At 46.6% G+C, this 41,718-nt stretch carries 35 protein-coding genes; 19 read left to right on the forward strand and 16 right to left on the reverse strand.

Annotated features, from left to right (window positions below; translation table 11 throughout):
* Positions 1-45 precede the first annotated feature (45 nt).
* Together K5Q99_RS12900 and K5Q99_RS12905 are read left to right on the forward strand one after the other, a co-directional pair.
* A complete protein-coding gene (locus K5Q99_RS12900; protein ID WP_220777096.1) occupies positions 46-324 on the forward strand; it encodes a hypothetical protein in 279 nt (92 codons plus the stop codon).
* 324 nt (positions 325-648) lie between these two features.
* Positions 649-1,848, forward strand: coding sequence for a class I SAM-dependent methyltransferase (locus K5Q99_RS12905; protein ID WP_220591255.1), 1,200 nt, complete (start codon positions 649-651; stop codon positions 1,846-1,848).
* Between the two features lie 25 nt (positions 1,849-1,873).
* Here the strand turns inward: K5Q99_RS12905 and K5Q99_RS12910 are convergent, their stop codons facing one another.
* From K5Q99_RS12910 to K5Q99_RS12925, 4 genes are all read right to left on the reverse strand, one after another.
* Positions 1,874-2,320 (reverse strand): NUDIX hydrolase, encoded by a 447-nt coding sequence (locus K5Q99_RS12910; RefSeq protein ID WP_220777097.1) that lies wholly within the window; start codon positions 2,318-2,320, stop codon positions 1,874-1,876.
* A 51-nt stretch (positions 2,321-2,371) separates the two neighbouring features.
* Positions 2,372-3,250 (reverse strand): KPN_02809 family neutral zinc metallopeptidase, encoded by an 879-nt coding sequence (gene ypfJ / locus K5Q99_RS12915; protein WP_220777098.1) that lies wholly within the window; start codon positions 3,248-3,250, stop codon positions 2,372-2,374.
* Between the two features lie 141 nt (positions 3,251-3,391).
* Positions 3,392-3,817, reverse strand: a complete 426-nt coding sequence (locus K5Q99_RS12920) for a hypothetical protein (protein WP_106648287.1) — start codon at positions 3,815-3,817, stop codon at positions 3,392-3,394.
* 20 nt (positions 3,818-3,837) lie between these two features.
* Positions 3,838-4,065: a hypothetical protein gene (locus K5Q99_RS12925; protein WP_106648288.1), complete on the reverse strand. Its 228-nt coding sequence runs from the start codon at positions 4,063-4,065 to the stop codon at positions 3,838-3,840.
* Positions 4,066-4,282: 217 nt separating this feature from the next.
* Between K5Q99_RS12925 and K5Q99_RS12930 the strand changes: the two genes are divergently transcribed.
* From K5Q99_RS12930 to K5Q99_RS12945, 5 genes are all read left to right on the forward strand, one after another.
* Positions 4,283-5,791 carry a helicase HerA-like domain-containing protein gene (locus K5Q99_RS12930; RefSeq protein ID WP_220777099.1) on the forward strand — a complete coding sequence of 503 codons (1,509 nt, stop codon included), beginning with the start codon at positions 4,283-4,285 and terminating at the stop codon, positions 5,789-5,791.
* Between the two features lie 327 nt (positions 5,792-6,118).
* Complete coding sequence (locus K5Q99_RS22735; protein WP_006079924.1) at positions 6,119-6,241, forward strand: hypothetical protein; 123 nt, start codon at positions 6,119-6,121, stop codon at positions 6,239-6,241.
* A gap of 281 nt (positions 6,242-6,522) precedes the next feature.
* Positions 6,523-7,479: a TAXI family TRAP transporter solute-binding subunit gene (locus K5Q99_RS12935; RefSeq protein WP_006079923.1), complete on the forward strand. Its 957-nt coding sequence runs from the start codon at positions 6,523-6,525 to the stop codon at positions 7,477-7,479.
* A gap of 203 nt (positions 7,480-7,682) precedes the next feature.
* Positions 7,683-9,716, forward strand: a complete 2,034-nt coding sequence (locus tag K5Q99_RS12940; protein WP_220777100.1) for a TRAP transporter permease — start codon at positions 7,683-7,685, stop codon at positions 9,714-9,716.
* Between the two features lie 42 nt (positions 9,717-9,758).
* Positions 9,759-10,163 (forward strand): DUF1850 domain-containing protein, encoded by a 405-nt coding sequence (locus K5Q99_RS12945; RefSeq protein WP_220777101.1) that lies wholly within the window; start codon positions 9,759-9,761, stop codon positions 10,161-10,163.
* 92 nt (positions 10,164-10,255) lie between these two features.
* On the opposite strand, the gene K5Q99_RS12950 is transcribed toward K5Q99_RS12945, so the two are convergent.
* Positions 10,256-10,975, reverse strand: coding sequence for a FadR/GntR family transcriptional regulator (locus K5Q99_RS12950; protein WP_220777102.1), 720 nt, complete (start codon positions 10,973-10,975; stop codon positions 10,256-10,258).
* A gap of 277 nt (positions 10,976-11,252) precedes the next feature.
* On the opposite strand from K5Q99_RS12950, the gene K5Q99_RS12955 reads away from it, so the two are divergent.
* The 4 genes from K5Q99_RS12955 to K5Q99_RS12970 all read left to right on the forward strand — a co-directional run bounded on the left by K5Q99_RS12955 (position 11,253) and on the right by K5Q99_RS12970 (position 16,888).
* Positions 11,253-12,491, forward strand: a complete 1,239-nt coding sequence (locus K5Q99_RS12955) for an OprD family outer membrane porin (protein WP_220777103.1) — start codon at positions 11,253-11,255, stop codon at positions 12,489-12,491.
* A gap of 142 nt (positions 12,492-12,633) precedes the next feature.
* Positions 12,634-14,370 carry a tannase/feruloyl esterase family alpha/beta hydrolase gene (locus K5Q99_RS12960; RefSeq protein WP_220777104.1) on the forward strand — a complete coding sequence of 579 codons (1,737 nt, stop codon included), beginning with the start codon at positions 12,634-12,636 and terminating at the stop codon, positions 14,368-14,370.
* A gap of 436 nt (positions 14,371-14,806) precedes the next feature.
* Positions 14,807-16,474, forward strand: coding sequence for an FAD-dependent oxidoreductase (locus K5Q99_RS12965; RefSeq protein WP_220777105.1), 1,668 nt, complete (start codon positions 14,807-14,809; stop codon positions 16,472-16,474).
* Between the two features lie 69 nt (positions 16,475-16,543).
* Positions 16,544-16,888: a cytochrome c3 family protein gene (locus K5Q99_RS12970; protein WP_220777106.1), complete on the forward strand. Its 345-nt coding sequence runs from the start codon at positions 16,544-16,546 to the stop codon at positions 16,886-16,888.
* A gap of 88 nt (positions 16,889-16,976) precedes the next feature.
* Here K5Q99_RS12970 and K5Q99_RS12975 read toward each other — a convergent pair whose 3' ends face one another.
* Both K5Q99_RS12975 and K5Q99_RS12980 read right to left on the reverse strand, forming a co-directional pair.
* Positions 16,977-17,954, reverse strand: coding sequence for a sensor domain-containing diguanylate cyclase (locus tag K5Q99_RS12975; RefSeq protein WP_220777107.1), 978 nt, complete (start codon positions 17,952-17,954; stop codon positions 16,977-16,979).
* Between the two features lie 19 nt (positions 17,955-17,973).
* Positions 17,974-18,309, reverse strand: a complete 336-nt coding sequence (locus tag K5Q99_RS12980) for an FKBP-type peptidyl-prolyl cis-trans isomerase (protein WP_011845636.1) — start codon at positions 18,307-18,309, stop codon at positions 17,974-17,976.
* A gap of 231 nt (positions 18,310-18,540) precedes the next feature.
* Here K5Q99_RS12980 and trxC point away from each other — a divergent pair, with 231 nt between their 5' ends.
* The gene (gene trxC, locus K5Q99_RS12985; RefSeq protein WP_220777108.1) at positions 18,541-18,963 is read left to right on the forward strand and encodes a thioredoxin TrxC; all 423 of its coding nucleotides are present in this window, start codon (positions 18,541-18,543) and stop codon (positions 18,961-18,963) included.
* A gap of 80 nt (positions 18,964-19,043) precedes the next feature.
* Here the strand turns inward: trxC and K5Q99_RS12990 are convergent, their stop codons facing one another.
* Positions 19,044-20,444: a DASS family sodium-coupled anion symporter gene (locus K5Q99_RS12990; protein WP_220777109.1), complete on the reverse strand. Its 1,401-nt coding sequence runs from the start codon at positions 20,442-20,444 to the stop codon at positions 19,044-19,046.
* 928 nt (positions 20,445-21,372) lie between these two features.
* Between K5Q99_RS12990 and K5Q99_RS12995 the strand changes: the two genes are divergently transcribed.
* Positions 21,373-22,536 carry an MFS transporter gene (locus tag K5Q99_RS12995; protein WP_220777118.1) on the forward strand — a complete coding sequence of 388 codons (1,164 nt, stop codon included), beginning with the start codon at positions 21,373-21,375 and terminating at the stop codon, positions 22,534-22,536.
* 72 nt (positions 22,537-22,608) lie between these two features.
* Here the strand turns inward: K5Q99_RS12995 and K5Q99_RS13000 are convergent, their stop codons facing one another.
* The 3 genes from K5Q99_RS13000 to K5Q99_RS13010 are packed head-to-tail and all read right to left on the reverse strand — an operon-like array spanning position 22,609 to position 24,782.
* Positions 22,609-24,228 carry a PepSY-associated TM helix domain-containing protein gene (locus tag K5Q99_RS13000; protein ID WP_220777110.1) on the reverse strand — a complete coding sequence of 540 codons (1,620 nt, stop codon included), beginning with the start codon at positions 24,226-24,228 and terminating at the stop codon, positions 22,609-22,611.
* Positions 24,229-24,233: 5 nt separating this feature from the next.
* A complete protein-coding gene (locus K5Q99_RS13005; protein WP_220777111.1) occupies positions 24,234-24,524 on the reverse strand; it encodes a hypothetical protein in 291 nt (96 codons plus the stop codon).
* A gap of 3 nt (positions 24,525-24,527) precedes the next feature.
* Positions 24,528-24,782 carry a hypothetical protein gene (locus K5Q99_RS13010; protein ID WP_106648299.1) on the reverse strand — a complete coding sequence of 85 codons (255 nt, stop codon included), beginning with the start codon at positions 24,780-24,782 and terminating at the stop codon, positions 24,528-24,530.
* 322 nt (positions 24,783-25,104) lie between these two features.
* Here K5Q99_RS13010 and K5Q99_RS13015 point away from each other — a divergent pair, with 322 nt between their 5' ends.
* On the forward strand, positions 25,105-25,992 hold the full coding sequence (locus tag K5Q99_RS13015; RefSeq protein WP_063884205.1) for a prohibitin family protein: 888 nt from the start codon (positions 25,105-25,107) through the stop codon (positions 25,990-25,992).
* A 115-nt stretch (positions 25,993-26,107) separates the two neighbouring features.
* On the opposite strand, the gene K5Q99_RS13020 is transcribed toward K5Q99_RS13015, so the two are convergent.
* Both K5Q99_RS13020 and zntR read right to left on the reverse strand, forming a co-directional pair.
* Positions 26,108-27,610, reverse strand: a complete 1,503-nt coding sequence (locus K5Q99_RS13020) for an SO_0444 family Cu/Zn efflux transporter (protein WP_220777112.1) — start codon at positions 27,608-27,610, stop codon at positions 26,108-26,110.
* Positions 27,611-27,612: 2 nt separating this feature from the next.
* Positions 27,613-28,143: a Zn(2+)-responsive transcriptional regulator gene (gene zntR, locus K5Q99_RS13025; RefSeq protein ID WP_106648301.1), complete on the reverse strand. Its 531-nt coding sequence runs from the start codon at positions 28,141-28,143 to the stop codon at positions 27,613-27,615.
* 352 nt (positions 28,144-28,495) lie between these two features.
* On the opposite strand from zntR, the gene purH reads away from it, so the two are divergent.
* From purH to K5Q99_RS13045, 4 genes are all read left to right on the forward strand, one after another.
* Positions 28,496-30,094: a bifunctional phosphoribosylaminoimidazolecarboxamide formyltransferase/IMP cyclohydrolase gene (gene purH, locus K5Q99_RS13030; RefSeq protein WP_220777113.1), complete on the forward strand. Its 1,599-nt coding sequence runs from the start codon at positions 28,496-28,498 to the stop codon at positions 30,092-30,094.
* 130 nt (positions 30,095-30,224) lie between these two features.
* Positions 30,225-31,523 (forward strand): phosphoribosylamine--glycine ligase, encoded by a 1,299-nt coding sequence (gene purD, locus K5Q99_RS13035; protein ID WP_220777114.1) that lies wholly within the window; start codon positions 30,225-30,227, stop codon positions 31,521-31,523.
* 176 nt (positions 31,524-31,699) lie between these two features.
* Entirely contained in the window at positions 31,700-34,930 is a 3,231-nt protein-coding gene (locus K5Q99_RS13040) for an ImpA family metalloprotease (RefSeq protein ID WP_220777115.1), read from the forward strand.
* 171 nt (positions 34,931-35,101) lie between these two features.
* On the forward strand, positions 35,102-35,329 hold the full coding sequence (locus tag K5Q99_RS13045; RefSeq protein WP_012090366.1) for a hypothetical protein: 228 nt from the start codon (positions 35,102-35,104) through the stop codon (positions 35,327-35,329).
* A gap of 18 nt (positions 35,330-35,347) precedes the next feature.
* Here the strand turns inward: K5Q99_RS13045 and K5Q99_RS13050 are convergent, their stop codons facing one another.
* From K5Q99_RS13050 to hemE, 3 genes are all read right to left on the reverse strand, one after another.
* Positions 35,348-36,151, reverse strand: a complete 804-nt coding sequence (locus tag K5Q99_RS13050; RefSeq protein WP_220591272.1) for an SDR family oxidoreductase — start codon at positions 36,149-36,151, stop codon at positions 35,348-35,350.
* 75 nt (positions 36,152-36,226) lie between these two features.
* Entirely contained in the window at positions 36,227-38,806 is a 2,580-nt protein-coding gene (locus K5Q99_RS13055; protein WP_220777116.1) for a putative bifunctional diguanylate cyclase/phosphodiesterase, read from the reverse strand.
* 416 nt (positions 38,807-39,222) lie between these two features.
* The gene (gene hemE, locus K5Q99_RS13060; RefSeq protein ID WP_063884476.1) at positions 39,223-40,287 is read right to left on the reverse strand and encodes a uroporphyrinogen decarboxylase; all 1,065 of its coding nucleotides are present in this window, start codon (positions 40,285-40,287) and stop codon (positions 39,223-39,225) included.
* 457 nt (positions 40,288-40,744) lie between these two features.
* Here hemE and rsd point away from each other — a divergent pair, with 457 nt between their 5' ends.
* Positions 40,745-41,224, forward strand: a complete 480-nt coding sequence (gene rsd, locus K5Q99_RS13065) for a sigma D regulator (protein WP_220777117.1) — start codon at positions 40,745-40,747, stop codon at positions 41,222-41,224.
* The last annotated feature ends 494 nt before the right edge of the window (positions 41,225-41,718 follow it).

Genomic DNA, 41,718 nt, shown 5'->3' on the forward strand with positions numbered 1-41,718 from the left:
CCCAGCGTGCATCGGTTAGCATAAGTCTTGGCATGGCTTGAGGTTATGGTTACTTTTGGCGAAGCAAATTATAACGTCTTGCCATGCTGTCTAAAAATCACTCTCGAAAGATCAACAGACCCTAGTAATACTCAAATCAATACCAATTTTTCAGTAACAACCGCAGGTACAGCAACCTTTAGTTACAGCAACACCCAAACTATGACCATTAGTCCTTTGCTCGGCAAATCCTGTCAAGGGAATCAAAGGGCATTAGTCAGCATCACTGACACCGCCAATAACCTCTCCCTTTGGCAAGTAGAGCTAACACCAACTCAACCTTAACGAAATAGATCTTCCACTTTGTCGGACTGTGTAAGTGCAAGCAGTCCGACGCTTTTTTTTAGCTTTATCTCACCTGTTGTTTAATCGCTTACTCTCGCAAAAACGGGCAATCGCGATACGGGAGCGCCTTGGTTCACTATCCAAAGCGCCTTTATCCTTTACGGCTTAGTATTTAGCTTGAAGATGTGGGGGCAATAACATAGCCAGACATGGGCAATGCTTTAGACCCAAACCCTCCTTCTCGATGAGAATAACTTTAGGTAGCGGCGGATCGCGGTTAGAATACTCACCCTGTTTTTCTTGGTTACTTTTTCGGAAACAATAATGTCCCATTCAGCGCTTAATTCTTTTGATGATTTTTACCAGCTTTTGGCTGACAGCTTGGCGAAGAATAGTCTGATCAAACTATTGTTGAGTAAGTACCGAGGGGCAGATAAAAGCCTGCAGCGCATTACGATTCGGCCGATTAGTTTGCAAAATGAGCCTATGCTGTCGTTTGTGTATCAACACCAGACAAATCACATCACTAAAAACCTGAGTTATGACGAAGGCTTAGCCAGCATAAAACTGTTACTCGGTAGCGATTTTAAGAGCGCCCACTTAGCTACGGCAGAGGCAGAAGTTCAGCTTGAGATCAGCAAAAAAGGCAAAGTCCAAATCAGCACACATAACGTTAAACAAACCGTCGCGGCGCCATTAGAACATGACCGTGAGAAAAAACGTTTTGTGGATATCGAACGGCCTTTCCTGACCAAGCTAGGAGTGACGGACAGCCAACATAATCTTATCCCTGCGATGTCGCGTAAATGGAAACAAATCAATAAATTTATTGAGGTTTTTAGCCAAGCACTCGAAGCCTCACCCCACAAGAATGATCAACCGATCAATGTGGTCGATTTTGGTTCAGGTAAAGGTTATCTCACCTTTGCAATCCATGATTACCTGCGCCACAGCCTTCACAACGATGCGCAGGTGACTGGGGTGGAATTACGCCAAGCCTTGGCCGATTTATGTAATGAAACGGCGGCAACGCTGGACCATCAAGGATTGTCGTTTGTCTGCGGCGATGTGAGAACCCATGCGCCTAAACAAACCGATGTGATGATTGCGCTGCACGCCTGCGATATCGCCACTGACTATGCAATTCATTATGGTATTCGCGCCAATGCCGACATCATCATGTGCTCGCCTTGCTGCCATAAACAAATTCGCCCGCAGATGCACAGCCCAGAGTTGTTCAAACCTATGCTGCAATATGGGGTGCACATGGGCCAACAGGCTGAAATGGTAACGGATTCATTACGTGCGCTATTTTTGGAAGCCAATGGTTATGCGACTAAGGTGTTTGAATTTATCAGCCTAGAACATACCAATAAGAATAAGATGATTTTGGCCGTTAAAAAGCCACAACAGAATCAGAAAGACAGCGCCGCAATCCTCGCGCAAATAGCTGACATTAAAGCCTATTACGGGATCAAGGAACACTGCTTAGAAACCTTACTCGCGCAAACCCAAGCCGATTAACGGCCGGCGGTTTACTGGCAAAGCATTAAAACTTTGCGCTCATCACAACTCCGTTGAAATTGAGGCAATCTTTAATTCTTTGCTGCTGCACCGCGCTGAGGGTGTCGATATCGTGGAAGGCAAACTCTGAGTGTTCGTGGCTTAAGTGGATCGGCAATGGCTCACCTTCTGCCCCATTTTTTGCCACCTCAGGCCTATCAGGCAATAGCAGTTCACAACGAAAGATAAAGGCTTGGGATTGATAGGCGCTGTGATAATACACGCCGCTCAAATAGTTAACCCGCACACTTAAGCCTAATTCCTCTTGGCATTCGCGCACCAAGGCCTCGTGAATCGTTTCACCAGGCTCGAGTGCGCCGCCGGGCAAGCCCCAAGCAAAATTACCGTAATTGGCCTTAAGCAATAGCACTTGCCCCTGCGCATTAGTGATAACCGCGTGGCTGCTCAATCTAAAGGTATCGTTAAAAGCCACTCAATTATCCTTGCACTTATATTCGGTACGTATTTGAGATATCAAATAAAATCACTTTGTAGCAAAGGTATTACAACTGGCGAGATTACCCGAATCAAACCCTGTCTTAAACCATTTCACCCGCTGCGCCGAACTGCCATGGGTAAAAGCATCGGGCTGTACGGCGCGACCCGCCATCTTTTGCAGACGATCGTCACCCACTGCACTGGCGGCGGCAATGCCTTCCGCTAAATCGCCTGCTTCAAGTAAGTTAAGTTGTTGATTAACATAATGCCCCCAAATACCCGCGTAACAATCCGCCTGTAATTCGAGTGCAACACTCAATTGATTCGCCTGCACTTTACTGCCAGATTGCTGGGCTTGGCGCACCTTAGCGCTAGTGCCCAGTAGATTTTGCACATGGTGGCCTACTTCGTGGGCAATCACATAGGCAAAGGCAAAATCGCCGGGCGCGCCTAAGGTTTTAAGCTCATCGAGAAAGCTAAGATCGATATATACCTTGCTATCGGCGGGGCAATAGAAAGGCCCAGACTGCGCCTGTCCCATACCGCAGCCAGTGGAGGTCATATTGCGATAAAGCACTAACTTAGGCTCTCGATATTGCCCCTTGAGCAACTGGCCCCAAACGGTTTCTGTGGTACCTAAAATGGCCGCCACAAACTGGACATTTTCATCCTGTACCGCTGTTGTTACGCTAGATTGGGATTGGCTAAGATTAGCTTGAGTGCTGGGGCCGAGTGACAGACCACCGGTAAAGTACTGAAAAGCAATATAAATGCTGCCGATGAGCAACACCACGCGGCCAAGTTTAGTTCTCAGTAAAAAGGGCAAGAACCTGAGTAACAAGGCACTCGGCACACCCGCCGATGCCATTTGCTGGCCGCGCCTATCTTCGATATTGGAGCTTCTGTCAGTGTCACGCCAGCGCATCGCATTCCTTCACTCAGTAGTTAAAACTCTCGTTAAACCGTTCGTTACATCGCTATTTGAGCCGCTTAGATGCACAGCTCTATTTCGTATTTGCACTCTAGCGCCTAGTGATTAAGAGTCTAGAGATTAAGAGTCTAGTGGTTATTTCACTTGAGTATCGCTTGTGGGCGCGTCTTTCAGTGAGCGTAAAAACAATCCTAAACCACCAAAGGCCAAAACGAGGATCACGATCAGTTCAAAGGCCGACATGGATTTAAAGTGGAATTGAATCGAGCTGATAACCCCCACAATCAAGGCCGTTAGCGAACCTAAACTCAGCAGCCAAGCTAACTTACTCTTAGCGTCAAAAAACACCATCACAATGCCGATAATAAACGGTAGCATCACCATGCCTGTGGTGATCGACATGCCTTGCCCAAAGGCGTTAACTCGATATAAGCCATAGCCGAGCCCAAAACTAGAGCTCACTTGTATTGCATTGAACAATAAATAGAATCCGCCACACATCATGGCAAGACCCATAAAAAATTGTCCCATCCCGCCCTGTGTTCCGCCCGCACCTTTCATAGATATCCTTTCTAAATTAACTATTTTTGAGTGGCTTGCTCTATGGCCGTTTTCAGCCGTTGTTTTTCTTCCGCTGCTTTTGCCTTTTGGTACTCGTCGAGATTTCTATCCGCCTCGGAAACGCAGCGCTGTTTATCTAGCATGGGCTCATAGGGATCGACATCGGTTCTGGCAGAACATGCTAATTCGGCACAGCCAGACATCAACAGTGAAGATAATAAGGCTAACATAATCAATAATATTTTCATCTTTAAAGCGCTCTAATTAGTACAACAATAATGACACGTTTAATCACAATGACATTAACAAGCTTGCTCTTTGCTGTATAACACTAACATTGACAGAAATAATACCAAGGCCAACACTCAATGGTGAATTTTCATACTCTTAAACGACGCGCTACAGCGACTTAAATATGGAGCTGCAATCCATTTACAGGCGCTAAAGTTAATATAAGGAATGCCCTTGAATACTCTATTGATTGGGAAAGGTGATCAACAGGTTCACTTAAATCTTAAGTATGCTAATCGTCATGGATTAATTGCCGGCGCCACAGGGACAGGCAAAACCGTGTCGCTGATGAGCCTAGCCGAAGGTTTTTCGCGCCAAGGCGTGCCGGTTTTCATCACTGATGTTAAAGGTGATATCTCAGGCCTAGCGATGGCGGGCACACCAAGTGAAGAGCTATTACAAAGGGCGGCGCAAATTGGTATTGAGGATTATCACAACGAAGCCAACCCTGCGGTGTTATGGGATTTAGCGGGCATTCAAGGCCATCCACTGCGTACCACCATCAGCGAAATGGGCCCAACCTTACTCAGTCGAATTTTAGAATTAAATGACACCCAAAGTGGCATCTTAGACATAGTGTTTCAACTAGCAGACGACCAAGGGTTATTACTGCTCGACTTAGATGATCTGCGGGCCATGCTGGCTTTAGTTGCTGAGGAGCGCAAAGAAGTCTCGGCCAAATACGGTTTGATCAGCGCCCAATCCCTCGCAGCGATTCAGCGAGCTGTGCTAGGACTAGAGCGCGATGGCGGCAAAGACTTTTTTGGCGAACCCGCGTTGCAGCTTGACGATCTTATGCGCACCAATTTACAGGGGCGCGGCATCATCAATTTGTTAGCGGCGAATAAGCTGATTTTAACGCCACGTTTATATTCAAGTTTTTTACTCTGGCTACTGTCAGAATTATTTGAGAATTTGCCCGAAGTCGGCGATCCCGAAAAACCTAAACTCGTGTTCTTTATCGATGAAGCACATTTACTCTTTGAAGGTTGTCCACCGAGTTTATTAAAACGCGTCGAACAGATCATGCGCCTTATTCGCTCAAAAGGCGTAGGCGTTTATTTTTGCTCGCAATTTCCTGATGATGTGCCGAGTGAAATTCTCGGACAATTGGGTAATCGCATTCAACATGCCCTGCGAGCTTACACGCCAAGGGATCAAAAGGCGGTCAAAACCGCCGCCGAAACCTTTGTGCCTAACCCCAAACTGGTTGTCAGTGAGGTTATTTCCCAGCTCGGCGTAGGCGAGGCTTTAGTGTCTATGCTGGCCGACAAGGGCGTGCCGACTATGGTCGAGCGCGCACTCATCGCACCGCCGCGTTGCCGCATGGGACCCGCCACGAATGAGGAGTTACAACAAGTCCGTGCCCAAAGCCCGATTGGTGGTAAATACGATCATGCCATCAACCGTGAATCGGCCTACGAACGCCTTAACCAAAGACGTAGTGGCGCTGCCACCAGCAACCCCACATCCACAGCAAGTGATGCAGCAAATGATGGCCAAACGGGTCAAAAAGCCGAAGAACAAGGTTGGTTCAGTGAACTTATTTTTGGTAATAAACGCCGCCAAGGTTTAGCTGAGACCTTGTCCAAGCAAGCGGCACGCACTGTCGGCAGCCAATTAGGCAAACAAATTTTGCGCGGCATATTAGGCGGGATGTTAGGTAAATCGAGCCGACGCTAGGCAATCCATAATTAGATCACATATTCGAAAGCTGTGTGATAGATCGCATATTTTTTATACAGGTTAACGCTAGCATTAGCGTTAATTATTCTAAGTGATCGATGGATCATGGTACGGAATTCGGTGATAAGATTATTTTGCTGTAATCGCTCATTGAGGCAAATCAATTCACAGATAATTATCAATGATTTTAAATATTTGTAATTTTAAAATGTTGTAATTCGAGATAAAAATTTCGCTTCAATCAGGACATCATGGAACAGGTTCAATTAAGTACGGCTTGCATGATTAGCCTGATGAATAACCAAAGAGTACATGGAGTTTTATATGAGTAAAGAGCAAAAAAACCGTAAAGAATCGAAGAAACAACCGCTGTTGTCTGCTAAAGAAAAGAAAGCAGCAAAACACGCGAAAAATGCCACTAAAGGTTTCTTAGATAACACTAAATAGTGTCTTGTTATTCAAAGGTTCATCCTCAAATAACACAAATAGGGTTAACTCAGGTTAGCCCTTTTTATTGTCAGTTTTTCCTTAAACCGACCTCGTTAAGCCCCACGATAGCGCCGCCGCAAAACCGCCTCAAATCTTCGTTTTATGATGCAAAAGTAGCAGCTATCGACTATAGCCTAATTGACCTTTTTCAGGTTTTATGTAGTTATATTAGGCTAACTCAAGCATATCCAGCTCAAAAGACCCTACATAACAATATAAAAAAATAAGGATATTTCATCATGAAAATCAAAAAACGTTTTGTTGCCGTCGGCGCTGCAGTAACATTAACTCTCAGCGCTGCCGCGATGGCTGCAGCTCCCGCTTTTATCAATATTCTCACTGGCGGTACCAGTGGCGTGTATTACCCTATTGGTGTAGCCCTATCGCAACTCTATGGCACTGGAATCGAAGGTTCTAAAACCTCAGTTCAAGCGACGAAAGCCTCGGTAGAAAACCTCAATCTACTGCAAGCGGGTCGTGGCGAATTAGCGCTCGCGCTAGGTGACTCAGTCGCAGCCGCTTACCAAGGTGATATTGATGCGGGCTTTAAAACGCCACTGGATAAAATCCGTGTGCTCGCCTCTGCTTACCCTAACTACATTCAAATAGTTGCCAATAAAGAGTCTGGCATTAAAACCTTGGCCGATTTAAAAGGGAAACGTATCTCTGTCGGCGCACCTAAATCGGGTACCGAACTCAATGCCAGATCAATTTTTAAGGCGGCCGGTTTAAGCTACGAAGACATGGGTAAGGTCGAATTTTTACCTTATGCAGAATCCGTTGAACTCATCAAAAATCGTCAGTTAGACGCGACCTTGCAATCTTCTGGTCTCGGTATGGCAGCCATCCGCGACTTAGCCGCGACTATGGCGATCAACTTTGTTGAAATTCCAGAGGATGTGATCGCTAAGATTAACAACCCTGCCTATCAACACGGCGTGATCCCAGCATCGACCTATGAAGGCCAAACCACTGATGTTTCAACCGTTGCCATTCAAAACCTGCTAGTGACGCAAAGCGGCGTGTCGGACGATTTAGCCTATCAAATGACTAAGATCATGTTCGAGCACTTAGACCGTCTCGGTAACGCGCACTCAGCCGCTAAATCTATTAGCTTAGAGAAAGCGACGAAAAATCTGCCGATACCGCTTCACCCAGGTGCAGAACGTTATTACAAAGAAGTAGGCGCACTCTAAGTTTTGGTGATATCTGTGCACCCTATTCCAAACTAAGCGATCGAGATGCCGTTGAATAACGGCATCTTTTTATATCCAAACAGCCTCAAACGGTAGAATTCAATCATTGATGCGCCTTGAATTGAAGCGGATCTGAAACTCGTATATTGGGGTAGCTTGGGTATATATATCGCCCTCTGTAGTCTAATGCTGTGAGGCATAATATGAGTGATCCCCAACAAGGTCTCAGCGCTAATACTGGCGATTGGCCCAAGGCGCTGTTCTATACCGCCTTAATTTTTTCTATTTTTCAAATCATCACTGCCGCTTTTCATCCCGTGTCGACGCAAGTACTGCGTGCAACCCATATTGGCTTTTTGCTGCTCGTGGTGTTTTTGAGTTATCCCGCCAGAGGTAAATCACAACCTTGGCAACCGCTCGCTTGGCTACTCGGTTTAGCAGGCATGGCAACGGCGGCTTATCAGTGGTATTTCGAAGCCGACTTAATTCAACGTTCTGGCGAGCTGACCGATGCGGACATGGTGATAGGTATCACTTTGATCGTATTGGTATTTGAAGCGGCGCGCCGAGTCATGGGCTGGGCACTACCGATTATCTGTGGCATTTTTTTGGCCTATGGCTTATTGGGTCAATACCTACCCGGCGATTTGATGCACCGCGGCTATGGCTTCGATCAAATTATCAACCAATTAGCCTTCGGCACCGAAGGCTTGTACGGCACACCAACCTATGTGTCGGCGACGTATATTTTCCTGTTTATTCTTTTCGGTTCCTTTCTAGAACAAGCCGGGATGATCCGTTTATTTACCGACTTTGCCATGGGATTATTCGGCCACAAGCTCGGCGGCCCTGCTAAAGTCGCTGTAGTATCATCGGCGCTGATGGGAACGATTACGGGATCAGGGGTGGCGAACGTCGTCACCACAGGGCAATTTACCATTCCATTGATGAAGCGATTTGGCTATCGCTCTGCCTTCGCCGGTGGCGTAGAAGCGACCTCAAGTATGGGCAGTCAGATCATGCCACCGATCATGGGCGCCGTGGCCTTTATCATGGCCGAAACCATTAACGTGCCCTTTATCGAGATAGCTAAAGCGGCATTGATCCCCGCACTACTTTATTTTTGCTCAGTATTTTGGATGGTGCACTTAGAGGCCAAACGCGCCAATCTTTGTGGCCTGCCAAAAGATCAATGTCCCGATCCTTGGGCGGCGATTAAAGAACGCTGGTATCTCCTTATCCCCTTGTTTATTTTGGTCTACTTGCTGTTTTCGGGCAGAACGCCGCTGTTCTCTGGCATGGTAGGGTTAGCCCTCACCTCGATAGTGATCTTAGGCTCGGCCATCGTCCTGCGGTTGTCATCAATGGCGATGCGGATTGCCTTTTGGATTGCCCTTGGGGTGTTATGCGCGGGCTTCTTCCAACTCGGGATTGGAGTCGTGTTTGGGGTTATCGCCCTGCTAGTCGCCATTTGTTGGTTTATTAAGGGCGGCAAAGAGACCCTCACAATTTGCTTACACGCACTGGTTGAAGGCGCGCGTCATGCTGTGCCTGTGGGGATTGCCTGCGCCTTAGTGGGCGTGATTATCGGCATAGTGTCACTCACAGGGATTGCCTCAACCTTCGCAAGCTACATTCTCGCCGTTGGCCAAGATAACCTGTTCTTGTCACTCGTGTTGACTATGATCACTTGCCTAGTGCTCGGTATGGGGATCCCGACGATTCCTAACTACATTATTACCAGCTCAATAGCCGCGCCCGCATTGCTTGACTTAGGCGTGCCCTTGATTGTGTCGCACATGTTTGTGTTCTATTTCGGCATCATGGCCGATCTCACGCCGCCCGTTGCCTTGGCCTGCTTTGCCGCAGCCCCGATTGCGAAGGAATCTGGGCTTAAGATCAGTCTGTGGGCGATTCGGATCGCCATAGCTGGCTTTGTCATCCCCTTTATGGCGGTTTACGATCCAGCCTTGATGCTCCAAGGTGACAGCTTATTAGCGACGGGCTTTGTGGTGCTGAAGGCAACGGTCGGTATTGGTATTTGGGGCGTGATCTTTACCGGATATCTATTACAAAAACTCTACTGGTGGGAACGCGTTATCGGCTTCCTCGCGGGGGCAAGTTTGATCCTTGCGACGCCATTGAGTGATGAAATCGGCTTTGGACTCGCGCTGTTGTTTATCGTGCAGCACAGTTGGCGCGCGCGCAAACTCAAACATCTAGCAGAGCAAGGATAACCCCTTGAGATTGTCACTCGTTGATAAGTCTAAGGTAAAGCTATGCTAGGCCTATGTTTAGGCCTAGCAGGTACTCTGTGGGCGCACGTGCCCACAGACCACTTCACCTTGGCATGGAACCACAGCATAGAGAAAATCCGCTGGGAGGAGGACTATAACATTACGCCACAAGGCTTAGTGTTAACCGAGGCGAGAGTGGAAGGCACGGGCGCGGGCATGGACATCCCAGACGATGCCTATCTTAAAAATGGCAGTTGGCATTATCGGCCCAAGCTCCCAATTCTGCCTAAATTACGTTTAGGCCGAACACCTGAAGCGGGAGATTTTGATATTTGTTTTGCGCAACATTCTGGCGAGGTTCAATGCCAAAGGATGAGCCATTGGATTGGCGCGCCGAACAAACAAGATGCGGCGGTTGAGCTTTGGAGTTGTGACTCCCCACCTTAGAAATTGCGATAAAAAAATACCCGTCAATTTAGACGGGTATTTTATAGTTTACGTTCTTACTTAAAGAGGTGAATAGGCTTGCAAGCACTCACTTAAGCGTGTTTAAGCATATACTTACGCTCAATTTCAGCTAGGCGTAGATTAAAATCTTGCAGATGTGCCAACATTTCTGCTTCAGCTTTCGTCTCATCTTTTGCGATAACCGCTTCGACAATGACATCGTGCAAGCCTAAAGGGTGAATTTCATCGGTCGGTGGCTGGAACTTAGTCGTTTGATTGCTCAATAAAACCAATAAGGATTTTACGATCGCTTCTAAAAAACGATTACCCGACATTTCAGCCAATAGATAATGTACCTGAGATCGTAAAATGACAGTATCCGGATATTCAGAGGTATCATTTTCATGGCTATTGGCCTCTTGTAGAGCCTTAGCTAGCGCCGGAGTGCAATTTTTAGCAGCCATTCTTGCTACTTGTGGCTCAATCAACATTCGAGCCTCACACAACTCTGGGAGCGAAAGCTTACCCATCATAAATAAATCATGGCAGGCATCACTTAAACGTTCAAAGGTCAAATGCTTAACAAATGCACCACCCGTCGCCCCTTGACGAATTTCAACTAACCCACCCGCTTCGAGACTCTTAATCGCCTCTCGAACCACAGTACGACTAACTTGAAATAGCTCGATTAATTCACGCTCGGAGGGCAACTTATCACCCGCCTTATAGTCGCCTCCTAAAATAGCATTTTTCAATTGCTGGCCAACTTCACTCGAAGCTTTTATCTGCTTAATAGGCTTGAAGATATGCAATTTATAATCTCGGATAGACTCAGTGGCGCCATTCTACCATAACACTCAGATAATTCGGCAAAAGTACTCCCGCATTTCCTACATTAGTGATTAAAAAATCTTCATCTTTGTTGATCAATGTAACATCTGTACGAATTTCGTAACTCGTTTCTCATATTCACTCTTACTCCGTTGCGAGCAAAGGTTATACATCATACATTTCACCTAAGAAGGTTAGCGATAACCTTTTAACTCGCTCGGACCATTCCGATCGGGACAAACAAAAATAAGGAAGATGATGATGAAAAAATCTTATTTGTCTTTGCTCGTGTTATCTGTGCTAGCAATTCCAGCCATTGCCGATACCAGCATTAATCAAATGTTTAGCCAAGGCACTCTAAAAGGTGAATTACGTTTATTCGATTTTACTCGTGATTTTGACGACTCTACGAATACCAAACACGATACTTCATTCGGTGGACTCTTTTATTACAACACTGCAAAGGTAAACGGTATTAGTTTTGGTACTAGTTTCGCTTCTGCTAATCCGATTTGGACCAACGACTCAGATGATGTATATGGTCTGGTTGCCCGTGATGCCAACGGTAATCATGATAACGTTAACCGCTTACAAGAGTATTTTGTCCAAGGCAATTGGTGGGATACTCAATTCAAATTAGGCGCGCAAGAACTGCGTACCCCTATGATGAATCCCCATGATATTCGCGCGATCCCACGGACGTTCCGCGGTTTCTCAGCAGAAAACAAGAGCATTGATAATCTTACGCTTTCTGCCCTGTATATTACCGATTCTATGGGATGGTCCGATAACAGTTTCGTATCAGTAAAAGACGCGGTACAAAGCGAGCTAGCAAGAGCGGGCGTTATCGCCGATGTAGCGGATAATCCTGTTTATGCCCTAGGAGCAAAGTATCTATTACCCTTTGAAACGGTCAAAACTGAAGTCAATCTGTGGCACTACCGCATGGAAGATGTCTTCAACCAAACCTATGCCAAAGTGAAATTATCCACTGATGTTGGTGCAACTAATCTGTACCTAACACCTTCCTATTTAACTCAGCAAGCAACAGGGGATGAAACAGGTGGCCAGCTCGATACCTATCAATATGGTTTCCACCTAGGCGCCAAATTTGCTGGAGCAGATATCACTTATATGTATGCAAAAACCGGAGATGACACAGTCCTCACCCCGTGGGGAGATGAAAAAGTGGTCATTCAGCAAGTGTACCAATCAGCAAGAGCAGATGAAGAAGTTAACGCTTTAAAAGTCGCTTATGACTTTGAAAAAATTGGTGTGAGTGGGCTAGAAGCCTATGCCTTTTACGGTCAATATGATGTTCCAACAGGTACAGCAAAAGACTTTAACGAGACTAACTTTTCAATTACTTATAAGTTCGATGGCGCCCTGTCAGGTCTAGGACTTAGAGCTCGTTATGCTCTAGTAGACGTTGATCAAGGTGAAGACTTTAACGATCTACGTTTATATGTCACTTATAAATTTGTCTTAGGTAAATAGTTTCATCCGTTTCAACTCCCCTGCACCAAACCTTATACGGGTGTATCAGCCTTGTTCGATACACCCAATTTTTGTACCGCAAAATCACCGATACCCAAGTAAAAGTTGCGGTAAACACTTTGACTTAAGGATTGAGATTATAATGGAAACAAAGAATTACTTACTTATTCCAGCCGTTGCTATGTCATGTTTTTTATTTAGCGGATGTGGAAATAACGATAACGCCGAAACCCCATTACCACAGTTAGCTCAGGCAACACCCGCCACACTGAATCTATGTAGTGAAATTGCTTCACAATATACTTTCAAAAATACTGTGATAACGAACTCACAAATTATTGCGGCTGGCAATGTTGAATATAGCGCTACTGAACGTTACCGAGCACCAGAACATTGTTTAGTGACTGGTTATATGAATGAAAGGATGGGAACTGGCATTGCGGGAGAAACCCGCTATGCGATCGGCTTTGAAATGCGTTTACCCACTAACTGGAATGGTCGATTCTATTATCAAGCCAACGGCGGTCTCGATGGCTCAGTCGCTAAGGCGGTTGGCCGCTTAGTGTTTTCCGCAGGCCCAGATTCTGCCGCCCTCAATGAAGGGTTCGCCGTCATAAGTTCTGATATGGGGCATCCAGCGCCAACCCCTTTCTTTGGTTTAGATCCTCAAGCAAGGCTTGACTATGGTTACAATGCTGTCGCCGAGTTAACGCCAATGGCGAAAGGTTTAATAGAAAAAGTATATGGTAAACAACCTGATAGATCATATTTTGCCGGTTGCTCTAACGGTGGTAGACACACTATGGTCGCGGCCAGTCGTTTTGCCGATATGTACGATGGCTTTCTGGTAGGCAATCCAGGATTTAACTTACCGAAAGCTGCAGTAGCGCAAATGTATGGTGTTCAAGAGTATTCAAAGCTGGTTGAATTTGATGGTCCTGATATTTTAGCCACACTACAAACCGCTATTACCCCTGAAGAATTCACTCTCGTTTCCCAAAAAGTCCTAGAGCAGTGTGATGCCCTTGACGGCGTGAGCGATGGCATGATTGCAGATACTTATTCCTGCCAAAAGACCTTTGACCTTGAACGTGATATCCCAACCTGTTCAAGTGGCAGAGATAATACCTGCTTAACCGCAGAGCAAAAGCAGGTACTCGGCAATATCATGGCTGGCCCCCATAACAGCAAGACAGGTGAAGCCATTTACACTGACTTCCCATACGATGCGGGTATCGGCGCATCTGGTTGGGCTTCTTGGGAATATAATATGGCGCTCAATAGAGACCCCGGTGCCGTTGGTTTTATTTTTAGTTCGCCACCAACCCCCTTTAATGGTGCAACTGAACAATCCAGTTTGGAATTTGTGCAATCATTTAGCATGGATGAGGATGTCCAACGGATCTATGCCACGGATTCGATTTACTCAGAATCGGGCATCGATTTTATGACACCACCCCAGCCAACGGATCTTTCGGCCATAAAAAATCGCGGCGCTAAGATGATGTTGTTCCATGGAACATCGGATCCAGTATTTTCAGCCAATGATACAGTGAACTGGTATAACGAATTAGCCGAGGCCAATGCTGGGCACGCAGAAACCTTCGCCCGCTTATTCCTTATCCCTGGGATGAATCATTGCGGCAGCGGCCCTACCACAGATAAATTTAACATGATCCGCGCATTGGTTGACTGGGTTGAAAAAGGAGTCGAACCCCAAAATATCACGGCTTCAGTGCGCCCTGAAAATGCCGAATTACCCAGTGATTGGTCAAAAAACAGAACTCGGGTCCTCTGTCCATACCCGCAATTCGCAAAATACAATGGTATAGGCAATGTTGAAGATGCCGCCAATTTTACCTGTGTCTCACCTAAATAATCCCTAGGGTATTAAAGCCCAAAGGCCACCTCAATACTGTTGAGGTGGCCTACCTCAAATCATGTTTATTTATAAATAGTCCCTATTTGTTAACTACTTAAACATGCATAAAATCAGACGCTCATATTTCCCGCGCCGCCAAACTTATTCATTCAATAAAGTCCTATATTAGATTGTTTTTAAAAAGAATAATCACATTCATCGCTCAAAACGCCAGCATTTTGTGAAGCACTGCAAAGATGTAATTAATACCTCTTTTGGTTTATTGTCATATGTCATACATTTAAAGGTATGTTGTTAATGAGGTGAAATTTAATCACTTTCGCACAACTGCATTTTACGTTTTTAAAGCAAGCAAACATATGTGGTTATACATAGATCCAGTGCCGTTGCTATAGGGGAACCTCTTTAGCAATGAGGGCCAAAGGAGTATTAAATGAGTAAAGAATCGAAAGAAATTGATCAATACACTGCTAGCGTCCTGCAAAATGGTATATCTCGAAGAACTTTCCTGACGCGAGCCGCGGTAGGCAGCAGTGGCTTAGCCTTCGCAAGTCTTGGTATGGGTTCTGCTAGCGCAGCACCGATTCAAGTTGGCACTGAATATGGTGAGATTGGTGGCGCAACCTTAGGTTTTCTACCTAAGCCAAAACCTATTGCCGATAAAGATATTGCGACAACCCAAACCTTTGATGTTGTTGTTGTCGGTGCGGGTGCTTCGGGCGTGCCTGCGGCTCTCTCCGCCAGAGAAAGCGGCGCAAGCGTTGCTTGTTTGCAAAAGCAAGCCATTCCCGTATCCCAAGGCAACACAGGCTCAGGTATTGATCTAAAAAACAGCGACAAATCGGCAATCGAATCCTTAGTCAGCCGTTTGATGGCGGACAACGCCCACCGCTCACACCCAGGTTTACTAAGACAATGGGCCTACAATTCTGGCGAAGCCGTGAATTGGGTTATTGACCGCGTTAAGCAAGGTGGCGGTCAGATTGTTGACCAAGGCACTAAACCGCAACATGGTATTCGCGGTATTGCGGACGAAGGTGACCGTCTAAATTTTGTGACCTCATTCTGCGGTCCTAAACCCTACACCACTGGCGATGCCATTCGTGCATTAGCTAAAACAGCCGAAAAAGCCGGGGTGAAATTCTTCTTTAACACGCCAGCACAACAGTTAATCCAAGATGAGTCAGGAAAAGTGATTGGGGTTATTGCCCAGACTCGTGATGGTAAGTACCACAAATATTTGGCTAAGAAAGGGGTCATCCTGTCTTCCGGTGACTACCAAAATAACAAAGCCATGTGTGATTTCTTCATCCCTGAACTGAAAAACTTTGAACGTAAGCAGATGGACCGCACCGGTGATGGTTTTGCTATGGCCTATTGGGCGGGTGGCGTGATCGAGCCCGTTGGCCACACAAAAATGCTCCATGACTTCGATGCGGGTCCAGCCTCAATGTGCGACATGCCATTCCTAGCCGTAAACCGTAAAGGTGAGCGCTTTGTGAATGAAAAAGTCGAGATGTCTTTGATGAATAACTACTTGAAAGATGAGCAGAACGCTGGTCATTACTCCCAAGTATTTGATTCAGACTATATGACACAAGCCAAAGATTGGCCTGGCCACCTCTATTCTCCTGAAGAACTAAAAGTCTACATGCCTGAAGAGCCTGGCGAGAAAAAGGGCGTCTACCCTTCTTTGACCAATACCTATTCTGCTAACACATTAGAAGAATTGGCAGTGAAACTGGAATGCGATCCAAAAACCTTTGTAGCTAACGTTAACCGTTACAACGAGTTATGCAAAAAAGGCAAAGATGAGGACTTCGGAAAACCGGCGAGCAAGATGGTGCCAGTACTCAAACCCCCATTCTACGGTATCCACCGTCGTATGCGAGTTTCTACTATCTGCTCCGGTATTCTCGTTAACGAAAACCACCAAGTGCTTGATGCCGATGGCAAGGAAATTCCGGGTTTATTCATTGTCGGCAACCTTGGAGCTGGTTTCTATGGTGGCGTTGACTATCCATTGACCGTATTCGGCTTGTCCCTAGGCCGTTGTTATACCTTCGGTTACTTAGCCGGCAAATACGTCGCCAAACTATAGCGCGCAAAGTCATCAAAAATGGAGGCTTGATCTTTGGGCATCCAGTTAAATGAACAATGGAATAACACAATGAAAAACTTAACAATTATGCTTTCTCTTGTCTTGAGTATTTTCGCTGGCAGCGCGTTAGCAAAAGACACTGTTCTACTCGATCAAACCCACGCAGCAAAAGGGGTAAAATGTGCCAGTTGCCATGGCAAAGAAGATCGTCAAGCTGTACCTATGCTTAAGTGTGTGCAATGCCACAACACAGAAAAGCTAGCGGCAAAAACAGCAGACGTGAAACCAGTTAACCCCCATAACAACCGTCACTTCGCGACTGAGACAGACTGTGCGAAATGTCATCATGTACACCAGAAATCTGAAAATTTATGTGTAAGCTGTCATCCACGATTTGACCTAGTGACACCATAAGTCGGCGTATCACAGGTAAGACTCTAAATAGCTGCTCCTATAATCTGGAATGGCTATTTAGAACGAAAAACCACCGCGAGGTGGTTTTTTATTTGGATGACTGATAGAAGCAATACCCATGCTTTCCTTGGTGTTTCACCCGGTACATGGCGGCATCGGCGCGATCGCAACTTTCGGCAAAACTATCGCCATCGCCATAAATATCGATCCCAATGCTCAAACCAATTTCCACTTCGCAGCCTTCTAGTAGAAATTTTTGTCGATACACATCGAGTAAGGACTGGGCGAGCATAGCTAAAGATTCTGTCTCGGAGGATGGCAGTAAAATCACAAATTCATCACCACCTAGCCGAGCGATCTTCGCTTGCTCACCCGAGTGAGACACTAAAGTATGCGCCACATGCATCAGCAAACTGTCGCCAAACTTATGGCCGTAATGATCATTTAAGGATTTAAAACCATCCAGATCGATAAAGAGTAATGCCCCATATATGCCCAGTTGCAAAGATTCATCGAATGCCTTGGCTATGGCTTGGCGATTCATCAAATTGGTGAGGGGATCGCTGTGAGCTAGGAGTGACAAATCAAGTTCGTAGCGTTTTTCTTGGGTGATATCGATATGACTGCCCATCATCCGCAGTGGCGTGCCATCGGGTAGACGCTCGACGATACGGCCACGATCCGACACCCAAGTGATGCTGCCATCTTTGTGTAGCATTCGGTGTACCACTTGATAATAATCGGCCTTACCATTGACATGGTCTTCAAAGGCTTTGATCACCCATTCTTTATCTTCTGGGTGTAATTTACTTTTCCAACTGTCGATATGCGCTGCCAGTTCTTCACGGCTGAAACCTAATAACTCACCCCAGCGCATATTAAATATGGTTAAATTCCCGCTTGGGATATGCTGTTCCCACAGGCACAAACCATTACCGTCGAGGGCGGCAAACAGTTTTTCTTCGGCACGACGATTCAACGCCGTTAAATTCGCGTTTTCCCGTTTGAGCTGAGCGATTTCAGCCTGAAGTTGTTTGATGTGTTCTGCTGCCGTATCCGATGCCACGAAAAATATTTTTCCTTAATTAGTCTCGGGTCAACACTTCAAGCAATTCGATTTCAAAGGTGAGATCAGAATTGGGTTTAATATGCGCGCCCACTTGGCGCTCGCCATAGGCCAAATGAGCTGGCACTAACAACTTACGTTTACCACCCACTTTCATCCCCATAATGCCTTGATCCCAGCCTTTAATCACACGGCCAGTGCCAATCACACATTGAAATGCCTGACCGCGGTCATAGGATGAATCAAATTGGGTACCATCCTGCAAAAATCCACGGTATTGGGTGGTGATCAAAGCGCCTTTTACCGCTTCTTTTCCTTCGCCCACTTGCAGATCGATTACTTCTAATTCGGTCATTTCTTCACTCTCTTTTCTTTTCGCACTAGGGCGTGATATGTAACTTATGCCAGATTTTATCACCGACGACCACGCTTGTCGGCGCTATTGCAATATTTCTGCCGCTCGGTGCACTGCTTAATCCTTGAGAATAAGGTCATCATGGGCGATAATATCATCACTCCCCCTTTAAATAACCGTCCTTTAGCCCAATATATTAATAATATCGACGTTTTATTTTGGAGCTTAGCCATGATTATTGCCTGCCCCCATTGCGATACGTTAAACCGTGTTCCCGATGAGCGTTTAACCCAGCAACCTACTTGCGGTAAATGTAAGCTCAGTGTCTTTACGGCTGCGCCGATTGAACTCACAAGCGCGAACTTTGCCAACCATGCCAATAAATCTGATCTCCCCCTAGTCGTTGATTTTTGGGCTAGCTGGTGTGGCCCATGCAAAAGCTTTGCTCCGGTGTTTTCCGCGGCGGCTAAGACGTGGGAGCCGCAATTTCGCTTCGGTAAAATCAACACTGAAGAACAGCAAGCCCTCGCGGCGCAGTTTAATATTCGCTCGATTCCCACTCTTATGATTTTCAAGCAAGGGAAAATACTCGCGCAGCAAGCGGGGGCTTTACCTCAGTCAGCCCTAAATCAATGGTTAAAAAACCATAGTTAACCGCAGGTAACTATTTCGCGCCCATAAAAATACCCAGACTCGCTGGGTATTTTGTTTACTAAAATCTCAATCTACCGATATCAGACATCCCAAAAAACATGGGCGATAATGCCTAGCACTATCATGCTGATAAAGTTGACTATCATACCGACCCGCACCATTTCCGATTGTTTGATATGGCCTGAACCATAAACGATCGCATTGGGCGGCGTCGCCACTGGCAGCATAAAGGCGCAGGACGCGGCAATACCAATCAGCACAGATAACATCACAGGCGATACGCCTAATGCCTCGGCAATTGCCGCAAATACAGGCACTAACAGTGCGGCACTGGCGGTGTTACTGGCAAATTCTGTTAGCATCACCACAAAGGCAATCACAGCAAACACAAACAATGACATGTGCGTGCTGCCGAAAATATCTGTCATCCAGTGGGCTAAAAACACACTGGTGCCTGTGCTTTTCAACACTGCGCTTAGCGTTAAACCACCACCAAACAATATCAGCACACCCCAATCAGTGGTTGATTCAATCTTTTTCCAGCCGACTAAGCCTAAGCCTGCGAGCAAAACAACTGCACCTAACGCCACTATGGTATCGAACTGAGTGATGCCACCTAATGCTTTGGCTAATGGCACACTGAAAATCCAACAACATACTGTCGCGAGGAAGATAAGCAGGGTGAACTTACCTTGGAACGTCAACTGCTGCGCTTCAACTTGTACATCGAACTTGGCTGAAAGATCCGGCTTAAAATACCAATACAAGGCGATCAACATTAATGGCAACATGAGAATAACGGTCGGAATACCAAACTTGAGCCAATCACTAAAACTCAAGCCAACTTGCGCCGCAGCAATCGCATTCGGTGGGCTACCCACTAAAGTACCGATACCGCCTATGTTGGCCGAATAGGCAATCCCAAGCAGTAAAAACACATAAGTACTGTGGTATTTTTCGCGGTCTAGTTGCTGCAAAATCCCCAGCGCCAATGGCAACATCATCGCCGTTGTGGCGGTATTACTGATCCACATAGAGAGCAGTGCCGTCACCCCAAACAGCATAAAGCAAGCGATACTGAGTTTGCCCTTAGAGGCCAAAAGTAGCTTTTGCGCTATTAAGGTATCAATCTTTTGATGGTGCAAAGCCGCTGCGAGTACGAAGCCACCGAAGAATAAATAGATGATAGGATTTGCAAAGCTACTCATCGCTTCTTTGGTTTCAAACACCCCAAAGAATACCGCGAGTATAGGCACGAGGATCGCGGTGATACTAATGTGGATCGCTTCGGTCAACCAAAGAATGCCAGCGAAAACCAGAATCGCCAGACCCGTGTTCACCCCTTGTTCGAAGGGTAAGCCGTAATAGAGTGCGAATAACAATACAATATCCGCCGCTAGGATCAGCATTTTCTTTTTATCGAGCCCCTCGCTGACGGGCGCTTTTTGAGGTGGAACAGTGCTTGAATCTGTTGATGACATGGTTACAACCTTAATACCATTTTATTTTGACGCAAATTTAGGGCATAGATCACACTTGGCAAAGCGGTTTATTTTGTAATTTTGCCACTTAGCAACCACACATTCTGCCGACTAAAAGCCCAGAAAAACCTTAAGTGAGATAAAAATCACCCATTTCTGATCTAAAGCCATGTGCAAAACTTTCAAACGAGCAAAAATCACGCAAAAGCTTGATAAAGCTGTAATTGAATAAGTGTTTAAAACTGTGACGTGGATCAGGTTTCACTTTAATACTAAGTGACAAACACTGAATTTAACCTTAAATAAAGTGGTTAACGCTAATTCAATCCTGTAACCACAGTTTTTGCCTATAAAACACCCATGAGTGTATTTACCACTCTTTGCCCCCTCAAGGTGACTGCAACTTAAAGCGATAACGTAAACGAACATACCAATGACAGAATTGCAGCTGGCATCAACTCAGTTTTATATTTCACGAATAACTTTCATTTTTCGCATTTAAAATGTTGGTTTACATACTTAAAAACTTAAATGGCATGGTGACGGAAAGAAGATTTAACCTTTTAAATCTATCTGATAATGCGAAAGGGCATCTGATTAGCTTCCCTGTAGAATTTGTGCAGGCGCTTGCCACTTCACTCCAGCAAGTGCTCGATAACGTCTCCTAGTGGTTCCATCATTTGTTTGATGCAAAACTGTGTAGAAATTAAAAATGTTTCAAACCATCAAAGCCGAAAACAACCCTAGAACCCTACTCAAATAAATAACATTTACAACTCAATATCCCTATGAATAATAAACACAAATATTATTCACCATCTCAGTCAATCTAACTCACTTTACCCCGCGAGCAATCCAACCTAGAGTCGCGCCCGTATTCTCGTCTCCTGTTCATTTTTTACCTATTTTGGTACCGCTTGTGGAAAATATGCTGTCAGCTCAACCCAATCAAAAGCCAGGGCTGTTTGTGCCTGTGGCAGGACTCAGTTTATTTGCTTTAGCGTCAGGCTACTTGATGAGTTTGATCCCACTCTCGCTCACTTACTTTGATTTGAGCCTTGATCTTGCACCTTGGCTGGCGAGTATTTTCTACCTTGGCTTATTACTAGGTGCACCTTGTATTGCACCGATTGTCAGCCGCATAGGTCACAGTAAGGCCTTTATTTTGTTCTTAAATATCTTACTGTGCAGCGTTGTGCTAATGGTGCAACTGCCACAGAGCAGTGTTTGGTTAGTATCACGCCTGATTGCAGGCTTGGCTGTTGCAGGGATTTTTGTGGTGGTCGAGTCTTGGTTACTTATGGCCGACACCCAAAAACAACGGGCAAAACGCTTAGGCTTATATATGACCGCCCTCTACGGTGGCACTGCCATTGGGCAACTTGCCGTAGATTATTTAGGCACCACGGGTAATTTACCCTACTTGGTAGTAATAGGTTTGTTGGCAGCGGCCAGCTTACCCGCACTGTTAGTTAAACGCGGCCAACCGCAGTCCAGTGAACAACACGCTATTGCTCTTTCTGACCTTAAAACCTTAAGTAAACCTGCCATTGCTGGCTGTTTAGTCTCAGGATTATTACTCGGTCCCATCTACGGTTTATTGCCTGTGTATGTGTCGCAAGACATGGGTTTTGCCCAGCAGACGGGGCAATTTATGGCGCTGATCATTATGGGCGGCATGATAGTTCAACCCTTAGTGAGCTATTTATCCCCGCGTGTTGAAAAGAGTGTGTTGATGACCGCCTTTTGCTTAGTGGGTGCGGCGGCGCTGTTGTTACTGATACAAACATCGCTTGTGGGATTATGGTTAGGTTTTGTGTTACTCGGTGCCTGCGCCTTTGCTCTCTATCCCATCGCCATCAGTCTGGCGTGCGATCATTTACCCAGCAGCCAAATCGTCTCCGCCACTCAGATTATGTTGCTCAGTTATTCTGTGGGTTCGGTTATTGGTCCGGTTGCCGCCAGTCGTTTTGATGATGTAGAACATGGCTTACCGCTCTACTTAGCAGCAAGCTTTTTAGTCACGGTTTGCTATCTAAGTGCGCACTTACTCGCCCGAAGCAAAGCCCGCCTACCCACAGCGAAGGCTTAGCCCTGAGCCGTTAATGCTAAGTCTCTACACCCTGTGAATAACAATGGGCGCCGATAACGGCGCCCATTGTTATTATGATGTTTGCTGGGTTAATTCTGCCACAGGCACTGTGGCGGGAATGGCCCAGATACTGTCCTGCGGCCCATTAAACACCCGATGGCGAGTCAGCCTGTAAGCATAAAAGAACACTCCACTAAAGGCTAACGCCACCAGATCGACGCCTAACGTTGCCACAGAATAAGGCGCCCATAAGCCTAAACTTGGCACGATTAACGCAACTAAAGACGTGATTGGCATCGCCAATGTAGCCAAGGCGCACAAAGGCAAAATCAGCAGCGCCGCCTTAGCAGCACCACGCCAAAAGGCGTAAACCACCAGCAAGCCAAACACCAGATAATACAGCCACAAATAGACGTGGTTAATATTGCTCACATGCACATATAACCATTTACCCAACAACATACTTATCGTTAAGGCGGCAACCGAGCCTAAGCAAATCCCCACTGTGGCGCTGGCCATTAATCGGCAAGCACGGGTTTGCTCGCTCGCCTGCTTTTTACGGCGTTTTTCCAGCCACAGCAAGTTGCCACTGTAAAATAAAAAAGCACCGCTCAAGCCTAAAAAGAAATACACCCAACGCCCGAGATCGCCCCCATAACTACCAAAGTGTAATCCAAAGAATACCGCAACGGTTCTGGCCCAAATCCCCTTGTCGCTTTGATCAATCGTGCTATTGGTCACCTTAAGACTATAAGGATGCAGGTATAAGAAATCGGTAACGGGTCCACGCATAAAACCATTGGGGTTATATAACCCCAAGCGCAGAGTCGCACGGGGATTATTCAAGTTCATAAAGGTCATTTCATTCACTTGATAATCGGGGGCGATTTGCTGCACCTTGGCTAACACAGTGGTGACCTTTGGCAAATCGGCTAGTGTATAGGGCGTTTTGTCCGGTGCCGATTGAGCAAATAATGGTTTTTCACCATAAACCATATGCTTAAGCCCATCGTAAAGCTGATCATGGAAAGCAAACACAATCACAGTTACACATATCACTAGATGAAATGGCAGGCTGGTAATGCCCACTAAATTATGGGCATCGAGCCAGAAACGACTCTCACCTTTATCTTTACGCAGGGCGAAAAAACTTTTGGTTAACGTTGGCAGTAAAAAAATCACCCCAGAAACCAATGCCAAGGAGTATAAAACGGCGGCAATCCCCAACACATAGGCACCCGCTTGATCGTGACCGACGTCGCCGGCAATCCCCGCGGTACGATGTAATTGGTCAATCAACTCAGCCAACTCGCTTGGTGTACTTAGTTGGGTGACTAATTGCCCCTGCTCGTCAAGGCTGGCATGCCAAAGCTGGTGACTCATGCTGAGTTCACGTTCGGAGCCCTGCTGATACCAAGTCATCGGCGATTGATGCTCATCATTTAAGTGCAAACTAAAACCGGTTTTGGCCTTATCATCCTGCGCTAACACTTGCGCGACTAAGTCATCCAGTTTCTCAGCGGGCACTTGAGGCAAGGTCAGGGCTGGCGGCATTGACCAAGCGTCAATCGCCCCTTTAAACATAGTGAGCGAGCCGGCATAAAAGCCGATAAACAATACGATTCCGGCGATGATACCAGTCCAAATATGGATAGACTGATACACACGTAACACATCACTGCGAACTTTCATCCTTGTCACCTAAAGGTATATAACACTATATAAGTCAAAACGTTAAACAAGCCCAAGTAGCCAATTGCCCTGAGTCCGGTTTTAAACATAAAGCTAAAACTTAAGACCAATAACCAGATAGGCGTAATCAGCCACATGTTGAACTGCACTTTAGTATCGGCATCGATGCCGCCTGGGCCAAACCAGGCAAATAACCCCACCAATCCAAGTGCTAAAGTAAATCCTAAAATCAATCCAGCCAGTGACTTAGTCCACCAGTCGGGTTGCAATTTATCCTGTTCAGCTAAACGTGCCATGAGTTATTTCCGACCGAAAAGTGAGATAAAAGGCACTAACCCCATCAATAACATCAACAGGGCTAACCAAATAAAAATTGCGGCGCTAAGGGTAAAGAGGCTAAGCCAACCGATAAGACTGACAAAGGCAACACCGTAAGCGAGTAACCGCCAAGGCCGCTTAGGAAGGGAGCTTGCAAATAGTTTTTGCTGCTTATTCGTTAAATAAAATAACAAGCAGGCCAGAAGCGTCGACAACAGGAATATAAGTTGCAACACGGGATGTTATCCTCTCACTACAAAGCGTTAGCATTCGAGTCCATTTGCCTATGCTTGCTGTACATCATGTAAAAAGATAAGCACATGAAAGCAATGGAAGAATTTTAATTTCGGGACTCTAGCCTTGGTGATAATAATTCGCAATAAGATTTACACTGTAAGGATGGTTTATGATATTCAAATCACAAATAGGCAACACTTCTGCCTTGTCATTGCCAGTTGTTAACCATTAAGATACATTTCACGTTAATAGTCTTGTCCCAAGATAAACAATCCGATTCACCCTCAAGCTCATTACTATGACATCAGCAAAGGAAGCTAAATGATTAAAAATGAATTCAATCTGCCGAGCTCAATTGGCCTCAGCAAAATTATCCCCATTGTTATTCTGTTAATCCTCTTTATTTCCTTATTTGGCAGTTGGTATACGGTTGACCAAGGTGAACGTGGCGTACTGCTGCGCAACGGTAAAGTTATCGGTACCGCAGAACCTGGGCTGGGTTTTAAAATCCCACTGATAGACACTGTGGTGAAGATTTCGACCCAAACACACACCACCAGTTATACCTCGCTGCAAGCCTATAGCCGCGATCAACAACCTGCGACACTTAACGCATCGGTGACATTTAGCGTCCCGCCAGACCGCGTCGAAGAAGTGTATGCTAACTTCAAGAGTATCGATGCCATGGTCACGCGTTTGCTCGACAGACAAGTGCCGACTCAGGTCGAAAATATCTTCGGTAAATACACGGCGATTTCTGTGGTACAAGAGCGGATCAAGTTCGGTATCGATGTGACCAGCGCGATCACTAACTCGATCAAAGGTCCGGTAGAAATCAACTCAGTGCAGATTGAGAATATCGACTTTTCCAACGCCTATGAAAAATCCGTCGAAGACAGAATGCGCGCCGAAGTCGAAGTACAAACTCAACTGCAGAATCTAGAGAAAGAACGCGTCAGCGCGCAAATCGCCGTCACCCAAGCGCAAGCACAGGCCGACTCGCAATTAGCCCGCGCCAAGGCTGAAGCCGAAAGTATTCGCATTAAAGGTGATGCAGAAGCCTCTGCAATTAAGAGCCGCGCCGAAGCACTAGCGCAAAATCAAAACTTAGTTGAATTAACTAAAGCGGAAAAGTGGGACGGTAAACTACCGACAACTATGCTACCGACAGGCACTCTGCCCTTTATCGATGTGAAAAAAGGCAACTAAGCTTAGGTTTAGCTCGAGCAAAAGCATAAATCGACAATAAAAAATCCCAGTGTTAGCCCTAACACTGGGATTTTTCGTTATTCGCTCGATAATTACTGAGCGGAATATGAGCCGATTAAGAACAGCAATCGCTGCGACGTAACCAGCTTCTTGGGATCTTCTCAAACACCACTTTCGCCATCAGCAACGCCAGCACTATGCCAGAGGTTGCCACTAACCACTGAGGTAACATTTGGTGCTGCTCACCAATCTGCGGCATCACCACAAAGCCAAAACTATCCACCAGATAATTGACCAATATGCCCGCAACTAAGGCCACGCCAATCACGCCGCCCAAGTATCCCCACAACGCACGTTTGCCTAACTCTTTAGCCACCACACCTAAGGTGGCGATATTAGTCGCAGGGCCCGCCATCATAAACACTAAAACGGCGCCCGGTGACACACCCGCCAGCAATAGTCCGGCAGCAATCGGTGTCGATGCCGTCGCGCAGATATACATAGGCACAGAGACCAACACCATGACTAACATGGCTAAGATACCGTTGCCCCATTGTGCTAAAAAGTCTGCAGGGACATAGGTTTGCACCAGTGCTGCGAAGAATAAACCCACCAGCAGCCACAAGGTAGTGTCACGCACTAAATCCGTTGCCGCATATTTAAGACCAATACCTACGCGGCTTAATACAGATTGCGACTTTAACTCAGTCGCCATATCTTGAGTCGAGGCGCAGCAGCTATCCACTTCACCTTGTGCTTGAGGAGCATGAGCACTGTGATCATGTGTTCCAGACTCGGCCTTGTTGGAAGTGCCGCAACAGGCGCCCTTTTTGACCACAAGGATTTTTTCAGGGGTAGCAGGTACGGATTCCGCTGTTTTACTGGCGCAGCATGAAGCTGTTTTCTCAGCTTTTATCACGCAGTCATTCGCAACACTGCCGCCATGAGCCGTCATTAAGCTAGGCGCAGCAGCCATAGGCGTCATTTTGATCGCACTCTTAGGCTCAGTCTTCTGCTCACTCTCAGCTGGACTTTCAGTGCTGCAGCAGGATGAGGCCGCGTTAATAGGCGCTAAAGTGGGCTCTTTAGTTGATGAGCAACAGCTTTTAACCGGTTCAGCTTTAACAGCTTGGGGCTGAGTCGCCGATTTCGACGCACAGCATGCAGCCACTGGCGCTTCGCTTGCTGGCTTGGACTCGGATTTAACCGCAAGCTTGCCATCATCGTCATCACGCCCAACAAGTAAGCCAGCCACAATCGCACTGGTAATCGCTGCAATCGGTCTGACAATCGCCATAAAGGGGCCGAGTAACACGTAGGAAACGGTGATTGAATCGACGCCCGTTTCTGGCGTCGACACTAAAAAGGAGGTCGTTGCTGCTTTAGAGGCACCAGAACGGCGTAACCCTACCGCCGCAGGAATCACGCCACACGAACACAAAGGTAAAGGTGCACCGAGCAGCGCCGCCTTCACTACCGTTTTAACACCATGACCGCCGAGCTGCTTTTGCATCCACACCATTGGTACGAATACTTTTAATAGCCCAGCCAAGATCAGGCCCAATAACAACCAAGGCGCCGAGTCTAAAAACAGATCAATAAAATTCTTCAGTAACATAATTAATTCCCTGACTCATCATGGATTATTTTGCCGTGAGTATGCTGGTGCGACTCATGTTGATGTGCTTTGTGCTGATGCGTTTCGTGCTGATTTCCATCATGAGAATGATGCTCCACACGTACCCGCTCAGTACTGGATTCCAACGCCTCTAAAATCGAGCAATGTTCAGCGCTGCGCGGTCCGCCACAACAGGCATCGGACAGACTTTGTAAACTGATTTGAAAATGATTCAGCTCGGCGATTTTGGCCTGCACTTGGGCCAATTTAATATCAACCATACCTTTCACATCGGCGCAGACGCGATTAGATTTATCGAGTTCGATTGAAAGCAATTCACTGATTTCATTGAGGGTAAAACCTACAGCTTTAGCCCGTAAGATAAAACGCAGTCGCGCGGCATCGGCCTCGGTATACACTCGATAGCCAGACTCGGTACGGCTCGACGGCGCGAGCAGACCGTGCTTCTCGTAGAATCTTAACGTGTCGGCTTTCACCTCACATAAATCCGCCAATTCACCAATACGATACATGTCTTCATCCTTTACGAAATCGCGCCCAACTCAGGGAGAATTTCCAGCATACAACTCAATAATGCGAGTATAAACCTTGGAGCCTACTCCAAGGTCAAGAGGTAATTTTAACTTTACTGAAAGCCAACACGGCAATGCCGCTTTGTTCTGATATGAATATTGTGAAATCACGCAGAAAAAACACCCGTAAATGCAGTTTTACGATAGAATACGCGCGCCGTGATGAAGGGATTAAAAGTTAGCTAATAAAGTAAAAATAGGACCAAGGGACTTTTGGAAAGCAGTGCCGCGCTAAGGCTGTTCTGTTTTCCGAAAGATCCTTGAAACTAAAATAACTGGACCCTGTACCCAAATGACTGCTGCAAATAATGCCAGACCCATTCGTCGCGCGCTGTTAAGCGTTTCAGATAAAACCGGAATTCTCGAGTTCGCCAAAGCACTTCACGCCCAAGGTGTGGAGCTGTTATCAACAGGCGGCACCGCTCGCCTGTTAGCGGATAACGGCGTACCTGTTATCGAAGTATCTGATTACACAGGACACCCTGAGATCATGGACGGTCGTGTTAAGACGCTGCACCCTAAAGTGCACGGCGGCATTTTGGCGCGCCGTGGGCTTGATGAAAGCGTTATGGCCGACAACAATATCAATGCCATCGATCTGGTTGCGGTTAACCTTTATCCTTTCGCTGAAACCGTAGCTAAAGCCGGTTGTACCTTAGAAGACGCTATCGAAAATATCGATATTGGCGGCCCAACTATGGTGCGCGCAGCGGCAAAAAACCACAAAGACGTCACCATAGTCGTTAATGCCGCCGATTACTCACGCGTACTGGCAGAAATGACGGCTAACAATGGCAGCACGACCCATGCGACCCGTTTCGACTTAGCGATTGCAGCCTTTGAGCACACTGCGGGTTACGATGGCATGATCGCCAACTACTTCGGTACTATGGTTCCTGCACACAGCACGGACGAATGCTTTGCTGATTCTAAGTTCCCACGCACCTTCAACACCCAATTAGTGAAGAAACAAGACTTACGCTATGGCGAAAACAGCCATCAAGCGGCGGCTTTCTATGTTGATACTAAAATTGATGAAGCTTCTGTGGCTACCGCGATTCAGTTGCAAGGCAAAGCCTTGTCTTACAACAACATTGCCGATACCGACGCAGCACTTGAATGCGTTAAAGAATTTAGCGAACCTGCCTGTGTTATCGTTAAACACGCTAACCCCTGTGGCGTGGCCTTAGGTAAAGACTTACTCGATGCCTATAACCGCGCCTATCAAACTGACCCAACCTCAGCCTTCGGCGGCATTATCGCCTTCAACGGCGAATTAGATGCCGCGACGGCCAGCGCCATTGTTGAGCGTCAATTCGTTGAAGTGATTATCGCCCCAAGCGTCAGCCAAGCGGCGCGCGATGTGGTGGCGAAAAAGACCAACGTGCGTTTATTGGAATGTGGTCAGTGGAACACTAAAACCCAAACCTTAGACTACAAACGCGTTAACGGCGGCTTGTTAGTACAAGATCGCGACCAAGGCATGGTCGGCTTAGAAGACATCAAAGTGGTTTCTAAACGTCAACCCACTGCAAGCGAACTGAAAGACTTAATGTTCTGCTGGAAAGTGGCGAAATTCGTTAAATCTAACGCCATCGTTTATGCCAAAGACGGCATGACTATCGGTGTCGGCGCAGGCCAAATGAGCCGCGTTTACAGCGCTAAAATCGCTGGCATCAAGGCCGCCGATGAAGGCTTAGAAGTGGTCAACTCTGTCATGGCATCCGATGCGTTCTTCCCCTTCCGTGACGGTATCGATGCCGCAGCGGCTGCGGGCATTAGCTGTATCATCCAACCGGGTGGCTCAATGCGCGATGCAGAAATCATCGCCGCAGCAGACGAGCACGGCATGGCCATGGTGATGACGGGCATGCGCCACTTCCGTCACTAATCGCCACTCAGCAGCCAGCACTCTATCAGTACTGGCTGCTTTTTTGTTTTACCACTCTTTGTTTTACCGCACTCTGGTTTCGACCACAGTGTGCCTACACAGAATATAAAACTCTAAGGGATGACTTAACATGAAAGTATTAGTTATTGGTGGCGGCGGTCGCGAACATGCCCTAGCGTGGAAAGCTGCCCAATCGGCTCAAGTTGACACTGTCTATGTTGCCCCAGGCAATGCGGGCACAGCCCTAGAACCTAATGTTGAAAATCTGGCGATCAGCGCCACCGACATTCCCGCTCTGCTCGATTTTGCAAAAACCAACAAAATTGAACTGACCATAGTTGGCCCAGAGGCGCCATTAGTGATGGGCGTAGTTGATGCATTCAATGCCGCAGGTTTACCGATTTTTGGCCCAACGAAGGCGGCAGCCCAGCTCGAAGGTTCAAAAGCCTTCACTAAGGACTTTTTAGCCCGTCACAATATTCCCACTGCAGGTTACAAAAACTGCACTGAAATCAGCGACGCTAAAGCCTTCGTGCGTGAATTAACGGCCACAACAGGTTATCCAGTTGTCATTAAAGCCGACGGTTTAGCCGCAGGTAAAGGCGTAATTATCGCGCAAGACCAAGCGCAGGCCGATGCGGCGATTGATGACATGCTCGCAGGCAACAAGTTTGGCAATGCGGGTTCACGCGTGGTCATTGAAGAATTCCTGAAAGGCGAAGAAGCCAGCTTCATCGTCATGGTCGATGGCAAAAACATTCTGCCAATGGCGACCAGCCAAGATCATAAAGCCCGCGATAACGGCGACTATGGTCCAAACACGGGTGGTATGGGCGCTTACTCGCCAGCACCTGTCGTGACTCAAGCGGTACACGATTGGACTGTGGCAAACGTAATTCGCCCAACGGTTGATGGCATGGCCGCAGAAGGCAATGTCTACACAGGCTTTTTGTATGCGGGCTTGATGATTTCTCCCGATGGCAGTGCCAAAGTGCTCGAATACAACTGCCGCTTTGGCGATCCAGAAACTCAGCCCATCATGATGCGGTTAAAGTCTGACTTAGTGGAACTCTGTTTAGCCGCCACCCGTGGCGAGTTAGATAAAGTGACAGCTGAATACGACGAGCGCGCCGCAGTGGGCGTGGTATTAGCCGCTGGCGGTTATCCAGATGAGTATCGCAAGTTTGATGTGATTGACGGTCTCAGCCTTGGTGATAACGACGGTAAAGTGTTCCATGCTGGCACAGAGATGAAAGACGGCCACGTAGTCACCAACGGCGGGCGCGTACTCTGCGCCACTGCACTGGGTAACACAGTCACCGAAGCGCAAAAAGCGGCTTATAAATTGGTTGATGAAATCCACTGGGATGATGTGTATTTCCGTACCGATATTGGCTACCGCGCGATTGCACGCGAACAGCAAGACTAATTGCTAGGCGCGTTAAAAAACCGGCCTGAAGCCGGTTTTTTGTGCCTGAATTTTGACAAGCGTCAAATATAACATCATGATTTAAAATAAAAATACATAATTAATTCTATTGAAAATTAGAGCAACGAGATACAATGTCAACCAAATGTTAAATACCTAAATATCAAGGACTCCCCATGAGGATTAGACTGCTGTGCGCCTCCATCGCCATACTGCTTAGCGGATGTGGTGGCTCAGAAGATGCTGGCACGAGCACACCACCGACTCAGCCGCCAGTCCAACCTCCCGCACCGGTGCAATACATTGCTAATAGTGTGTCAGTAAATGGCGGAGCCTTAGATCCAAGTAGTCAAAAAGTGGAGTCGGGTAAAAGCGCTATTTTTAGCGTTACTGCCGATACTGGCTTTACGCTTGAGGTCATTACAGGCTGTGGTGGCACGCTCAATGCGCTAACTTACACCACTGCGGCCATGACGGCAGATTGCACTATCACACCGACATTCATTACTAACGCCGAAAATGCCATTAAGCACCAAGACCACAGGCTTGCCAGTGCGAGTGAGTTAATTGATTTCAGCATCGCCGAACTCGCTAATATCGACATCGAACGTAAAGCCCAGATAAATCAGCTATATCAAGGTGTCGGTAGCAGCATCTCTTGGCATCCGACCCACGACTCAATTACCTTTTCGAGCTTTATGCCGGAGAACACTTTTACTGTCTTGCCATCGAATGTCGATGGCAGTGGTGCAAGCGCGGTTCGCGGCTTAGTGATGGCGGGCGAGCAACAAGGGCAAAGATATGCTGCCATGGGAGGAAATCTCTTTTCCGTCAACACTTCTGCTCAAACCGATACTTTGCTGAAAAATCTTTTGGGCTGGTTGACCAAAGGCGCCGATAAAACCGACGGCCTCAACATAGTCACCACCCAAATGCCGAGCAAAGCCGACAGTTGGTATTTTCCCCATAACGAAGGTATTCGAACTTGGCTTGCAAACAACTACCCCGCTGCCCATAACATTAATGCGGCAAACACTTGTGACTACAGCGAGCTAAGCAACTGTATCGATACACTTAAGCCCGATGTGATAGTGATAAGTGACATAGACCGTCAGTCCTTGGGTTTTGCCGGCATTAAAGCTGCTATCGCTAAGGCCAAAGCAGCGGGTATTCCCTTGTTGCTCTCAAACTACTGGCGCAATCAAAGCCCAATGCTATCGCCGCTTTACCTTGAAATGGGGCTTTCAACCTCAGGTAATTACTGGTCAAAGCTCAATGCCAACGACCTCAATGTGACTGATATTTTGGCCGAAGATACAGCTCTGACCAAGGTAAATAATCTACTCGGCAAGCTCAATGAAGCAAGCTTCGATACCTCAGTGCTTAACGACTGCACAGGCAATTATCTCAGCTGCAATGCTGCCGCCTTTGTTGAGTCATTCAAGGCAGGAGCCGATTGGTATAGAGCCAATGCCGAAACCTTAGATAACAACGCAATTGATGTGTTTACCAAGGCAGACTTCTCCTTGATGAAGGCTGGACTGTTACTCGCCGATAAATATCGCAGTGAGATTGACTACCCCATAGCCTACAGCGAGTTCGCTCAATGGCAGCGGGCACTATTTGCCGATTGGACCGTAAGCTATGCTCGCGCCCATAACTTAGCCCAGCCTGATTTGGGTGAATATGTCACCGACAGAGCCAACCTTAGCAAGGGCAGTAATGCACACTACGTTTATCCTGTAACGGTTTCAGAGCGTAAAATCATTAGCGTGCCCTATGCAGGCCAATGGACGACCACGGGCTGGTATGCACTGCCAGGTCAAACCATCAAACTCACTCGTCTCGATAGCAGCGCTACGAATGTGGAGATCAAACTCAACTACCATAGACGCAATACTAACCGTGCCTATGAGCAGAAAATCTACCGCGGCCCCTTGGAACTGGCCCAGCAACGCCTGCGCTTAGCACAAGGGCAAAGTATTGAGTTTTCCTCACCCTACGGCGGGCCGATTTATCTATACATCAATGGTGAGGCTTCGGGTGGTAATGGCGCGTTAAGTGTTGATGTCAATGCTGAGCATGTGGCAAAACATCCGACCATTATGGATTTCTCCAATCAGGTTGAAATCGCAGCCTTTAACGATCGCATTCAAAATACTGAATTACCCCATGTGGACTTGCGCACCGATGGCGCTGAGCAGCATCTGCGTCGCGACCGCTTTTTAAACGCCATCGGCGGCAATGTGCCCGATGTCAACGCGCTACTCAAAAGTATTGTCGATGACCATATCAATAGCGTTTATACCTTAGCTGGCCTTAAGATCCAAGGTAAGAGTTTAACTGAGTCATTACCCGCCGATGTGCTCGCCGCCTGTAAAGGACTGTTTGGCAACGACTGTATAGACAATAATCTGCATACCCGCACTATTATTCAACACGCTAACTATGATCAAAATGCCCACTGCGGCGCCGGTTGTAGCGGTAACCCATGGGATGCGGCATGGAATATCGACCCAACGGGTTGGGGCGATAACCATGAGTTAGGCCACAATCTGCAAACTAACCGCCTCAATGTGCAATATGCCACTGCGGCTAATAGCGACAACTGGACAGGCTATGCCAGCCGCGCCGGAGAAAACTCCAATAACATCTTCCCCTATGTGGTGAAGTGGAAAACTCATTATCTGCGCGATAATAATACCGATACGGTTACTGATGGCCACATGAACCATAAAGATCTCTTCTATGTGTTTATGTCCGATGCTGCGGGCACAACAAATACCAGCAGTAAGCGCGTGGTGTTTGGCGCTAACTGTAAAGTGCTCGATGCAGGTGAAGACAGATACACAGCGCCTTGGGCCAGCAATGCATATGCTGTGCATAACGGCTATCGCATGTCGTTTTATATCCAAATGGCACTAAAGGCCCACGGCATGATGCTGAGCGATGGCACCATGCTGAACAATGGCTTTAATCTCTTTACCTTGCTGTATCAACACAGTCGTATTTTTGGCAAATATGCCAATAACGCCAGTGATTGGGAAGCGAACCGCAGCAAACTGGGCTTTGACCAATTTCCGTTTGACGGCAATAGTGTCTACGGCGGCAAAACCGTGAAAGATATTCCCGGCAACGACTTTATGTTGGTGTCTTTGAGTCAGCTCACAGGCAAAGATTGGCGTAATCATTTTGATATGCTGGGTCTGCGCTACTCAAGCCTTGCAGCAGCGCAAACAGTCGCTAATGCGACCTCGGGTACTATGCCCATGGGCATGTATGAGCTAGAAACCGACTTGCCGCCGGCGAACATGAACCAAGGTTTAACCTTTGTGCCATTGTCACTCGCTGATGGTACTACACAATGGAAAGGTGCGGGTTCGCCAAGCCAGTGCGCTAAACCATAAGTGCGCTAAGCCTTAATCGGGCTAAGCGACTAACACAACTGATGAACCTCGCGCTGGCGGGGTTTATTTTTACCTGAATAATGTGACATGAAGCACATACCTAAGCTCAGATGACGTGCACCATCAAGCTTCTTATATTTTTAACAATCAAAAAATTAATGGGGTAAATATATGGGTTATTCGATAAAAGATCTTATTTATCAAGGTGAAAAATCGGGCGTACATAACTGGCAAACCCTAGAAGGAGCCAGCTTTTACTGGCATCCAGATTGGTTTCATATTGCAGAGGATATGACGGGCCATATGGCCACGGCAACTATCGAAAAGCAAGGGGAAAAAGCAACGCAAAGCGAGGCTGAACAGTCAATCATTACGCATCTGAATAAGAGTGGAAAATAGCTTGTAATGCCAAAGATGTTAGTGCCCGGAGGCGATCGCCCTGCGGGCAATTTTATCGATTAAACCTGGCGCGATCAGCTTAAGCCAACGCCCCAAACGGCCACGAAGTGAAGTGATAAGTTGTCGGCCCCGAGTCGCAATCACAGGTAGCATCATATTGGCGCATTGCTCGGCCGTCAGTATCTTAGCTTCTTGCATCGGTGACTTGCCTAAAGGATTACCTGCACCATCGAGGGCACGTTTGTGAATTTGTGACACCACAAAATCGGGGCAAATTACCGTCACTGCCACATTATCGTCCGCGAGCTCAATCCGCAACGAATCGAAAAAGCCAATCACAGCATGTTTAGAAGCGGCATAACCGCTACGAGTTGGAACGCCCGTTAATCCAGCGACGGAGGCCACTACCACCACTTGGCCCTTACTGGCCTTTAAATGAGGTAACGCGGCATGGGTCAAATACGCGGGTCCAAGATAATTCACCCGCATAATGTCTTCGAGTACAGACAGCTGAGTCAGCTCGTCGAAACGTGACCACATGGTCATGCCAGCATTGTTAATCAAAATATCAAGATGGCCATAATGCGCGACCGTGGCTTCTATCAAGGCTTCGCACTGCTCAGGACGAGAGACATCGGCAGCAAATACAAAAGGAGGCGGACCATAATTAGCGATTTCTAAGGCGAGTGAAGCGAGACGTGTTTCATTGCGTGCACTGATCACCAGTTGGCAGCCCATTCGCGCCATTGCCACAGCGAGTGCCCGACCAATACCTTCTGAAGCACCCGTGATGATCACGACCTTGCCAGTGAGTCCATCCATAGTCATTCCTTTGTTATCGCTATGTTAATTACGTCTTTGGCTAAATTGGCATAATCACACTAAAAGCGCAATCCTTCACGCGCGTTGTGCAAGCCTCATCTCATATTGTTCACGATAATTCGCTAAGGGTTGTGGGCGCCCTATCGCATAACCTTGCGCGTAATTAATGCCAATGCTCAACAATCTGTCGATAATCTCCTGATTTTCAACAAATTCGGCCACGGTCTCGATCCCCATGACCCGACAAACATCCTGAATCGATTTAACGATGGCATAGTCTTTAGCGTTCACGGCAAGGTTCTTGATAAAACAGCCATCGATTTTGACATAATCCACGGGCAGCTCACGCAGATAGCCATAAGAGGCGAAACCACTGCCAAAATCATCCAGTGCAAACGAGAAGCCGAGTTTACGTAACTGCTTCAACATTTCCATACCACGATTGCGATTTTGGATCGCGGTGGTTTCAGTAATTTCAAAGCAAATACATTGACTTGGAATATCAAAAATATGTTGCTGCTGGGCGATATATTCCACCATACCTTCGGCGCCTAAACTATTGCCCGAAAGGTTGATCGAAATACAATGATCAGGCCAAAGTACAGGATGCAAAGACAGCCATAAAAATGCTTTGCGGATCACTTCTTTATCTATGTCAGGCATCAGCTTAAAGCGCTCAGCCGCGGCAATAAACTGCGCAGGTGCCAAAATACGGCCGCAGGGTTCTTGAATTCGCAGCAGGATCTCCATGCGTTGTCGCTGTGGACCGCTGCCTAACCCACGGATCGGTTGGTAATAAAGAATTAGCTCGTTTTCTTCAATCGCCTGCGCAATACGTACCGCCCACTTAGGCGCGTTTCTTTGGTAAGTGAGCTCTTTATCTTTATCATCGTAAAAATGAATTTGATTGGCGCCCTTAGCTTTAGCGGCAATACAGGCAATGTCCGCGTCTTTCAATAACTCTTGGGCATCAATATAAGGCGCACGACCAAAAGCAACACCTATGCTAAGGCCGACTTTATAGTTACAGTTTTTGTCATTCAGCACTTGCAGCGAGACCTGCGCAATCATTTGTTTGAGTAATTGCGCCACAGATAAAGCACTGCGATTACACACCACTAAACCAAACTCATCACCGCCAAGCCGCGCCAACAACTCCTGTGGCCCGAGACAAGCCTGCATAGCCTTAGCCACCATGGCGAGCATACGATCGCCTGCTGTATGGCCACAGCTATCGTTAATCAACTTGAATTGCTCTAAATCGAGATAACAAACGGCGATGGTTTTAGCTGAGGCAGCAAATTGGGGGAGCTGTTCATCAAACGCCTGACGATTTAGCAGCCCAGTAATGCTGTCGAAATTGGCTCTTTTTTGGAGTTGGCGCTTAAGTAACTCTTCTTGAGTGATATCTCGCAATACCACGACGGTGCCGACAATAACTTTATCGTGATTACGCAAATTACTAATACTACGTTCCATAATCCGCGGTGTTGCGGTCAATAACTTGATTTTCTCGACCTGTGGTGATGACTCGCCAAGGCGAATACTAGTGAACACCGCCTGATTCAACTGGTCGCCAGCCTTTAACAGGCTGGCAAGGCTCTGATCTATGGCATAACAACTGGCAACATCCAAAAGCGACTCGGCCCGCGGATTCATATAAATCACTTTGGCTTCAACATCGGTTAAAATCACCGCTTCTGCAATGGATTCTAAGGTGATTTTCGCCCGTTCTTTCTGCTGATAAATTCTGGCTAGCAGGCTATTAACGCGGCTGGCAAGCACTTCTAATTCCTCATTGCCCTCACTGGTAACAGGTTGATAGAAACTGGACATAGGATCGACCAACGCCAATTGCTGCATCAAGTTTTTAAAGGGTTTGAGTAAACCAGAGCGCAACCAAATATAGCCAAGGCCAACAATAAACACGCCAAATAGAATGAAACCGAGCGATACCCAATCGAGCTTAAATTTCACCTCTTGGAACGGCCCCTCGGAGAACTGCACTTGCAGGTAAACAGGTTTGTCTTTTAACAGGCTGGGTATTTCAATGGTGTCACTATGAACGCCCTCAACACTTGCCGTGACAGCGTTAGAGTGACTCATAGTCACTTTAGTTACCAATAAGGCCTGCGCATATTCAAGTAAGTCGTTATTGGTCAACTGACGCACCAGCAGTACAGATTCATTAGGTGCAGAAGCCACGGCAGTAATGACATAAGCCTGTCCACCAATCAAATATGCACCAGCAACACTGGGTTTATTAGCGCTAATAATGGCGCTGGCAATTTCCCGCAGCTCATTAGACGCAAAGGTATATTCATTGGGGAAAAAAGTCTGCAGTTCGCCTTGGCGTAAAATATACCAACTAAGGTTGGCCGACATTGAACTATCGTGCCACGAGGACTCTAGCTTTTTTAGTTGCACTTCATCTAACTGCGACAAAGGTAAAGCGTAGATATTCGTGAGAAAGGTTAAGCGGTCAACATCAATTTGAAACTGCTGCTGGATATTAGCAAGTTCACGATTAGCACTGTCTTGGCGCAATAGCTCGACGCGATGGTCGTACCAACACCCCAGACAATAGGAGACAATGACCACCGCGGGGAGACAAAAGCCCGCAATAAATACCAATATTTTCTTGCCAATGTGCATCTCTTACCACGGCTTGTTATGACTAAATTGATTGACGGCCTTGCATAATCCTTCACTGCGGCATGCAACATATCTCATTTGCGAATAGTATTAAACATCACTTCGCTTTAGTCGTTGCTAAAGTAGACATTTTCATGCAATCAAATCAATTTTATACCTTTGATTTAAAAATAAAATTTATAAAATAAACGATTATGAATTTTACTTTTTATCAAGATAATTCACACACAATCAGAATGTGAATATAGGGTGCTTAAATCGTTATCTAAATGTAAGGCTCATTAAGCTCGCAGACGATAGAAATCACCACATACGCTCATCCATAAAGATACCTTCGCCAGAAGCTCCAACGCTATCAACCCCAAATGTCAGAAATAAAACAGGCCCGCAAGCGGGCCTGTTTCGCAAACCAAAAATTACTTATGGTATTGCTTTGATTGCGCATGAACCGCCTTGATAAAAGCGCCGGCATGCTCTGGATCGACATGCTGATGGATGCCATGACCTAAGTTAAATACATGGCCAGTACCCTCACCATAACCCGCTAGGATATGGCCCACTTCTTCTTCGATACGTGGAATAGGTGCATATAACATTGAAGGGTCCATGTTGCCTTGCAATGCAACTTTATGGCCTACACGGCGACGGGCATCGGCAATGTCTACCGTCCAATCCAAACCTAACGCATCACAGCCAGTTTCTGCCATCGCTTCTAACCACAAACCACCACCTTTAGTGAACAGCGTCACTGGCACTTTGCGGCCATCGGCAAAACGTGTTAGGCCATCGACAATCTTCTGCATATAACGCAAAGAAAACTCACGGTAAGCAGAGTGCGATAACGCGCCGCCCCATGAGTCAAAAATCATTAGTGATTGTGCACCATTAGCCACTTGAGCATTCAGGTATAAGATCACTGAATCGGCTAATTTATCTAACAGCATGTGTAATGCCATTGGCTCAGCGTAAGCCATCTTCTTAATTTTTTCGAAAGTTTTGCTCGAGCCGCCTTCAACCATATAAGTCGCTAGGGTCCAAGGTGAACCAGAAAAGCCAATTAACGGCACTGCGCCATTCAGTTCACGGCGAATAGTGCTAACGGCTTTCATCACATAACCCAGCTCATCTTCTGGATCTGGAATTGAGAGCTTTTTGATCGCATCGATAGTGTCTGTAGGGCGCTCGAAACGTGGGCCTTCACCCGCCTCAAAATACAAACCTAAACCCATAGCATCGGGCACTGTTAAAATATCGGAAAACAAAATCGCCGCATCGAGATCATAACGACGTAAAGGTTGCAGCGTGACTTCACAGGCAAGCTCATGATTTTTACACAAAGACATGAAGTCACCCGCTTGAGCGCGAGTAGCTTTATATTCAGGAAGATAACGGCCAGCTTGACGCATCATCCACACAGGGGTCACATCGACAGGCTCTTTTAGTAGGGCGCGTAAATAACGATCATTCTTTAATTCTGCCATTGGGCTTGGTTCCTAGTCTTATTGAGATCCGCTGGGTCGGTAGTTTAGCATTTACGCGAATAATGTAACCTTTATGTGCAAATATATGTGAGCTATTCCCCATCGTTGGCGTCGATTTGACCATATAAATTGGAAATTGTTATCCAGATAACATACTGCTCATTTATTCGTAACGAAGTCACACTCAGACAGAAAAAAGTTGCGCCGGTTCCCCGCCTTTGGTATAAAAAGTCTGCGCTAGCAAGAACAATCAAGAAGCTCGTCGCATCGAGCCTGCTATAAACTTTACTCACCCAACGATAGGTTTCTATCGTTGGGTTTTTTATTTGTATTTTTTGATGCAAAACAGCTGGTTTGTCCATTTCATCATTCACGCAAAATCGCATGAAAAGAGTTGATCGATTAGCGACTTGTCCCTACATTAGAGTTATGTGCTGGCACTTAAATGGAATGCATCATGCTGAGAGAACTTGAAAAAGCGGAACAGAAGTGGGGCGGCTCAAATAAGCTTATTGATCAATGGCTAAAAAATCGTCGCAAACTGTTAGTGCATTACTGCCAAATTGCTGGGCTTCCTCCTTACAGTAAATCAGAAAAATCACTTCCCTCGTTCGAACATGTTAAATCTTTCTGTGACTTATTAGTGGACTATGTCTCTGAAGGACATTTCGAGGTCTATGATAAAGTCGTTAATGCCTGTAGTGAATATGGTGAGTCAAGCAAAACACTCGCGCAACAAGTATTGCCAAAAATAACGCCAACCACGAATGCGGCATTAGACTTCAACGATAAATATGCGGAAACTCAAGACGATCTCGTATTGTATCAACTCGATAAAGATTTATCTGAACTTGCCCATAACATGGAAACTCGCTTCGAACTCGAAGATGAACTACTCGAAGTACTCCACCGTAAGCATTCAGAACACACCCAGTAAGCCTCAATCAATTTAAGCGCACTTTGTTGTGTTCGGTGCGCTTATCTTGACCAATCCAACGACTACCGAAATATATAGGCTCACTAACAAGTAATGGCTCATTAGAAACGTCGGTTAAAACCTATCTCTAGAAACTGCAACTAAATATGAAATGCTCTTTACGCACCTCACCCATCAAAGAGATACACTTTAACGCCTCAGTTAAGTGTTAACTAACCTAGCCAGTGAACGCCAAGAGCAGTCTGTAATAACTTTATGAGCGGCACACACGGATTCGCGCAAACGTATGCGCATTTCTCTGATTTAACTAATACCATTCCGCATTGAAGTCTGATCTAATAGCAAGCAACCCAACAGCTTAAAATTGGATTATGAAACCTGAAACTGCTGAAAGTCTGCTTAGCCTCTCCAAAAGAGAAAAAAATCCGCATAAGCGCATGCGATTGCTCGCTGTATCGCTATTTTTGCAATGCCATAACCGCACTCAGGTGGCA

The organism is Shewanella hafniensis (assembly GCF_019655335.1).
In the GTDB taxonomy this organism is placed as follows: domain Bacteria; phylum Pseudomonadota; class Gammaproteobacteria; order Enterobacterales; family Shewanellaceae; genus Shewanella; species Shewanella hafniensis.

Coding starts and splice junctions, on each gene's coding strand:
- K5Q99_RS12995 (WP_220777118.1), top strand. CDS start 21,373: ATGCTGTCAGCTCAACCCAATCAAAAGCCAGGGCTGTTTGTGCCTGTG.
- K5Q99_RS13000 (WP_220777110.1), bottom strand. CDS start 24,228: ATGAAAGTTCGCAGTGATGTGTTACGTGTGTATCAGTCTATCCATATT.
- K5Q99_RS13015 (WP_063884205.1), top strand. CDS start 25,105: ATGATTAAAAATGAATTCAATCTGCCGAGCTCAATTGGCCTCAGCAAA.
- K5Q99_RS12920 (WP_106648287.1), bottom strand. CDS start 3,817: ATGAAAGGTGCGGGCGGAACACAGGGCGGGATGGGACAATTTTTTATG.
- K5Q99_RS13005 (WP_220777111.1), bottom strand. CDS start 24,524: ATGGCACGTTTAGCTGAACAGGATAAATTGCAACCCGACTGGTGGACT.
- hemE (WP_063884476.1), bottom strand. CDS start 40,287: ATGGCAGAATTAAAGAATGATCGTTATTTACGCGCCCTACTAAAAGAG.
- K5Q99_RS12945 (WP_220777101.1), top strand. CDS start 9,759: ATGCTAGGCCTATGTTTAGGCCTAGCAGGTACTCTGTGGGCGCACGTG.
- K5Q99_RS13040 (WP_220777115.1), top strand. CDS start 31,700: ATGAGGATTAGACTGCTGTGCGCCTCCATCGCCATACTGCTTAGCGGA.
- K5Q99_RS12980 (WP_011845636.1), bottom strand. CDS start 18,309: ATGACCGAATTAGAAGTAATCGATCTGCAAGTGGGCGAAGGAAAAGAA.
- K5Q99_RS12965 (WP_220777105.1), top strand. CDS start 14,807: ATGAGTAAAGAATCGAAAGAAATTGATCAATACACTGCTAGCGTCCTG.
- ypfJ (WP_220777098.1), bottom strand. CDS start 3,250: ATGCGCTGGCGTGACACTGACAGAAGCTCCAATATCGAAGATAGGCGC.
- K5Q99_RS12990 (WP_220777109.1), bottom strand. CDS start 20,444: ATGTCATCAACAGATTCAAGCACTGTTCCACCTCAAAAAGCGCCCGTC.
- K5Q99_RS12925 (WP_106648288.1), bottom strand. CDS start 4,065: ATGAAAATATTATTGATTATGTTAGCCTTATTATCTTCACTGTTGATG.
- K5Q99_RS12970 (WP_220777106.1), top strand. CDS start 16,544: ATGAAAAACTTAACAATTATGCTTTCTCTTGTCTTGAGTATTTTCGCT.
- K5Q99_RS13020 (WP_220777112.1), bottom strand. CDS start 27,610: ATGTTACTGAAGAATTTTATTGATCTGTTTTTAGACTCGGCGCCTTGG.
- K5Q99_RS12955 (WP_220777103.1), top strand. CDS start 11,253: ATGATGAAAAAATCTTATTTGTCTTTGCTCGTGTTATCTGTGCTAGCA.
- K5Q99_RS12935 (WP_006079923.1), top strand. CDS start 6,523: ATGAAAATCAAAAAACGTTTTGTTGCCGTCGGCGCTGCAGTAACATTA.
- rsd (WP_220777117.1), top strand. CDS start 40,745: ATGCTGAGAGAACTTGAAAAAGCGGAACAGAAGTGGGGCGGCTCAAAT.
- K5Q99_RS12905 (WP_220591255.1), top strand. CDS start 649: ATGTCCCATTCAGCGCTTAATTCTTTTGATGATTTTTACCAGCTTTTG.
- K5Q99_RS12900 (WP_220777096.1), top strand. CDS start 46: ATGGTTACTTTTGGCGAAGCAAATTATAACGTCTTGCCATGCTGTCTA.
- purH (WP_220777113.1), top strand. CDS start 28,496: ATGACTGCTGCAAATAATGCCAGACCCATTCGTCGCGCGCTGTTAAGC.
- K5Q99_RS22735 (WP_006079924.1), top strand. CDS start 6,119: ATGAGTAAAGAGCAAAAAAACCGTAAAGAATCGAAGAAACAACCGCTG.
- K5Q99_RS13045 (WP_012090366.1), top strand. CDS start 35,102: ATGGGTTATTCGATAAAAGATCTTATTTATCAAGGTGAAAAATCGGGC.
- K5Q99_RS12940 (WP_220777100.1), top strand. CDS start 7,683: ATGAGTGATCCCCAACAAGGTCTCAGCGCTAATACTGGCGATTGGCCC.
- K5Q99_RS13055 (WP_220777116.1), bottom strand. CDS start 38,806: ATGCACATTGGCAAGAAAATATTGGTATTTATTGCGGGCTTTTGTCTC.
- zntR (WP_106648301.1), bottom strand. CDS start 28,143: ATGTATCGTATTGGTGAATTGGCGGATTTATGTGAGGTGAAAGCCGAC.
- K5Q99_RS13050 (WP_220591272.1), bottom strand. CDS start 36,151: ATGGATGGACTCACTGGCAAGGTCGTGATCATCACGGGTGCTTCAGAA.
- purD (WP_220777114.1), top strand. CDS start 30,225: ATGAAAGTATTAGTTATTGGTGGCGGCGGTCGCGAACATGCCCTAGCG.
- K5Q99_RS12960 (WP_220777104.1), top strand. CDS start 12,634: ATGGAAACAAAGAATTACTTACTTATTCCAGCCGTTGCTATGTCATGT.
- trxC (WP_220777108.1), top strand. CDS start 18,541: ATGATTATTGCCTGCCCCCATTGCGATACGTTAAACCGTGTTCCCGAT.